The organism is Limnospira sp. PMC 289.06, from assembly GCF_032350395.1.
Classification (GTDB): Bacteria; Cyanobacteriota; Cyanobacteriia; order Cyanobacteriales; family Microcoleaceae; genus Limnospira; species Limnospira platensis.
Map to the genome: position 1 here is coordinate 9,599 of NZ_JARPLC010000022.1, position 42,255 is coordinate 51,853.

The window sequence follows — 42,255 nt, forward strand, 5'->3', positions numbered from 1 at the left end:
CGGTCGTGGACTTTTTGGCGGTCGTGGACTTTTTGGCGGTCGTGGACTTTTTGGCGGTCGTGGACTTTTTGGCAGTCGTGGACTTTTTGGCAGTCGTGGACTTTTTGGCAGTGGTACTGCTAGTAGACTTCGACTTCGACTTGGACTTGGAGCCAGAAGCCGCCTTAGCCTTTAATAGTTCCAAAGCCTGTTCCAGGGTAAAAGTTTCGATCGCCTGGTCTTTAGGCAAAGAAGCATTAATTTTGCCATGCTTAATATAGGGACCATAGCGACCATCATAGATATTGAGAGGTTCTCCATCTTCCGGGTGTTCTCCCAACTCTCGCAGGGGAGTAAGAGTTTTTTTAGTTCCCCTGCGTCCCACCTTAGGTTGAGCCAGAAGTTCCAAAGCCCGCTCAAAAGTAATAGTCAACACATCATCAGGAGCCTTAATAGAGCGATAATCCTTAGCCTCCTTACTTTCATGAACCACATAAGGACCAAAGCGACCAATAGCAGCCTTAACCTTAGCCCCCGTTTCGGGATGCAGTCCCAAAAGGCGAGGTAAAGACAAAAGCGACACCGCCACATCCAAAGTCACAGCATCCTTTTCCAGCCCCTTGGGAAGAGAAACCCGTTTCGGCTTCTTATTAGTTTCCGACTCTTCCCCCAACTGCACATAGGGACCATAGGGACCAATTAACATAAAAATCGGTTCTCCTGCTTCGGGATGGACTCCCAGCTTTTCCGGTCCCTCCGTCTTTTGTCCAATCAACTCCTGAATTAACTCAGGAGTCAGGTCAGCAGGAGTCAGGTCTTGAGGAATAGAAGCAGTAATAATCTCCTCATCCTTCTGTGCCTCGATATAAGGCCCAAAGCGACCCAAACACAAACGGTAAGTCATGCCATCAGTAGCATCACCCAAATTTTCCAATTCAATAGTGCGGGCTACCTTAGCATCAATTTGGCTTTCCTGTTCCTTAACCTGATTTTCCAGCCCCCCGTCACCGGAATAGAACTTTTGCAGATAAGGTAACTGGTCTGCCTGTCCAGTGGCTATCTCATCAAGAGTATTCTCCATGCGAGCGGTGAAACCGATATCCACCAAATCGGGAAAATGTTTTTCCAGCAGGCTATTAACCGCAAAAGCCGTAAAAGTAGGAATCAGAGCATTACCCTTAATTTGAGCATAACCGCGATCGATAATCGTACCAATCACACTCGCGTAGGTACTCGGACGACCTACCCCCTCACTTTCCAGAGTTTTAACCAAAGATGCTTCTGTAAAGCGCGCCGGAGGTTGGGTTTCATGTCCGATCGCCTCCAAATCCTTACAATCAGGATGCTGACCCACTTTTAAAGGTGGTAGAGGTAGCTCTTGATTTTCCAAAGCCGCATCAGGATCATCAGACCCCTCTACATAAGCCCGCAAAAACCCAGGGAAATCAATACGTTTCCCGGTCGCCCGAAAACCCGCATCTTCCACCTGTAAGTCAACAGAGATATTAGTTTGGCGAGAGTCAGCCATCTGAGAAGCAACCGTCCGCTTCCAAATTAAGTCATACAGTTTCAAGTCATTACCACTTAACTCAGTTTCCTGGGGAGTACGGAAATAATTTCCAGCCGGGCGGATAGCTTCGTGGGCTTCTTGAGCCCCCTTACTTTTGGTCGTGTACTGGCGCGGTTTCGGACTCAGGTACTCTTTGCCATATTTCTGCTCAACGCAGTTTCTAGCAGCTACTATGGCTTGCTCTGATAAATGCACAGAGTCAGTCCGCATATAGGTAATATAACCCCGCTCATAGAGTCCCTGAGCCACCTGCATAGTCTGGCGGGCGCTAAGTCTGAGTTTCCGGTTAGCCTCCTGTTGGAGAGTCGATGTGGTAAATGGCGGCGCGGGTTTGCGAGTAACTGAGCGTTCGTCAATATTCCTCACAGACCAGAGTTTCTCCCTCAGTCTCTCCTTGAGGGCTTGGGCTTGGTCTGAGTCTAGTAGGACTACATTACGCCCCTGGGCGATTTGACCAGTGCTTTCGTCGAAGTCGCTACCTGTGGCTACCTTTACCCCATTCAGGGTAATTAGTTTCGCCTCAAACTCGGTTTTACCTTGTTCGAGCAAGGCTTTGAGATCCCAATATCCCCCCTGTCGGAAGGCGCGACGCTCCCTCTCTCGGTTTACTATCAATCTTACGGCTACAGACTGCACCCGACCTGCTGACAAGCCTCTGGCGATTTTTTTCCACAGCAGTGGTGACAGGGTATAACCATAGAGGCGATCGAGTATCCGCCGGGTTTCTTGGGCGTGAACCAGTTGTTCATCTAAGTCTCGGCAATGTTGTAGGGCTTGGAGTATGGCTTCGGAGGTAATTTCATGGAACACCATACGCCGGGTGGGAATTTTCGGTTTTAGCACCTGCAACAAGTGCCAGCTAATACTTTCCCCTTCTCGGTCTTCGTCGGTCGCTAGAACTAATTCTGTCGCTTGTTTGAGCGCTTTCTTGAGTTCTTTGACCACTTTCTGCTTATCTTTGGGGATTACATAAATAGGCTCAAAATTCCCTTCCACGTTTACCCCTAGCCCTGCCCATGTTTTCCCCTTGTACTCTTCGGGAATTTCATCAGCAGAGGGTGGTAAATCTCGGATATGGCCCATTGAGGCTTCTACCTGATAGTCTTTCGGTAAGAAGTTACGAATAGTCCGGGCTTTGGTCGGTGATTCAACGATAACTAAAGTTGACATAGCAGCTTTTTCGTATAGCAGCAAACTGGACTTGGGGGTCTAGCCCTGGTTCGGGGGAGACCATAATTTCTCTTTTTCTCTTGTCGGACTGTTTAGGCAACACCAGCACTCTCTAGCCTAACCCAACATTTCCAACTATCTCACTTTATTTAGCCCCCGATCGCTTATAATAAGGGTTTGCGTTTAATTTTCAACTGGAGGGTACTATGTCTCGTGTCTGTCAGCTTACAGGAAAACGGGCTAATAACGGAATGGCTGTCTCTCACTCCCACCGTCGTAGCCATAAACTACAACAAGCCAATTTGCAGTGGAAACGGATATGGTGGCCCCAAGGTAAGCGCTGGGTACGTCTGAGACTTTCCACTAAGGCTATTAAAACTATTGAGAAGAAAGGGTTACAAGCTATGGCTAAAGAGGCTGGCATCGATCTCAATAAATTTTAACTTTTCCAGCCATATACCACCCATATCTATTGATCATGGAACTCCCTCTCCTTCTGGGAGAGGGCGAGAGGTCTGGGATAATTAATTAATTGTCCCAGACATACTTCCTATCCTACCTAAGTCAATTTAGCCAGAATTAGACCAAACCAATTGTTACTATCAGTCCAAGTCTTGACGGGTTGTAAACCTTGCTGGTTAAGATAATTCTGCATATTTTCTAGTTCAAATTTGCGGGAGATTTCGGTGCGGACTGTTTCCTGGGCGCTAAAATTGACGGTCAAGTTTAAACTTTTTAGGCGTACAGTTTGCTGACAGAGACTGCGTAGGTGCATCTCAATTTGATGTTCTTCTAGGTTATAAAAAGCCCAATGTTCAAAGTTTTTGATATCAAAATCACCATCAAAACGATGGTTTAAATGTGACAGCATATTTAAATTAAAAGCAGCCGTTACCCCCTGACTGTCATTATAAGCGGCTTCTACAATATCGGTGGGTTTATGTAAATCAACTCCTAATAGGAAATATTCCCCCGGTAATAAAGCGGCTGTAATTTGTGCAAAAAAGCGATCGCACTCAGTGGGGGTTAAATTTCCCAAGGTGCTACCCAGAAAGCAAATCATCCGACTGGGAAGGGGTGCGGGTTCTAATTTTGCTAAAGCCTGTTCATAGGTGGCTACAATTCCATGAACTTGTAAAGATGGATAATCTTCTAATAATTGATAGGCGCTATTTTCCAAAATACCGCCACTAATATCAATGGGAAGATAACGCAGAGGATAGCCTAAACTTTGGTAAGCATCTAATAAAATCCGAGTTTTAGTAGAACTACCACTCCCTAACTCTACCAATTCCGTCGGACCAGTTAAAGTGGCAATTTCCGACGCAAAATCCCTTAAAATAGCCGTTTCTGTGCGGGTCGGATAATATTCGGGTAATTCGCATATTTTTTCAAACAATAGAGAACCCTGATCATCATAAAAATACTTAGGGGACAGAGTTTTCGGCTGGTAGGGGGTTGCTAGACTCTCGATTATATCATAACCCGTGGCGGGTTCATTGGCTGGGGTCTGATTTGCATTAACTAGAGATTCAATCCTGATTCGTTGCTGGAGTAGGGAGCGATCGCTCGTTTCTGTAGTAGTCTGGGGGTGGGAGATATACATTATGGCTAAAGTATACACAGCAATGGCATCAAAAAAACTGCTGCCATTATGTATTGTCCCATACCATTGTCAACAAAAGGTTATGTTAACCGAACTCAAAAACCATCAACTGTTATGGCTTACCCCAATAAACGTAACCGTGAGCATCCCTCGGTAAATTCCCATTGGTCTACCGAAAGCGAATTGGTAGGTTTAGAATTTGAACTCACACCCACCGACAATCATATCCTTTACCCTCAATATACCATTGGTCTACACGCCTGGTTTCTCGACCAAGTGCGTAACACTAACCCAGAACTTTCCCAATATCTCCATGATGGACAATCGGAAAAACCCTTTACCATTTCAGGGTTGTCCGGTTCCCTAATCACCTCTGGAAAAAATCTGCAACTACAAGGCGATCGCCTCTACCGTTGGTATGTCACCGGGTTATCTCGTCCAGTAGTTCAGTGGCTAGGGAAATGGACCCAAAACCTACCCCCCCGCATTGAACTCAGAAACGCCCCCCTAACCATCAATTCCTGTAAAGTCTTCCTGGAAGCCAAGACCTATCAGCAACTGTGGGAACAGCAGTCTCCCAAAACCTCTAACCTGAAATTAAGTTTTCTCTCTCCCACCAGTTTTCGTCACAAAGGACATCATCTCCCCCTACCAATTCCAGTTAACCTATTTCATAGCTACCTGCGGCGATGGCATGATTTTTCGGAGATTAAATGCGATCGCGACCTATTTTTAGAATGGGTCGATGAGTTTGTCATCCTCCAACGTCATTATCTACAGTCCGTCAAAGTCGCCGCCGGAAAACGGGGAATGGTAACCGGGTTCACCGGAGCCATTGAATTAGCCAGATCCCAGAAAAGCAAAACCCAGTTTTCTGGAAATATCCAACAGCAGCAACAGCTATTTTACGCCCTAGGACAACTCGCCCCCTACTGTGGAACGGGACATAAAACCCCCTTTGGCTTAGGACAAACCCGCTTAGGCTGGTTAGTAGACGATATCCAGAATGTGTCTACTATTCAACAAATACTAGCCGATCGCATTCTGGAATTAACCGACATTTTCCGTTCCCAAAGACAGCGCACCGGGGGAAACCGCGCCACCGACATAGCCGAAACCTGGGCGACTATTCTGGCGCGTCGGGAGTTGGGAGAATCTCTAGTGGCGATCGCTACTGATTTAGAAATGCCATATCAGACAGTAAAAACCTATGCTAAACTAGCACGGCGCGCCTTAAATTAAAACATTCATCAGATGCACACAAAATACCAGATGCTGTTATCTAACTTGGTTAGGGGTAGTCGGCGGCGGTTCCGAGTCCTATGGCAATTTTTAGGACTGTTTGGCTTGGTTAGCTTCCTCATTATCAGTTGCGCTCAACCCAATAATCAAACCACTACTACCCCAGGGTCTAGCAACGGCGACGAACGGATTATTATTGGTACTACCCAAACCCTCCGCACTATCGATCCAGCCGATGCTTATGAGGTTATTTCTGGCAATCTTCTGTATAATTTAGGCGATCGCCTCTACGCCTATGAAGTGGGAACTACCCAACTCAAGCCTCAACTAGCTACCGATTTTCCTACCATTAGCGACGATAGGCTAACCTATACTATACCCCTACGCCAGGGGGTGCTTTTCCATGATGACACGCCTTTTAATGCTGAGGCGATGGCTTTTTCCCTGCGCCGGTTTATTGAAAACGGCGGACCCCCTTCCTCTTTACTCTCCGATATTGTTGAGGATATTACCACCACCGGTGAATATGAATTAACTATTAAACTCAAGCGTCCCTTTGCCGCTTTCCCCTCCCTATTAGCATTTTCGGGAGCTTGTGCGGTTTCCCCTAGTGCTTATGAAATTGGGGCGGGTAAATTTAAGCCTAATTCTTTTGTCGGAACCGGACCTTATGTTTTAACAGAATATGCTGTTGATCTGATTCGCCTCCATCCTTTTGACCAATATTGGGGGGATAAACCAGCTAATCAAGGTGTGGATTTACAACGTTTTTCTAGTCCTGCTAATTTGTTTAATGCTTTCCGCACTAATGCTGTCGATGTCGCTTATATATCCCTTGAGCCTGACCAAATTGCCAATTTATTAGAAGGTGCAGAACAGGGAAGATGGCAAGCAATTAGTGCTGATGGAAATACTATTAATTACATAGTATTAAATGTGAACAGCGAACCCTTAGACCGGGTGGAAGTTCGACAGGCGATCGCCTCTTTAGTCGATAGAAATTTAATTAATGAAAGGGTTCTCCGAGGACAAGCCGAACCTCTTTATAGTCTCATTCCTACTACTTTTGAAAGTCACCTTCCCGTATTTAAGGAAGCCTACGGAGATGCTAATTTTGAGAAGGCTAAACAACTGTTAACAGAGGCGGGATTTACTCCCGAAAACCCCGCTGTGGTTGAACTTTGGTATGGCGCGAACTCCCAGAAACGTCAAGAGTTGGCGGCTACTCTCAAGGCTTTATCTGATAATAATTTGGGGGGTATTTTACAGTTACAACCTCAAAGTGTCGATACAACTACCGCTTTTCAAAATTTGGATAAGGGAATTTATCCGACTTTTATTCTGGATTGGTATGCCGATTTCTTGGACCCTGATAACTATATACACCCCTTTCTTGATTGTGCTAATGGTTCCCCCCAAACTGGATGCGTCGAAGGTGCTAGTCAATATCATGGGTCTTTCTACTATAGCGATCGCATGAATCAGTTAATTCGTCAACAGCGCACTGAGGCTAACCCTGAGACTCGCCAAGCTATCTTTCAGGAAATTCAACAAATTCTGGCTGAGGATGTGCCTTTTATTCCCCTGTGGCAAGACAAAATCCATGTTTTCGCCCAAAACAACATTCAAGGCGTTAACCTCCAGGCTAATCAACAGTTCCCTTTCTGGCCTTTGGCTAAATTCACTCCCCAATAACTCATAGATGGGACAGGGGGCTATGCCCTACTGTCCTGTTTTTTTGCCCCCGGTTTACCAACAAACCCCTATTACCCAAACCCTCCCCTACCTAGTAGGCGGCGAGTGTTTCTGTGGTCAATATATGGCTCTCAAAACTTGTGGTCGCTGAAGATCCTTCATGGTTCTACTTCCCGTGCAAAATAGCACCGTGGATATTTCGGCTATCAGAATCTCTACCAAGCTATCAACAGCAGCCTCTGACTCAGCCGCCGCCTGTAAAAAAGGCCACGCTAAACCGGCTAAATCAGCACCTAAAGCGATCGCATAAGCCACATCTAAACCATTGCGGAGTCCCCCAGAAGCAATCAAAGGAATATCAGGAGAATCTGCCCTAACCTCAGTGATACACTCAGCCGTCGGTAAACCCCAATCAGCGAAAGTTTCCCCCAAGCGTCGCTGACGAGGATCTGTAGCCCTCTGTCCTTCTATTCTCGCCCAAGACGTACCGCCCGCACCAGCCACATCAATGGCAGCTACTCCCGCATCTATCAGCTTTTTAGCCATAGCAGCCGATATGCCGTTACCGACTTCTTTGGCAATCACCGGAACTGGCAGCTTGTAGCATAAATCGGCAATTTTGTCAAGTAGTCCTCGGAAATTAGTATCGCCTTCCGTTTGAATGCACTCCTGGAGAGGATTGAGATGCAAAATTAGGGCATCGGCTTCCAGAATATCAATTACCCGCTGACATTGCTCTAAGCCATAGCTATAGTTTAGTTGAACTGCGCCCAAATTAGCAAATAGTACAATATCAGGAGCGAGCGATCGCACTGCGAAAGTAGGGGCTAATTCTGGCTTTTCCACCGCCACCCTTTGGGAACCCACCCCCATAGCAATTTGATGTCTGGCAGCCGCCCTAGCTAGGCGGGTGTTAATTAGTTTAGCCTGTTCTGTGCCACCAGTCATCGAGGAAATTAACAACGGCGCAGCCAGGGACTTACCCAGAAACTCTGTAGAGACCTCTACCTCCCCAAGATTAATTTCCGGTAGACAGCAATGGGTAAACCGATAGCGATCGAAACCATTGGTTTTTTGGCGAAATTGTACATCAGACTCTAAACAAATTCGCAGATGATCAGCCTTGCGGCTTTCCGTGGAAAATTCCATTTTTATACAGTTCCCAATTGATAATTAATTCCAGACAGCGGTGATGGATACCTTTAACTTATTCTGATTATTCGGACTTTAATTCTATGCGATCGTATCCATCTACCTCCTCCAGATATACTCGCACCTCTTCATCTCTAGCCGTCGGGAGTTCTTTGCCAATAAAATCCGCTTGAATGGGTAGTTGTCTATGACCGCGATCGACTAAAACCGCCAATTGGATAGTCTCCGGTCTTCCATATTCAATTACCGCATTCAAAGCCGCCCTAATAGTACGTCCACTATAAATCACATCATCCACCAAAACCACTTTTTTACCTGTCAAGTCAAAAGGAATTTTAGTTTGTGCCGGAGTTCGCATCCCCACCTTATCTAAATCATCCCGATAGAAAGTAATATCCAAAGCGCCACGAGGAACCGTCAACTGTTCCAGCAAGTTAATTTGGTTCCCTAACCTTTCCGACAGCGGAACCCCCCGCGTATATATTCCCAATAATACCAGGTTAGATAAATCTCCCCCACTTTCCACAATTTGGGATGCTAAACGGTTCAAAGTTCGCCGCATTTCTTCAGCCGATAGGATTTCGACAATTTTACTCATGATTCAAGTTGATTGCTTCACAAAATTACTGGTTTAGATATCTGCCAAATATCTATATTTACTGCCGACATTATTGGCTAAATAACGCCTTATTTTTATTGCCAAAATATTGACCTAATTATAAATATAATAAAAGTCGCGCCTAACCATATAAAAATTGAGTTGCGGGTGATAGCCAGCGCCCCCTCAATAGTTTCTGACGTAATCGGGTCAATAGGATCTCCTAAAGTAGGTTTATGTTTAACTTTTCCTCGGTATTGATTCACTCCCCCCAATTGTACCCCCAAAGCCACCGCATAGGCGCATTCACTCCAACCCGCATTAGGGCTAGGATCATTAATAGCATCTCGGCGACATATCTGCCAAACCCGTCTAGGTTGACCCGACAATAGAGCAACCGTAATTACACTGAGACGGCAAGGAAGCCAAGTCAGAACATCCTCTAATTTAGCACTAAACCATCCTATATGAGTATAAGGTGCTTCACGATAACCAATCATTGAATCCAGGGTGCTGGCAGCTTTATAAGCCCAAGCCAGAGGAACACTTCCCACTGCTGGTATCAGCAAACCAATAATCCCATAGAATAGGGGAGCCATCATACCATCGATCGCATTTTCGGTAATAGTTTCCACAATAGCCCGCTCAATTTCAGGTTTCGATAAATGTTCCGTATCTCGACCCACATACTGACTTAATCGCTGGCGGCTTGTTGGCAAATCCCCCCGTTGCAGAGGCTCTTGTACATCCTCAGCGGCCGCTCGCAAACTCCGAGCAGCAAAGCAACTAGCTAAAAGAATACTTTGTAAGCCTACAAAGATAATACCATGAAAGGGTAATTGCTCTGACCAGACTTTAACTGCTGCCACCATCAGCCAACTGACCAATCCACTACCAATCACCAAAATCAACCCCACCAAAATTCCCGCCAGCTTTTGAGATAAAGGACTCTTGAAATATCTCAGAACTGGTTGAGTCAATTTGGTAATCACCCAACCCATAACTTGAACTGGATGCAGCCAATTCCACGGATCACCGATAGCATAATCCAAGCCCGCCGCTATTGCCAAAATTACTATTGTCTGGAAATCGCTCATTTCTTAACTGCCATGTAATCCTTAACCGCCAGCATATAATTAAACCACAAAACTAGCGGACTCTCCCTGAGCCGCCTGCCAACTGAGGGCATCATAATAAAGGTCTTCTAGGGAGATGCTATACAGAGCCTCCTTTAATTTTTCATGGAGACGATTCCAGAGAGTAAATGTTACCCAATCCTCTATTTGTTCAGCATCAGGTTGATGGTTAGATAAAGGTTCTATGGTCTCACCAACGGCTTCCAGAATTTGCCCCAGAGAAATTTGAGCAGGTGGATATGCCAACTTATATCCCCCCTGAGAGCCTCTTACGGAAATTACTAACCCCCTGCGCCGCATCTCAATTAGTAACTTTTCTAAATAGGGAGCTGGAATATTTTGCCGAGAGGCGATCGCTCGTACCGACACGGGACCACTGCTGCCCAGCATGGCTAAATCTAACAATGCTTTAACACTATAATGTCCGCGAGTAGTTAACTTCATTAATCCCTTTCAAATTAACAGTAATTTTTGTAGTTATTTGATCTCTAGTCTCAGCCGTTGCTACCCACCTTAACCCAGATTACTCATCCTTATCTATCTAGTGGAATTTACGGATACATCATTGATTAACATCATTTGATCCATCCTTCCTAGATTCTAACTGAGTTTGACCTCAACTACCGACAGTAATAGATTAGGGAAACCACAAACAGGTAAGCCTTTACAGAATAATCAGCTATAGGATGATTACATCCGTTAAAAATGTTAATGATGGAGATGAATAATTCTGCGCTCTTAGTGTAAGATAGTATCCAGGTACCAGGTCATCGTGAACAGTTATGGTTGTCCGAGAGATAACCATAACTGGGGTGATGACATCATCTCGAATATGCAAGGGAAGACATCATGGCTAAGAAGAACAATTCCGACACTCAAGCACAACCGCTAACTGGTCAAGCACTTTTAGAAAAAGTCCGAAATCTCGGCCACATGAACAAAGAAGAGAAAGCCAGAGAATGCGGATACTATACCTTAACAAAAGGCGGTATAGAGCGAGTTAATATGATGAAATTCCTTAACGCCTTAATAGACGCTGAAGGAATCGAACTAGATGGTAAATCAGAAGGTAATGGACGTGGGGGACGTTCTGCAAGTTATAGAATTACGGTTCAATCTAATAACAACCTGTTGATTGGGTCAGCCTATACGAAGCAAATGGATCTGCAACCGGGAGATGAATTTGAGATTATTCTGGGACGTAAGCACATTTATCTGAAACAGGTAGGCTCGGAAGATTAGCTAAGTTGATGCAATGGTGAAAGTAGCATATTGTCTCGCCTTCATACTTGTATGATGATGAGAAACTAGGTTTTCTCAGTGATTAAAATGCGATCGCATACCTATCGTTAGCATCAGAGAAGCACAGCAAAACCCCTCAAAGCCATAGAAGGCAGAGGGGTATATTTTGCTCCGTCCTAATATATGTTGAGCCGGGGATTAATTAATAGTAGTACCAGCCTAGGATGGAATAGGTACAGATTGCAGTAAGGCTTCAATAACCGTCTTAGAACGGCGACCACCAGCAGTAATCAAGCGATGTGAAAGGACATGGGGAGCCAATAATTTAATATCATCAGGAACTGCGTAATCTCGTCCCGACAAAAAAGCGATCGCCTGGGTAGTACGATGAAGAGCGATCGCCCCCCTAGGACTCACGCCCAACATAATATCCTCATGCTCCCGTGTAGCGCGAACCAAATTAAGAATATACTGCTGTAAAGACCCATCCAACTGGACTCGCTGACATTCTTTTTGCAGAGTCAGAATATCCTGTAAACTGAGACAGGGTTTAAGTTCATCAACCTGTACTCCCTCACTCAAGCGTCGCAACATTTGCAACTCTTCGAGTTCACTAGGATATCCCAAAGTTAAAGACAACATAAACCGATCCATTTGCGCTTCTGGGAGAGGAAAAGTTCCCTGATACTCAATGGGGTTCTGAGTCGCAATCACAAAAAAAGGCATGGGAACCATGCGCGATACCCGATCAATGGTCACCTGTCTTTCCTCCATGACCTCCAACAAAGCCGACTGAGTGCGGGGTGTAGCTCGGTTAATTTCATCGGTAAGCAAAATATTAGCAAATACTGGCCCCGGCAAAAATTCAAACTCACCACTGCTAGGATTCCAAATATTAGTACCAGTAATATCGGTTGGTAATAAATCCGGTGTACATTGAATCCTCTGGAAAACCCCATCAATAGAACGAGCCAAGGATTTAGCCAGTAAAGTTTTACCTACTCCCGGTACATCTTCCAAAAGCACATGACCCCCCGCCAGCAGCGCCACCAAGGTTAGGCGAATTGACTCTTCTTTACCAACTATAGTCCGACCTAAATTTTGCTTTAATCGTTCAATACGTTCTCTCATTCAATTCTCCGGTGATTCAACCCTCTGAGTGAGAGGATACAGCATTTTGACCGTTGCACAGCTACCCGCAGACTATCTGTACAGATATTTTCTAACACCATCTACTCAGAGCCGCTTTCCGCCACGATTTCTGATGGCTGCTCGCGCCAGGGAAGCGATCGCTTTTATATCCCCATTAACCTGAGTTGTGTTCGAGTTCGGAGAGCTATTTTTTCCCATCTGTCAACTACAATTAGGGGGGATTTATCAGGTGTAATTATTCTCAACGTCTGCCACCGAAACACCCCGCCGCCCCCCTGCCCATCTAAATATTGATTGTGTTGGGTGTAGAACTAATCACTGGCCATAGAGCGCGAAAGCGGAAGATGCCAATGTTTGACTGAAGGGCGATCGCTCTTGAGCCCGCCAATTCTTGCCCACCAAGAATTCCCAGACCTCACCAGACAGCAGTTTCGACCAACCAGAGATCATCTGCTATAATTTCTCTTATACTATCGTAATAGTTTTTGCCGATGATGTTCATAGGTACTTCTCAAGCCGCAAAAATGATGGGTGTAAGCACCACCAGAGTTAGGCAGCTTTTGTATAGTGGTAGAATTCCCGGAGCTTACCGAATTGGCAGGATGTGGGTGATTCCCCTAACTGGCGAAATGCCTGAAATCACACCTGGGGGGCGGGGTCCGAAGCCTACCTGGGAATGTAGCCGTCCTAAGAATAAGCCCACGTATATTCACATCAACAAGAAAGTCATTGGTAACAACAACCGCATACTCAGGGAAACCCAAGGAAAGATAGGCGACATCCAAAAATTGCTAAACCCACCAATTATTTTGAACAAAGGCAATAAAACCTTGTATTCTTCGGAAATAATAATTGATGGACCCTGCCGCCTACTATATCAACCTTTCCAAAAGCTATGTTCTGGGGCGCAGGTGTGGATTGAAACTTTATTCCCGACGAGAACTATAGCCCGATAAAATAGAATAGTTAAAAATCAACATTAGTCAGGCAACTAGATTAATCCAGTAGGGGTAGATTTTTCCTAGCCTGGAGATAGGTTCGCGCGTGGGTACAATCCCTTTGAATTTGGGCCTTGAGTTGTTCAAGGGATGCAAATTTTTGTTCTGGTCGCAAAAACCCCTCTAAACTGACAGTCAAACTCTGACCATATAAATCCCCATGCCAATCTAATAGATGAACCTCAACGGTAGGATTGTCTCCAGCTACAGTAGGACGACAACCAATATTCATCACTCCTAACTGAGGGGCAATAGTTGTTTGTTCCCCGAAAGCAAATCCCGTAACCAGGACTGCATAAACACCGTATTGGGGTAAAAACTTGTCTGGTGGCAGTTGTAAATTAGCTGTAGGAAATCCCAGAGTCCGGCCTAATTGTTGACCCTGTACCACTTGACCGACGAGGGTATAAGCACGTCCTAATAGTTGATTAGCACGGTTAAGATGACCTTCTGTGAGGGATTCTCGGATGATGGAACTACTGATGCGATCGCCATAAGCACTCTTAAAGCGAGAAACTATTTCGACATCAATACCATACTGAGAGGCGATCGCCTTTAAATCCTCGGTACTACCCATGCGATGGCGACCGAAGCGAAAATCAAAACCGACACTCACGCGAGTAGCTTGTAAATACTCCACCAAAATCTGCTCAACGAACTGAGCTGGGGTGAGACTAGCCAAATCTTTGTCAAAAGGCAAAAGCACCAACTGCTGAACCCCAAACCTCCGTAGAATGTCAATTTTTTCGGGTAAGGGAGTTAACAGTTTTTTAGTTTGACCCGTAAAAAATTCCTGGGGGTGAGGATTAAAAGTCACCACTGTTCCATAGCCAGAAATAGCTACTGGGGGCGTTTTCTCATCCGTCTTTATAAACCCTACCTTCTGGGAATCTACCGCGACCTCATTGGGGTTGAGAATGGGTCGGACTACCTGTTGATGTCCTCGATGAAATCCATCGAAGTTCCCCAAGGCAACAGCAGTCGGAGTTAGAACCGTATCTTTTGATGATGTTATCCACACAGGTTAAATTGCCACGTTCATGGCGAACAGCAAGACAAACAGTTTACCCCGTATAGGGGAACCAAGACAATTTTTCAGTTCTTCTGATTTTGATTTCTGAGAAACTCTGCGGCAAATGCTAACAACCCGGAACCTATAATCAAAATTACGCTGAGGGCGTTAATATCGGGTTTAACTCCGGTTCTAATGCGGCTAAAAATTTCCATTGGCAGAGTAGTTGCGCCACTTCCGGCGGTGAAACTGGCAATCAAAAAATCATCCATACTCAGGACAAAAGCCAGTAAACAGCCAGAAATGATACCGGGCATGAGTTGGGGTAGCAAGACTTTGATAAAGGCTTGATCTGGTGTTGCCCCTAGGTCTAGTGCAGCTTCTTCTAAGTGGGGGTCTAGGTCAGCTAGGCGAGTGGATACCACCAGGGCGACATAGGCGAGACAGAAGACTACATGAGCGCCTATGATAGTTGATAAACTCAGGGGAATGGCTAAGGCTGCCAAAAATACTAGGGTGGAAACGGCGATCGCAATGTCGGGGACAATTAAAGGCAAGTAAGATATGCCCAGATAAATACCTTTTCCGGGAAAGCGAAACCTGGATAATCCCACAGCCATCAGGGTTCCAATGACGGATGATATGGCTACGGCACTCAAGCCAACGGTAAGGCTATTTTTGAGAGCGCTAAGGATGCGGGTATCCTGAAAAAGTTTGACATACCACTGTAGGGTAAATCCCTGCCATCCTGCACTATAGCGGGATTCATTAAAGCTATAAAAGGTGAGAACCAAGATAGGCAGATACATATACAGGAACATCAGGCCAACAAATATGATCTGCCAAGATACCCGAAATCTAATTTTAGGCTTTTGCATTTCTTGAGGAATGTCTGACTGATGATTGTGATTGTTAATATCCTGCATGGAATTTTAAGTTTGGTAAGGACGGGTGCTAGAGTGAGCCCCAACTAAGGGTCGAACTTTATACAACCGCCTGAGTCCGCCGCCTGTTTATTTTGAGGGTCTGCCATCACCGTAGCGGATTAAAAGAGCGATCGCTATACTCACCCCAAAAATTAGCACCATACTTAGGGCTGAACCAAAACCCCAGTTTTGAGTTGCGCCTAAAAACTGATTGTAAATCAGCCGAGATACGGTCATACTAGAAGCGCCGCCTAACAGTTCTGGATCGACAAAATCTCCTAGGGAACTAATAAATACTAATAGTGAGCCGGCGATAATTCCGGTTTTAGCTTGGGGAACTGTAATTTTCCAGAAGGTTTCGGGGGGCACAGCTCCTAAATCAGCGGAAGCCTCCAACAGACGGCGATCTAGTTTTTCAAGGGAGGCATACAGCACGGTTACCATATAGGGTAAATAGCTATAGGTCATGCCAATTAAAACGGCTGGACTACTATTAAGTAGTGCTAAGGTAGGTAATCCCAATAACCCTAGAAATGAGTTTAGCACTCCTGTGGGTCGTAAAATGGTAATCCAGGCATAGGAGCGCAGCAAGGAAGATGTCCATAGAGGCAGAACAAACCCTAATAGTAGAAGGTTCCGCGACTTGGGGGGAGCCATAATGGCTATCCAATAAGCGACGGGAAACCCTAACAGCAAACAAAAAACTGTGGTTCCGATCGCAAAGTTAACGGATCTGGCGATTACTCGCAAATTTATCGTTTCAAATACCCGCAGGTAGTTACCCAGACCATCAGGAATTACCACGTCCCCAGGGCGAATATTCTCCACTAAGCTGAGTTGAAAAATCACCAGAGTGGGAAACACCAGCAATAGTAGCAACCACACCCCAGCCGGTCCGAGCATAATTAGGGGTCCAGCTAACTTAGACCAAATCTCAGAGAGGCCAGTTTTAGCGGGTGTGGTGGGAGGTTCATAAGGGGTCTTGGGGGGGGTAGATACAGCCATAATAGAGTTTGAGCATTTTTTTAAGGTTTAATCTGTAAAAGCACCCGATGTTCACATTAACCACTGGTGAGTCTAGTCCAATACCGATCAAAAAGGGCGGTTATCTCTGGTGGTAGGGGCGAAACAGTTTCGCTGTTAGCAATGACGCTTTCTGGGGGAAATAGGGCTGGGTCTTCCCGGAGTTCTTGGGGAAGTTGGCGATAGGCGACGAGGGAGGGGGTAGCAAAGCTGAGGCGTTCGACAATTTGGGTGGCGATGTCTGGTCGCAGCATAAAATTAATCCACTGATAAGCACCTTCTGGGTTGGGTGCGCTTTTGGGAATTACCAGGGTATCAATCCACAGGGAAGAACCACTAACGGGGGTGATGTATTCTAAATCTTCGTTTTCGGGCATAACTTCGGCCGCATCGGAAGAATAGCACATCGCCAGGAGTAAGTCTCCTACAATCATCTGAGGTCGCCAAGCATCGGTGGTAAAAGATGCGATCGCCCCTCGCAGCTTGACCAATTCCTGATAGGCTTGATTAATCTCCCTAGGATTGGTGCTGTTGTAGGAGTAGCCTAAACGCCGCAAACTGGCTCCCATCACTTCCCGTACATCATTAAGTAGGGTTAGCCTCCGGTTGAGTTGGTCTTGATAGGTCCATAAATCTTCCCAGTCTTCGGGAGAGCTTGATAATAGTCTGCTGTTGTAAATTAAACCTGTAGTTCCCCAACTCAGAGGGACGCTATAAGTGGAGTTGGGGTCATAATCGGGATTTTGGAATTTGGGAAATAGATCTTCTAACCCCACGATTAAGGTATGGTCTAATTCAGCTAATAGCCCTAGTGCTACCATCTTCTGTACCATGTATTCCGAGGGGTAGATGATACTATATGCTCCAGCTCCTCCCGCCTGTATACGGGCTAACATAGCCTCATTAGAATCGAATACATCTGCCACTACTCTCAGCCCGGTTTCCTGGGTAAAGCGTTCTAGCAGATCGCGATCGGTGTATCCAGCCCAAGTATATATATACAGGGTATCTGATGAGAAGCGAGTGCTGGGGGTGGTTTTGATTTCGCCTAAAGTCCACCCACAGCCTGACGCAGAAGAGGCGATCGCCGCCGCCATAGTCGATTGCAGAAACCCGCGCCGGGTCTGCATCCGTTTATGAAACCCAAACGGGTGTAATTTCCTTGGGGGCACTTTTTTTTACCGTTGCCATCAAAACCATAATTTTACAACAAATATTTTAGCGGTGTTGAGGTTCCGGTAGGGCTAAACAATCTGTGGGTTTCCAACACACATAAATATCCCTATCATAATCTAGGTTTTCTCCTAAACTCTGAGACTGTCGCACCATTAGGGTTTCCCCTGTAGTCAGTTTCACAATGTACTGTAGATGAGTACCTAAATACATCTGATCGACTAATTTTCCGGCGAAACTATTTCCGGGAGTCTCTGGGGGTTCAGAGTGTAGGGTGATGTTTTCCGGTCTGATACTAACTACAGCCTTCGCCCCCCCTCGTAGTTGATGAGGCGATCGCTTGTTCATGGCTACGATAATCTGTAACCCTGTGTCTGTTAATACTTGTATAGCTTCCTGATTGGCTTGTTCAACTTGTCCCTTAAATAGGTTAGTGTCTCCAATAAAGTCAGCCACAAAGGGGGTCTGGGGATATTGGTAAATTTGGTTGGGGCTGCCAATTTGTTCAATGCGACCCTCGTGCATTACCGCTATGCGATCGGATAAACTCATCGCTTCTTCCTGGTCGTGAGTTACCATCACAAAGGTTAACCCCAAATTGCGATGCAAATTTGATAACTCCATCTGCATTTGTTTACGCAATTTCAGATCTAACGCTCCCAGGGGTTCGTCTAATAGTAGCACCGCTGGACGATTTACTAAAGCCCGCGCTAAGGCTACCCGCTGTTGTTGTCCCCCTGACATTTGGTTAGGATAACGGTTAGCAAACGATTCCATCTTTACCAATTGTAGGGCTTCTAGGACTTTGGCTTCAATTTCCGATTTCCCCAGGCGTTTTAATCTCAACCCAAAGGCGATGTTATCCCAGACATTCATGTGATTGAATAGGGCATAACTCTGGAAAACTGTATTCACCGGGCGCTGATAGGCTGGGGTTTGGTTCATTGACTGACCCCTAATTAGGATCTCCCCGGCTGAGGGGGTTTCAAATCCAGCAATTAACCGCAGTGTGGTAGTTTTACCACAGCCAGACGGTCCGAGAATGCTAAAAAATTCTCCCCGCTTTATCTCTAGGTCTACCGCCCTAACTGCGGTTTCGCCGTTGAATACTTTGAATACTTTACGGAGTTCTACATCGAATTTTGACTCGCTGTGAACTGCACCTGGGTTCTGGGCTGCGGTTTGTAGCATAATTTACTTTTCGCGCTTCAAGGGGATAATTAGGGGTCGAGAATGGAGTCACCCCCATCCCCTCCCATTCAGAACCGTACATGAAAGTTTCCCTTCATACGGCTCCTAGTTTGATAGTCTCTCTGTTACGAGTACAGCAACCTCTCTTCATCCAGAGCGGTTTTATCATCGTGACAGTGGCGGTGTAGCAATTGGAGGTTCTTGTGTTCATTCTTGCCACCTTGGCTTCGGGGCACGATATGGTCTACCTCCAATAAGTCTGATGGGGTAAAATATTGTCCACACCAGGCGCACCTGCCTTTCTGTTTCTTGAGTAGTTTGGCTACTCTCTTTGGCGTATCAATTGCTTGTCCTTTTCTGGTTGCCCAGTAAGTCCAATTTCCGTCGTATGGTGTTGCGTCCGGGCGCACTAGGGTATGTCTGACAATTGGTGTCCATTTGTGTTTGTATAGATGTATCCCATCTTTGGTTTGGAACATCCAAGCTTCTTGCCTTTCTCTCCCATTACTGAGTTTGACCTTTCCTGGTCTGAAGTAATTACTCAGCTTTTTGTAACTTGCCTTTCCGCATCTTGAAACTGTCCATGCCCGCAACATTTGCCAGATTACATCATCTAGCTTATTGAAGGTTTCCATCGAGACTACCCCTGAATAGTAGTTTGACCATCCCCGTATTATCGGGTTTAGCTTACTAATCAAGGCTGATTGAGGTGCTGTTTTGAGTTGTTTTATTGCACCTTTAATCACTTCTGTGTGAGCTTTAACTGCTTTATTACTGGGTTTGATGTGGGTTTTGTGACCGATTAACCGGCTTGCTACCCCACCTGTTTTCCCAGATTTATATTTTCCTACGGGATATTGCCTGATATTGAATCCTAGAAAATCGAACCCAGGTTCCTCAATCTTGCCATTATACTCAATAGGATTGAGTGTGTGACATATTCGGGTCTTTTCAGGTTTTATCTCTAATCCTACAGGTTTTAGCCATTCAGAAATTGCAGTCTTGCACTGTTCAATGATTCCTAAGTCTCTTGATATGACCACAAAATCATCGGCATATCTTATAAGGTTTACCTGAGTGGTTGTTCCTTTATTTGGATACATTTCTTTAACTAGCCTTTCCATACCCAACAGTGCGATGTTGGCTAGTAATGGGCTTATTACCCCTCCTTGTGGTGTCCCTGTTTCTGTATCCTCATATACACCGTTATCCAGAACGCCTGCTTTTAACCACTGTTTCAGGTCTCTTTTCAGACTACTTGGACAATGAATTTTGGACAGTAGGTAATCATGGTTTATTCGGTCAAAGCATTTTGCTATATCAGCATCAAGAACATAATATTGTCCCTTATTTATGGCAATATAAATTCTGCTGATTGCGTCATGGGCTGACCGTCCTGGACGGAACCCGTAGCTTGTGCCTTCAAATCTCGATTCCCATTCAGGTTCGAGAGCCGACTTAACCAAGGCTTGCCTTGCTCTATCTTGGATTGTGGGTATGCCTAGTGGGCGTTTTTCATCCCTACCAGGTTTTGGAATCCACACCCTTCGCAGTGGTTTTGCTTTGAGGTTTCCCTTAATGTTCTTGACCAGTTCAAACCTTTGTCTTGGAGAGATTACTCTTACTCCATCAACACCGGCTGTCTTCTTGCCTTGACCCGCTTGGGGGGCGGGTTTATTAAGCTGACTGTTGGGAAGCATGGCTGACCGTGGAACCCGCCCCTACAGTCGCACTGCTAAGAGTCGGGCATAATATGATTTCACCAATAGACGTTGCCACCTTCTTACCTTTGCATCCTGTCCCGATTTAGCTGCTTGAAATATACTCTTTTGGAGCTTGAAGACTTTCCGCTGAACCTTAGTCCATGGGATTGCCTTCCATGCGTTGTTCGTAGTCTTGATTGGTTTTGGTTTCCCAAATCCTTTCTTTGAACTCGCTATCGCCATTTGTACTCCTACTGGGCTCTATTTCTTACATTCAAACCGTGACCCGTTAGCATATCCCTTCCATTACAGTTGGGCGTTGGCTTCTGGTCACATCTCACCCCCTCGAAGGCATCCGCTTACACTTTTCACTACTGATTATCTCGACCAGATAATCAGAGCCTATGAGGGGTTAAAACGTTCCGTTTATATGGGCATTCCATCTTTAGATTTGTCCTTTCCACCGGGGTACTTTTTAAAGGTCTGTGTAGGTGGTAAGGGAAGCCCCCTACTTTTTCCCCTTACTCTTTTGAGCGCAGCGTTTCAACCCATTTCGCTGCTAAGTAATTACGATGGTTCAAGTCAGACATTCGGCTCACGCCTAATCTTAGATGGTTGGCAGTGGTCAGATTTGGGAATAGGTTTTCCCTCACGCCTTCCGTTCCCCGCTTCAATCTGACGGGGTGTGATTCCTGAAACTGGGGGTGGCTATCGCCGTTACCCTCATCTCTGTTTCGTAGCTTCCATTGTGTTAGGAATTATTACGACTTGTTACAGAGAATGTTGACCTTGGGTTCCCTGCCTTGATTAGGTATCGTATGATACTAATCGTTGGGACATATAAACAGTTGTGGGGATTGTCAGAAACGAGCTTCTTATATCCAACCGAGGGGATGGAGTCCCCACCAGGCGGTTATTTCAGGTATTTCACCCCTATTTCGTGCCTGAACGTCTCGCACTCCCCTTCCTACTTTATCAGAATTTTCCAGCCTGGGCATTGCTGCTATCTCAACCCCTCCCACCCGAAAGCCGCCGAGAGTGGGATTTTTCCGAGGCGATCGCTTTGCTTATACAACATATAAGTAATCTTTTGTCAATATTGTTTGACAAAACTTTAGATTTTGTTTAGATTTACTGACAAGCAACTCACACACACAGGTCAAGTAGTATGTATACCATCAACAAGGATAAGCAACAACCCAAGATTTATTTTACTCAACCTGCTGCTACACTCAAACCCCAGCGCGACTATCTCCTACATAGCGCTGTGGCTATCTTTCTGATTGTTTCTGTGTTAGTTTGTTATTAAACTAGCCATCATCTGTTGTTAATAAGAAGTTATCAAAAGTTCCGTAATTTTTCCTCGATTTTGAGGATTTGAATTAATCGCCCTACCCGCTTGGATAGGGTGAATATTGAAGTCTTTATATAAGTCTCTGATTAACTCAGTATCAGAATTAGATAGCATCACCTTGACTCCTCTCTTGTGTAAAATCCCAAAGATTTCGGCTAATTTTTCCTGTTTATCAACCCCAAATTTATGACGGCTGTAGCTGGTAAAGTTACTGGTGGGACTCAGGGGGTGATAGGGAGGGTCAAAATAGACAAAATCAGCCGCAGAATTAGCCTCATTTACAATTGCTTCAAATGATTGAACTTTAAGAGTTGCTGACTGGAGAGTTTTTGATGCGGTTATCAATAATTCTCGCGGGCAAATTTTGGGGTTTTTATATTTCCCCATAGGTACGTTAAATTGACCTTGGCGATTTTCTCTATATAAGCCATTAAAACAAGTTTTGTTGAGATAAATTAGGCGGGCGGCTTGGTCAAGCGAATTGCTAAATTTTTGCGATCGCATCTGGTAATAATAACCTTGATTATGTTGCTGCTGATGCTTTTCCAATCGGCTAATCAGCGCCTCTGTATGATTACGGACACATTGATAAGCATTAATTAGTTCGCTATTAATATCACTTAAAAATGCTGGGTTTGGTTGTAGATAAAAAAATACAGCACCGCCCCCCAAAAAAGGCTCATAATAGGTTTGGTAGTTGGCGGGAAAGTAAGTAGTATACTGAGGAATTAAACGACTCTTACCTCCGGCCCACTTGAGAAACGGTTTTGGGGCGGTTTGAGGTGGACTGGTGACTGTTGGCTGGGAAGTTTGGGACAAAATTGGCTCAAGTCCAGAAGTACATCAATACCACTGAACGGAAAAATTATATGTTCAGTGTGACCAATTATTATAACAGAGTGCTACAATGGGAAAGGCTGGAGTAGGAAAATCTAGCGTCGCCGGAAGATGGCCCTATTAGTCCCATGAGGAGAGTTATAAAACTCGGTTATTTTCCCCGGACTTAAACTGAAGTAGCGACTGCTGATTTTAGCCCAGCATAAACATTTACAACCCACGAAAAGGGGGGTGAAATCACCAAAAATGAAACAACTCGGAACCCATATTGTTGTCGATGCGTGGCAATGCCCCGCTGATATCTTAAACGACCCAGACCGTATCCGTCAAGCCATTCTTGATGCGATCGCTGCTGGAAGTGCCACCCTTATAGATATCTGTGTTCACCAGTTTAGTCCTCACGGTGTAACTGCCACAGCTACCCTAGCCGAGTCGCACATTGCCATTCACACTTGGCCCGAATATGGCTATTTTGCGGCTGATTTATTTTTCTGTGGTTGTGGCGAACCTGACAAAGCAGCAGAAATGCTAAAAACTCGTCTGGAAGCTAAACAAACAAGGGTTCAAGAATTTTGGCGAGGTATGGGTTATCCGGTTCCAGTCCCTGATACAATCTCTGATCATACTTGGAATAAAGTACCCGAAATTGCATCTTCTTCCAAGTTGATGTCTACAGTGTCGTAAATTCCCGATAGGTTGGGTGATACGAAAGCATCATCCAACCTATTCATAATGTCAACTATTTGGCTGCTAACTATCTAGGGTGAGTTGGGTGAGGTTTTGGAATAGCCAATAGTCCTGGTAGTCTAACAGTAGAATATCCAAGGCTTCTGGTAAATCTATCTCTAAATCGCGATTTTGGATATCAACGATCGCCTGATAAATTAACTCAAAGGTGATGCGTTGGTCTCGGTCAAACAGAAGATAGTGGCTATTGTTCCCCTGACAGAACTTTTCCAACTCTATCTTACTAGACTTTCCTGATATCAAATCTTCCCGCGCATCTCGACACAGATTAAAATGAATATCAGGACGATGGCTGACCAATTCGTTTAAGTTTCTCATCCTGTGATAAAAGCGAGTCCCGCTTTGGTGCAGAAAAGCGATCGCAAATTGATGGGTTGCTGTCTTAATCACCAAATGTTCAGGAAGTACCCGTTTCCCCAGTCGCAAAATATCCACATTCAGGGGAGACAAAACCAGCTTTAATGATTCAATAATCATCTTTAACTTCCCGAAATCATCACTTTCGGAAATAATTGCTGGTTGACCATAATTCTCTTCTAGGATACCCCTTTGCTGTCGTAGATAATCTTCTAATTGACTACGCCGAGAAGAGTTAATCGGCGACCTAGCCGCCATACCATTAGGAAAAACCCTGACAATATTTTCCCCGTCGGCTAAATTAAAAGTATCAACTAATTTACTGACAATTATTTTCAGTTCCGCCACCTCTTCTGTCAATTGATGAATTTGCTTTTCCATCATTCCTATCACCCCAGAATTACCCGATTTATCAGGTCGCTGAGGTAAACAAATACCATCAATTTTATAGCGGTAGTAGTCAGCCGCAGCATTGACAACTGAACGAATAGAAGGCGCAGTTAAAATATCAGCAATTTCCTGGGGTTCAAATAATTCATCAATAGTGACATCAGCCACCTGTCCTTTCAAATTGAGTAATTGCTTTAGTTGTTCATTAGATGGCTTATTGAGGATAATTTGACATTGAGAAATTCGGTCAATAATTGAACCATCAAAAACCTGCTGAAATTGTGACCAGCGGTCGGGAAACAGATTTAAGATAATTAAACTATTGGGAACATGGGTAAAGATTTCTTTAACAGCTTCTCCAAAACTTTGTAACAGTCGTTCATTGTGTTTTTGACCCAGACCTTCTAACTGGTCAAAAATAATAATTAGGGGTTCATCCAAGAGAGACAGCTTGCTAAAAACCGCCAACGCCGCCAGAGAAATTTCCTCCCGACTGGTATCTTCTCCCCAGCTTTCCAAACCGACCTTCTCTAACTCCTCTGGTGCGACATCATTCATAGCTAACCACTGAGTAATAGTTTGGCGGCGTTTAAAATCGGTATAGCCACAAAACCGAATTATCCCTTTGAGAATTTTCGGCGCATATCCAGCGGAAGAAAACTGATTAATCCACCAATCATAAGCACGTTTTTCTATATGTTGCCAAGATTCTCTTTTTTGGCGAGTGTCGTCTTTTCCCAGGTCGGTAAACAGCTTGAGGTTATCGGTTTTTATCAACTCAATTAACCGTTCATCTTTTTGGGTGGCAGGGGTAGCATAAGCGTCAGTATTTTTAATAATTTGGGCAAAACTATTAGCCAGCAAATATTCAAGCTGTGTATGTGAACTGTGAGGAACTGTTTGAATTAAAGACTCCAGAATGCGGCTATAGGTATGAAATAGAACTGTGTCAGCATTATTAGGTTGCCGAATAAATAAGAGTCTATTCTTAGTTAATAAATCTTGGGCTAATCTCATCATTAGGTGAGTTTTGCCAGAACCAGGTTCTCCAATAACTACGGCTCCTTTACTTTGATGGTTGACATCATTTTTAATATCAGATAGAATGTATTTAAGGCGCTCAAATTCATTGTCAAAAATCGCTCTAAAATCAATATGGCTTTGGAAAGGGGTATCAACCCGGCTAGTGCCAAAGGGGTTGGGTTGATGTTGTAGTCGAGTTTTTAATAATTCGTTAATCATACGTCGATAAAGTTGATAAGTAAATAAGGCATCATGTTTGGCGCGATGGAGGGAATCGCGGTTATTGGTATGGTCATCTGGGCTTAAATTGAGTTGTTGGCTAATAGTGTCTAAGCTATTACTTCCTAATTGTGGAAGATAGCGTTGAGCCAATTCAAAACTGCATTGAAAACTGAGGCGAGGTGGTTGGACACCGACGGCGCGAAATGTATTCCTAAGCACTTCGATATCATGGCGTGCATAGTGACAGATAATGGTTTGAGAACCGGCTATAGCTAAAAATTCATTAACTATGGTTTTCAGGGGTTTACTTTGGTCGATAAGTTGGGGATTTTGACAATATTTTTGGTCAAAGGCTTCATAAATTAAGTTTCCTTGATGATCAACGATCGCCATGGCTTTCAGAATCGGTTGTCCTTCTGTATCAATGACAATAAAGTTAGTCTGGGGTTTCATGGTTGGGGAGACCAATAAGTTAAGTATGTATACTGATGGGTGAGTTAATAACCTGATTTTCCCACAAATCTTGCTCACCAGTAAATTCTGGCGCTATGGGTCAGTAACCGATAATCGGGTGAACTCTCGCAAATGGCGAAAGCATTTTGTGGAAATTCCCAATCAAGATTTACCAGGAAAAACCTGTGTAGCGTGAATCCAGACAGCCGCATCAGGTGGTAACTGTGTTAAGATTTGGTGAGTTGCTGCCAGCTGATCGCACTGAAAAAGTGTAAACTTGGGGAGTGGCGTTAGGACTGTAACCACATAGCGCGATCGCATCTCTGGCTTTCCGGTTAACGATTCTGTCCGTCCTCACATTTAACCTGTGTCATAATGTCAGAACCACTGAAATCCATCGCCCAATACTACCATGAGCGAACCAAATACGATCCCGACACCTTAGCCTCTAAGGGTCAGCAGTTAGACTGGAGTCAACAACCAGAACCCTTCAAAGAATACAAGATTGGCACGGTATTTGACCTGAAACCCTATCTCAAAGAAATATCCGATTCTCCAATCCCCACAGCCAATACAGACCCATGGCAGCGATTATCTAGTCTACTACTGCATACCTATGGCTTAACTGCTAAACTAGCCACAAATAGCGGATTTCACTATTTGCGATCGTCACCCTCAGCCGGGGGACTGTATCCAGCAGAAGTCTATCTAGTTTCTAGGGGAACCCCAGAATTACCACCGGGACTTTATAACTATCAAGCCTTAAATCACTCCCTAGTGCAATTTTGGGATAGCCAAATTTGGCCAGAGTTGAAACAAGCCTGTTTTTGGCATCCATCCCTAGAAAATACCAAACTGGCGATGGTGGTTACTGCTGTATTTTACCGTTCAGCTTGGCGATACCAAGACCGCGCCTATCGGCGTATATTTCTCGATACGGGCCACCTATTGGGTAATTTGGAACTAGCAGGAGCCCTAAATTCCTATCGTCCCCACATGATTGGCGGATTTGCTGATGAAATCCTTAATGACTTACTATACCTAGATTCGGAAACAGAAGCGGCGATCGCTGTGCTGGCTTTGGCTGACTTACTGGAAATTGACCAGAACCTTCCCGAATTCCGAACGGCTTTACCCTCGGCTACCCAAACTGACTACCCGGAAATTCCCGACGGGGAACTACTCCATTATCTCCACCGCGCCAGCCAAATTAAATCGGATACCTCCGGTTCCCAAGGTTGGAAAAAATTAGCACCAGAAGAAGAAGAACCGGAAGATAAATATAATTTCCCCTTCTGTACTAAAGTCTCGGCTGTCACCCCTTCTATTGATTGGGGAAAAGACCTCAAGGGGTTAAATACGGCAATTTTGCGCCGACGCTCAACCCGTCGCTATAGTGGAGGGAATCTCAACCTGGAAGAATTACTGGCTCTACTGGATTTTACCTATCAACACCAGCACTACAGCTATCAGGGTTTAGATGCTGCACCGGACTTTTTTGATTTGAGTCTGATTGAATCTTTTATCGCTGTCTCTGGGGTGAATGGACTAGAGGAGGGGTGTTATTATTATGCCCCGAAAGCACAGGAACTTAGGCAAATCCGCTTTAAAAATTTTCGCCGAGAGTTGCATTATCTATGTTTGGGACAAGATTTGGGACGAGATGCGGCGGCGCTGCTTTTTCATACGGCTGACTTAAACAAGGCGATCGCCAAATATGGCGATCGGGCTTATCGTTATTTACATAGTGATGCTGGTCATCTCGGCCAAAGATTGAACCTCGCCGCCACCCACCTACGTTTAGGTGCTAGTGGTATCGGCGGATTTTTTGATAACCTAGTTAATGAGGTGTTGGGTATCCCCACGGATGAAGCGGTTATTTATATTACTACCCTAGGAAGATTGCGCGGCAACTAAATCCGATAAAGTAGCCAAATTGATGCTACACTGCCAACATAATGGGTTGCTAGTACATTTAAATTGGCAATCATTACAAATACATCTAGGGCTCTAACCGCCTCACTGGCTTCGGTTAGGGTTGTTCCTGGTGGCTGGGAAATGGTTTTGGCAATTAACACTGAGGCGGTTATACCTGACCCCATTAATGCAATCAGGATACCAACCATTCCTAATAATAAGCCGACTCGCAAGAGTCTCACTGTGTCGGATTTTTTGGGTTTGACGGTATTGGGGGATAATAACTGTTTGCCTATGTTAGCATAGCGAAATGATACAACAATGCTAAATGCTCCGATAATTAGTCCGGTAACAGCAAAGGTTACACTGACACCTAGGGCGGGGTTAGTATCATCAGAAATATTTCTACCTGTGGTGGTGAAAACTAATGATAAAATGGCGACAAAGGCAAAAACTACTTGCATGGTCAAACCACACAACCCCGTATTCTGGAGGGTTTTTCCCTTTCGTTGTGACTCGTTGCCAACCGATACACTCATACTATGGTTTGATAAATTGACAGTTGATGATTTTTATTGTAATCAAGCCAGCATTTGTTCGAGTTGATGCTGTTGCCAAAGTCTCCGATATAGTCCCTCTTCCTGTAGTAACTGGTCATGGTTTCCGGTCTGTACTATTGTGCCTTTGTCCATCACCAAAATGCGATCGGCTTTGGCTGTAGCTGACATTTGGTGAGAAATAAATAACACGGTTTGACGCACCGTCCCGCTAGTCAGATTATAGAGAATGTCGGTGGCTGTCTGATTGTCTACACTAGAGAGGGCATCATCTAAAATCAATATAGGAGCATCGCAAAGCAAGGCACGAGCTAGGGCAGTTCGTTGTCGCTGCCCACCGGATAAGGTGATACCCCTTTCCCCGACTATTGTATCATAACCTTTGGGAAAATTGGCAATTTCATCGTGAATTTGAGCAATTTTAGCAACGGCTTCAATTTGCGATCGCAATGCTGAGGGATTACCATAGCAAATATTATTAGCAATAGTGGTACTAAATAGAAAACTCTCCTGGGGAACATAAGCAATTACCTTTCTCAGTTGCGCCAGAGACAGTTGAGTGATATCCTGACCATCAATAAAAAAGCTATCTATATCAATATCCAACAGCCGAGGAATTACATTAGCTAGGGTAGTTTTTCCAGACCCAATAGGACCGACTACCGCGACAGTTTCCCCTGGTAGGATGGTAAAATTGACATGATTGAGAGCGGGAGTTTTGGCGGCGGGGTAAGTATAGGTTAAATCTCTCGCACTCAACCACCCTTTAACTGGAGTCATGAGGGGTATAGGGTGAGGTGAATCTTGAATTTTAGGTTTAATACTGAGGATAGACTCAACCCGGTCAACACTGACTTCTCCCCGCTGATAAGCGGTAATAGTAAAGCCTAATAAAGCGGTGGGAAATACCAGCCTTTCGACATATAATACTAAGGCAACAAAATCCCCGATACTTAAATCACCTTGAGCGATCGCCTCATTCCCGAAAGCCAGCAAAATCAAGAGACTTAAACTGGCTAAACCTCCCAATATTGGAAACAAAAAATTTCGAGTTCTAGCTAACTTTAAATTAGCCGATAATAACCCCTGATTATGTTCTCGAAAAGCCTGCCTTTCGGCTTCTTCCTGAGCATAAATTTTAATCAAAGATATGCCACTCATATCCTCCTGAATTAAATCACTCAAATCCGAGAGTTTTTCCTGCACCTCCATTTGTTGATCTCGAAGTTTACCACTAAAAATCTGCACCAATACTAACATCAACGGATAAACCGAAATCGATAATAGAGTCAACTTAATATTAATAGCCAGCATGACTGGCAAAGTCAAACCATAAGCAAATATGGTATTAATTAAACTAAGGACAGCAAACCCCACCAACCTCCGAATATTATCAACATCAGAGGTTGCTCTATTAATTAAATCCCCGATTCTACTATTAGAAAAATAGGAAGATTCCAGGATAATTAGATGATTAAAAATCTTCTGTTTTAGGTCAAATTCGACCTGTCGCCCCACCCCAAAAATTAAAATTCGGGATGTCATGCGAATCACCCACATAATGGATGCTAGAGCAACAATCAATAAAACCTGCGATCCTACTTCCTGAAACTCTACCGCCTCTTGTAGGTCATCTACACCATTACGAATGAGTAAAGGTATATAAACCCCCACCACATTCACCACCAACAGAGACACCATACCCAAGGCGGATATTTTCCAGTGGGGACGCAGATATCTTCCCAGGGTTTGCAGTCTTGAATAACTCATAATTCAGAAAGTAAAAATTTGCCAATTGAGATAAACTATGAACGCATTGGAAAGGGTTTATAATCTGTCGGAGTAGGCTGATTAACCTCAGACAAACGGGAAGTTATAAACCGATTTAACCAATTTTCCAGATAAGTGCGGTTAGCTTTTTTCTGTTCCGGGTCATCAGTGTTGAGGGGATAGGGTGCTAGTCCTTGAATGGCGGCTGTAGTTACACAAAACATAGACTTTTGAAAACTTTGGCATATTTGCACGCGCAAATCATCCTCTCCTCGGCAACTATTATTATAAATATTGTGGAGATAATCAGGTAAAAAATGGCGCATATCCTGCATTAATTGAGTGGGTGGAATACCGGACCCACCAATGGGTAAGGGGTCAGCGTATAAAGCGCCGTATGTAAATTCTTTTTGTTGGTTGGGGATTTGATGAACTTGAGCGTTATAGGATACAGTACCGGGGAAGGGTGTACCACGGAAAAAAATGGCTTCTACATAGGGAACTGCTGTATCCATTAAAAATGTGAGTCCGGCAGATTTAGGGATGATATCTAATGTTTTATCTCCCAATTTTACCCCATAAGTAATCGGTTGATTGGCGGCGGCAACTAATCCATTTAAGATATGCTGGACTACTGCGGGAATGGATTTAATTTTCCCTTGGTCATAGAGGTCAGAAAGGGAGATAAAAATATCACTCATGACTCGCCAAAATTGCCCTAAGGCGCTATAATAGGCTGACTGTCGCACTTGTTCGGGCAGAAATTCGGGAAACATTCGATGTAGTCCCAGGATTAAACTATTGCCTTTAAATTTCGCTTGAATAGCGGCTTCTGCTAAGTTTTGGAATTGGGATGAATCTAGGTAAGAATCTAACCCGCCTCCCCCATGCCATAACATCCCTCTCATGCAATATTCGGCATATTCATAATTAATGCGATCGTGCCACCAATACTTGAGCAATTTGCGGATATTTAGCTGACCATTGAAGTATTTAAAAAATGGAAAAAATACTAAAAATTGATGGTCAGCAACATAAATAAGGTTGTCAGAGTAGGCATCTAAAACAATGCCATAACTTTTGAGGATGCCAACTACTTCAAGGAGGTTTTGGGGAGAGTCTGGCAATAAGGCATCACCAGCTTCTAAGCGTTCAATATATTTTAACAATGGATGGATTTGATTATTGGTCATAGTAGCTAAATTCACAAGTTTTTATGGTGGTAAATTATGATTAATTTTTAGGCGGTTAATTAAGGTCGATCGCCTTGACATTTGATTCAATTTGAGCTATAATAGGCGGGCGAGACATCAGGGCTGATGTGGTGCTTTCAGTCCAGTTAACTAGGATTTTCGGTTGTATTCCTAGGAAGGTGATAATCACAGCCAAGGCTATAGCTGGAATGCGATCGCGCCATTGTACCCTTGGTAAATTAATGACGGACTCGGATAAGCGACCAAAAAAGGCACGGTTGATCATAATCAGAAAGTAAACAGAAGTTAAACCAGTCCCGACCATGCACAGAAGAGTCTGCACCGGGAACACTTCTATACTGCCTCTAAAGACAATAAATTCTGACACAAATCCGACTAAACCAGGAATGCCAGCACTAGCCATTACTGCCAAAATCATTATACTACCAATTAAAGGTAAACCGCGTTCAGGGTTTAATAAGCCGCGAATCACGTCAATATCTCGACTGCCTGATTTTTTATAAACTACTCCCACTGTTAAAAATAGGAGGGCAGAAATTAAGCCATGACTGACCATTTGCATGACTGAACCGAGTAAACTGAGGGGGGAAGCGGCGGCAAAAGCGAGGATAATATAACCCATGTGGGCGATGGAACTATAGGCGACCATCTTCTTGATGTCTTTTTGTGAAATGGCACAGGAAGCGCCATATAAAACACTAACTACTGCCCAACTGGCGACATAAGGGGCGATCGCATTCCAAGCCTCTGGAAATAAACCGACCCCAAACCTTAGTAAACCATAGGTTCCCAACTTTAATAATACCCCCGCTAATAAAACCGATACAGGGGTTGAGGCTTCCACATGAGCATCGGGTAGCCAAGTATGAAAGGGAACGACGGGGATTTTAATACCAAATCCGATTACGAGTCCCCCCAGTAGAATTAGTTGCGTAGTTAGGGGTAATGCGGACACTCCCAAGGCGGAAGTTCTGAGGGTATCTAAATCAAAATCTGGTGCTTTGGTTAACCAGACTATGCCTAAAAAGGCGGCTAAAATTAACAGACCGGAAACTGCTGTATAAAGGAGAAACTTGGTGGCTGCATAGCCTCGGTTTTTGCCTCCCCAAATGGCGATGAGTAGATACAGGGGAATTAGCTCGACTTCGTAAAAGAGTATAAACAGCAGGAGGTTGGAGGATAAAAAGGTGCCAGCGACTCCGGCAAAGATAATCAACAGCAGGGGATAATATAGGCGGGGTCGAGAAATGTCTAAGTCAGAAGACCAAATAGCGATCGCCACTAATAAGGCATTGATAATGACCAAGGGTAAGGATAAACCATCTACCCCCAGATAGTAATTTAAGCCGAGGGGTTGAATCCAGGTAATATGTTCTACCATCTGTAGATCGGCTACAGTCGGATCAAATAACCTTGCCAAAGTTAGAGACCACACCAATAACCCCCCGGCGGTTAATAGGGAGATTTGACGGGATAATTGGGGGCTTAGGTTTGGCCAGATTACAATCAGGAGGGCAGCTAACAGCGGAATCCAAATTAAAACACTTAGCATCGATTTTTACGGTTAATGTGGTCGGGAAGGGGTCTAAAATTGCCACAGCATTAAAATCAACAACACGGCTATACCAGTGGCTATGGTGAAGACATAAAACTGTGATTGTCCAGAAATACTATATTTAAGTCCTTCACCGCTAAAGAGGGTGGCTAAACCTAAGCCGTTGACAAACCCATCGATAATATAGCGATCGATCCAATAACTGATGGCGGAGATACGATTAACCAAAAATACAACGGTCAGACCATAAAGGCGATCGATATAGAAATCGTAAGCGAGTAAATCCTGTATGGGTTGGTAGGGGAATTTATAGGGTTCTCTCCCCGGCCCGTATACATAAATACTGCTACCTATACCCACCCCTAATACACTTGAGACCAACAACAGGGGTAAAGCTACATGGTTAATTACTTCTTGGACTCCAGAGACGGGCGCTTCTACGAAGGTTCCTGACCAACTCAGTAATAGTTGCCAGCTTTGTAGCATCATCGGCACTAACAGAGTCACAATAGTCATGGAAACCATTGGTAAAGCCATCGGCCACAGGACTTCTGGGGCGCGTCGGGTTTTCGGTTGCGACTGACCAGTAAAGACTAAGCCGAAAACTCTGGTTAATCCTAGGGTGGTGAGGAAGTTCACCAGCAGCAACAAAATCAATAACCAAGGTGGTACAGTCCAGAAACCACTTACCCACCTTCGGAAAGTCCAGAACATCCCTAAAGGTAATCCGGCTACCATTCCTGATGCACCAACAATAAATGCAGTGGTGGTGGCAGGCATTTTAGACCATAATCCCCCCATTTCGGTCATGTCTTGGGTGTTGGTGGTCAAAATTACTGAACCTGCACTCATGAATAACAGACATTTGGCGATCGCATGGGTGAATAGTAACAGCAGGGCTATATCCACATGGCTTTGACCTACGGCTACAAACACTAAACCCAAATAGGCGCTAGTAGAGTGGGAAAGCGCTCGTTTGATATCAATTTGAGCGATCGCCACCAAAGAAGCCCCAATAGCCGTTACTGTTCCCAACACAATTAAAGTGTCCGACACCACCGGAGACAGCGCGACAATTGGTTGTAGTTTAATCAGAACATAGGCCCCCGCCGCCACTACTACCGAATTTCGGAGTAGAGAAGCCGGGTTTGGACCTTCCATAGCTTCATCAAGCCATAGGTGTAGGGGAAATTGGGCGCATTTGCCAATAGGTCCAGAAATTAGGGCTAATCCTAATAAAGTCGCCGTAAGGGGTGGTAAATTGTGGGTTTCCGACCATAGTTCTAAATCCGAGAAGTTTAAACTACCGGCGATCGTGCCGATATAAACCACCCCCATTAACAACAATACATCTCCCACTCGTTTAGTTAAAAACGCATCTCGCGCCGCCGTGACTACCAGGGGTTGAGCATACCAAAAACCCACCAGTAGATAGGTTGAGAGAGTCAGCAATTCCAACAAAATATAACTAAGTAGCAGCGAGTCACTCAAAGCCAAACCACTCACTGCCGCCTCAAAAAAGCCCATCAAACCAAAAAACCGAGCCGTCGCCCAGTCTTTTTCCATGTACCCCAAGGCATAAACCTGAGCCACTAGACTGATACCTGTGACCAGTTCCACGGCTCCTAGGCTTACGGGAGAAACATCTAGGACAAAAGATAAGTCTAATCCCGCAGCTTGTAACCATGCAATGTGAATTTGTTGACCCGGCATTGACCAGATAGATCGGTAAATTACCGCACCGTGGATAAAACCCACTAAAGTCATCAATATATTAAAGTAGGCTGCTGGTCTTGGCCCTGTGCGTCGGACTAACCCCGTTGACCAAGGAAGGGTCAACACTGCCCCCATGAGACCATATATGGGTATCCACCAACTAGCTTGTAGGAGGAACTGAATCATTTAACTTACATAAAGAAATATTAACCCTCAGATTAATATATCAGAATTTCCGTCCTAAACAGAGCTAATCGTCAAATTCATCCCCAATAACCAGCCATTTCTAGTCAAATTACCTAGGGTCTGCCTTTGGGATATAGCACAACTTGTTACAAAAGTCAATATAAATCGGCATTTTTGTCTCCAAATATTAACTTTGTTTAAAAAACCTTAATTTCTATTAACAATCAATAAAAATAATCTCGAACATGAGAAATTATAATCCAGATTAATATTGTCAAAGAAGCCACAATTCTCGTATTCTTATAATTTGAGGGAGGTTGAAAAATTTTTCCGCATACACAAAAAGAATCATTAGTCTTTGTGGTCATGGGACTCAGTTAGCAAGAGATTTGCCCAGTTGAGTTCAGTCTGTCCGTAATTAGGAGTAGTTGTAAGATGTCCATCGCTGTTGGAATGATTGAAACCATAGGCTTTCCGGCTGTTGTAGAAGCAGCCGACTCCATGGTAAAAGCCGCGCGCGTTACTTTAGTCGGATATGAGAAAATTGGCAGCGGTCGTGTGACCGTGATTGTCCGAGGAGATGTCTCCGAGGTACAAGCATCAGTTTCCGCTGGCATTGAGTCAGTCAAACGGGTGAATGGTGGAGAAGTATCATCAACCCACATCATTGCTCGTCCCCATGAAAATCTAGAGTACGTTCTACCAATTCGTTACACCGATGCGGTCGAACAGTTCCGGTCCTACTAGACGTAATGGGGCAAGCGTTAACCCCCTCACCCGATCGCCGAAAAAGTCGTACAGACAAGGCCAATCTTGTCTCTAAGTTCTGAAAACTCCCTCCCTGAAAATTAGGATCAGGGAGTTGATAGCTTGTCTGAGAAGCCATCAGAGCCGAACCGAGTAGAAACCAGTGTTCTGTGCGACATCTAGGCGTGGTAATCAAATCGAGGTTCAGGAGTCAAAACATACTATGGCCATTGCAGTTGGCATGATAGAAACCCTGGGTTTTCCAGCGGTAGTAGAGGCAGCCGATTCCATGGTAAAAGCTGCCCGCGTAACCTTAGTAGGCTACGAAAAAATCGGTAGCGGTCGTGTCACCGTCATTGTTCGCGGAGATGTGTCAGAAGTTCAGGCTTCTGTCTCCGCCGGAACCGAGTCGGTGCGACGGGTAAATGGTGGGTTAGTTCTTTCCACCCATATTATTGCCCGTCCCCATGAAAACCTAGAATATGTCCTACCAATTCGTTACACCGAAGCGGTAGAACAATTCCGTGAAAGCGTCGCCGGGATACGTCCTCTTAACCGTCCGTAGGTTAACTCCAATGACCCCTAGGGGTATGTAGTTCAACCACAGCCAAGCCCGAACCGACTGCATAGTTCGCCCGTAGTAGGTCAATCTACCAATTGACCCCATCTATTTTCCTGCTCAGTCGGGGGGAAAAATGTTCCTGCCGTACAGTTCCTTAACATCAAATTAAGATGCAAATTGCCAGAGTTATTGGCACAGTTGTTAGTACCCAGAAGGAACCCAGTCTCCGAGGTTCCAAGTTTTTGCTATTGCAACTCTTAGATGAACAGGGAGAGCCAACATCAAAATATGAAGTGGCGTGCGACTATGTGGGTGCGGGTTTTAGTGAGTGGGTTCTGGTTAGTCTCGGAAGTGCGGCTCGCCAAATTCCTGGAAGCGAAAATCGACCCAGTGATGCAGCCGTAGTTGCCATTATTGACACCGTTAGCACTGCTAATGGCCAGATTTACAGTCAAAAACAGCAGAACCGTTTAGGTTGAGCAACAGAGCTGGGTTAACCCCAAAGCCTGGTACGGGGAGGTTTGCAAGTATACTCCCGAAGGCGCGAAAATACCGAATAACCAGCCCCTACAGGGATAATTCATCGATTATCCGTACCACCAAAAGTCAACCCTATAAAAAGTTAGTTAGGAGAAATTCAGTTATGGCAGTTAAAGGCCATGCGGCTCCTCCCACACCCTGGTCTAAAAACCTGGCGGAGCCCAAAATTGACCCCACAGCTTACGTTCATTCCTTCTCGAATATCATCGGTGATGTTCGCATCGGCGCTCATGTCCTGGTCGCCCCGGGAACCTCTATCCGCGCTGACGAAGGATTCCCCTTTTATATTGGCGATGAGTCCAATATTCAAGATGGCGTTGTTATTCACGGCTTAGATGAAGGCAAAGTCAAAGGAGATGATGGTCAATCCTACTCCGTTTGGATTGGTAAAAATTCCTCAATCACCCATTTGTCTCTGATTCATGGTCCGGCTTATGTCGGGGACAATTGCTTTATTGGTTTCCGCTCTACTGTATTCAATGCCAGAGTCGGAAATGGTTGTATTGTCATGATGCACGCCCTCATCCAAGATGTGGAAATTCCCCCCGGAAAATATGTTCCCTCGGGAGCAATTATCACTAACCAACAACAAGCCGATCGCTTACCGAGCGTAACAGATACTGATATCAAATTCTCAACCCATGTGGTGGGAGTTAACCAAGCATTAGCAGCAGGTTATCAGTGTTCAGAAAACCTCGCCTGCATCAGTCCCCTACGAAATGAAACTAAGGGAAGCAGCAGTAATGGTGGCCGCGCTAGATCTGGCTCCCATAGCAACCTAGGCGCAAGACCTATTCCCCCAGAAACGGTACAAACCATCAGCCAACTTCTAGCCCAAGGCTATAAAATTGGTACCGAACACGCCGACGCACGTCGCTTCCGCACAGGTTCTTGGCGCAGTTGCGCTCCCATTGACTCCCGCAACACCAGCGAAGTTGTATCAGCCTTAGCCGCCTGTCTGCAAGACCATCAAGGCGAATATGTCCGCCTGTTGGGAATTGATAGCAAAGCCAAGCGCCGGGTACTTGAAGAAATTATCCAACGTCCTGATGGTCCTGTCGCTAGTAAGTCCTCTAACGCTCAGGTCTCCAATGCCACAGCTTCTACAGCCAGCCCCTCCAGAACTACTGCTACTGGTAGTTCCGACTTGGCACAAAAGGTTTCCCAAATCCTGAACCAAGGCTATAAAATTGGCACGGAATACGCCGACGCGCGTCGCTTCCGCACGGGTTCCTGGCGTAGTGGTCCCCAAATTGACAGCTCCAGTGCTTCGGCTGTTCTCAGTCAATTAGATGCCTTCATGAACGAGCATACAGGGGAATATGTCCGCTTAATTGGCATTGACCAAAAAGCTAAACGGCGGGCGGTTGAAGAGATTATCCAACGACCTGACGGTAGGGTTTCTGCTACCCCTAGTCCTAGCGCGGCTTCCCCTGCGCCCTCTAGTCGTTCAGCTCAATCATCCTACTCATCTGCTAATAGTAGTTTGACTTCTGAAACTATTGAGCAAGTTAAAAACCTCCTGGCTCAGGGTTATAAAATTGGCACGGAACACGCTGATAAGCGTCGCTTCCGCACGGGGTCCTGGCGTAGCTGTACCCCCATCGACTCTAATAATCAACGGGAGGTTATGGCAGCCCTAGAAGGCTGTATGCAGGAACATAGCGGTGAGTATGTTCGCTTGATTGGTATTGATGCTCAAGCCAAGCGTCGGGTTCTTGAGGAAATTATCCAACGACCTTAATTAACTCTCTCGAAAATCCCTGTTTACTTTTCAGAGGTTCAAGCCGAATGTGTATGTCGCCACCCCATCACCCGGATTATGCTTACTATGTGAGTGGCGATGTCACCATTGACCCCAGTGTAGCCATCGCCCCAGGAGTGGTGATTACCGCCGCTCCTGATAGCCAAATTGCGATCGCTCCTGGGGTCTGTATTGGTATGGGGACTATTATTCATGCTGATCAGGGTATCCTAGAAATAGATAAGGGTGTCTGTATTGGTACTACTGTACTCATAGTCGGTGCTGGAAAAATTGGGGCTCTGGCTTGTATTGGTTCAGAGTCAACTTTGATTAATTCTGATATCCCATCTCAGCACGTTGTAGCTTCCGGTTCATTAATTGGTGATCAATCTCGTCAGGTCAATTTTTCTGCTACTGAGGTTGATTTCATCCCTCAACCGGAACCGGAACCCCAACCGGAACCGGAACCCCAACCGGAACCGGAACCCCAACCAGAAGCAGAACCCCAACCAGAACCCCAACCGGAACCAGAACCCTCAATTCGTCGTAGTCCGCAGGTCTACGGACAAACTCAAATCAATGAGTTGTTAAAGACTTTGCTCCCCCATAGAAAACCCCCTAATTTTTGAGAGAAACCGGGGTTGATGAACAGGAAAGTCCGCAGATTAATCGGTCGGGATTCTCCATTCTTCTCTCTAGCAGGTAAAATACAGTCATGGATGAACACTTGCAAACCTCATTTCCCCAAAGGCGCAATACTGAGCCAGAATTTAAAGATACTGCTTTGGGGTTAATCTCCACCCGCAGTTTTCCAGCAATAGTCGGCACTGCTGATATGATGCTGAAATCTGCAGGTGTTCACCTGGTTGGGTATGAAAAAATCGGTAGTGGCTACTGTAGCGCTATTGTGCGCGGTCGTATTGCGGATGTCCGTCTAGCTATTGAAACTGGGGTTGATACTGCTAAACAGTTCAATCAGTTTGTTTCTTCCCTAGTCATTGCTAGACCTCTCCCCAACTTAGAGTATGTGCTACCTATTGGGTCTCGTCTCTCCCAATTAGCAGCCAGTGGCGGTCACTCTCGCCTCAGTAATAAAGCCATAGGTTTATTGGAAACGAGGGGATTTCCTGCTATGGTCGGCGCGGCTGATGCTATGCTGAAGGCGGGAGATGTTTATTTCGCTTCCTACGAAATTATTGGGGCGGGATTATGTACTGCTATTATTAGGGGTTCGGTTGCTGATGTAGCAGTGGCTTTAGAAGCGGGAATGTATGAGGCTGAACGCATTGGCGAATTAAATGCAGTGATGGTCATCCCTCGTCCCCTTGATGAACTTGAACAAACTTTACCTCTGGCTAGTTGTTGGATTGAGAAGGTCAAACCTTTACAGTTACCTATTAATGTTAAACAAACTGAAAAAGAAGTGGTAAAACTTCCCGAACTCAAACAATTATCTGTTGATGCTTTACCTTTGGATAATCAAACTTCGGATTCTTCCATGGAGTCCTGGGATTAAAATATTCTTGATTCTTAACCCGCATTCTCAACCCGCCTTGACATGATAATTGACATCAAATTATGATGCTCCTCAAGGTAGAGACTAAAAACTAATTACCCCCCACGGGTGATGATTATATCACTATACAAAAAAAAGAGCAACCCGTTAGGATTGCCCTCAAGAAGAGAGTCTAAAAGCTATTGGTGACTGAAGAGAATTTAGTTAGAAAAATTCTGGCTGCGGTAAGCATCCATGCTGTAAGCAGGAACCCGCTGGCTATAGTCTACTGGTACACCTGTCAACGCCAGAGAAAGACGGTCAAAGGAATCAGAGTTCCAGTTTCTCATGTGAATGGGTTTAGACTGTTCACCACGAAAATAAGCCATAGTTCCAATTACCGAAACAGCCAGCCAACCACTGATAAATAAAGCTGCTAAAATAACCATTTTTTATGCTCCAATAATTGCGTCAGGATTACTACCAAGAAAGTTTCACGAAAGTTAGTGGGAACGTCTTGGGGCAATTCCGTTTGTTAATCTATGTTAACCAATGTAACGTTTTTGTTACAAAGTGTCAAGTTACTTGACAAAATAATTTTTTGTGATATAATCCAATGCCAAAAATATTAGGAACCAGATCAACTCCCCTAAGCTGACCTAAAATCAGCGTCTTCTGATAGAATCAAAAATGCTCAATCAAGGTGCAGGGTAAGGATATAATGCCCAACGCTCATATTATTGGTCTGGGAAAATCAGGAAATGCTACGGCGCGCCTGTTAAAGGTTCAGGGATGGCAGGTAACTGTTAGCGATCGCAACACCTCAGAATCGCTACAGCAACAGTGTCAGACCCTGATTGAGGAAGGAATTACAGTTAATTTGGGGCAGAATTTCGACCCGGACACGGCACCAGATTTGGTAGTGGTTAGTCCGGGGGTTCCCTGGGATTTGCCAGCATTAGAAACGGCCCGCAGTCTAGGTATAGAAACTATCGGGGAAATGGAACTGGCTTGGCGAAATCTCCAGGATATCCCTTGGGTGGGAATTACGGGGACTAACGGTAAAACTACTACAACGGCGCTGATTGCTAAAATATTTGAAGTGGCGGGAAGTGCAGCCCCTGCCTGTGGAAATATTGGTAATGCTGCCTGTGAGTTGGCGCTGCAACAACAACAAAATTCCTCGACACCCTTAGATTGGGTCATTGCTGAAATTAGCAGTTTTCAGATTGAGTCATCATCAACCCTGGCTCCTAAAATCGGTATCTGGACTACTTTTACCCCGGATCATCTTAACCGCCATTACACGCTAGATAATTATTTTCGGATTAAAGGGCGTTTAATGGAACGTTCCCAGGTGCAGGTCTTTAATGGTGATGATGCTTATCTCCGGCGAGCAGCACCGGAACTCTGGCCACAAGCTGTCTGGACTAGCGTTAATGGTGCTGAGGAATTATTGGGCGATCGCGTTATGGGTGTATATATTCAAGAAAACTGGGTCTACCAAAACGGAGAGGCGATCGCACCGGTTGACTCCCTTAAAATGGTGGGAGACCATAATCGCCAAAACCTACTTATGGCTGTAGCGGCAGCCCGAATAGCGGGAATTGACAAGGAAGCAATTGCTCACGCTATTTCTATTTTTCCTGGAGTTCCTCACCGCCTGGAAGAGGTTAGCGCCTGGATGGGAATTCGCTGGATTAATGATAGCAAGGCTACTAATTATGATGCGGCTCAGGTCGGATTGGCGGCAGTTGAGCCACCTGTGATTTTAATTGCTGGTGGAGAAGCTAAAGCTGGTGATGATACCGACTGGATTAATACTATTCATCAAAAAGCTGCTGCGGTTTTATTAATCGGAAGCGCCGCCTCGGCTTTTGCTGAAAGGTTACAGGAAACTCACTATCAAAATGTCGAGATTGTCGAAACTCTCGAAAATGCTATCCCGCGCGCTGCCCAATTGGCTAGTGTGTTGCAAGCTAAGGCTGTTTTGCTCTCCCCGGCCTGTGCTAGTTTTGACCAGTATCGCAGTTTTGAACATCGTGGCGATCGCTTTCGGGAGTTATGTTGGGAATTGATGGGGTAGGGGCGGGTTTATATAGTTACCCGGTGTGTCTTATGGCCTCAGAAGGTGCGTCACATCAGCAAGTTTTTCGTTTTCCTTTCCCAGTGGCTGATCGGATGTGACGCACCCTACGCGCAGCCTGGGGCGGGTGTAGGTAGTTGGCTGGTGAGGTGTGTGGCCGATCGCGCACCCGCCGGCCCCTACAGCACTCTGGGGCGGGTGTAGGTAGTTGGCTT

General features: G+C 45.0%; 38 protein-coding genes and 1 pseudogene (1 of these 39 running past the window's edge). 17 read left to right on the forward strand and 22 right to left on the reverse strand.

The features are described from left to right. A pseudogene (gene topA, locus P5674_RS07215) lies at positions 1 to 2,719 on the reverse strand (type I DNA topoisomerase) (it extends 44 nt beyond the left edge of the window). A gap of 206 nt (positions 2,720 to 2,925) precedes the next feature. Between topA and rpmB the strand changes: the two are divergent. Then, complete coding sequence (gene rpmB, locus P5674_RS07220; RefSeq protein WP_006619330.1) at positions 2,926 to 3,162, forward strand: 50S ribosomal protein L28; 237 nt, start codon at positions 2,926 to 2,928, stop codon at positions 3,160 to 3,162. Positions 3,163 to 3,278: 116 nt separating this feature from the next. On the opposite strand, the gene egtD is transcribed toward rpmB, so the two are convergent. Next, complete coding sequence (gene egtD / locus P5674_RS07225) at positions 3,279 to 4,325, reverse strand: L-histidine N(alpha)-methyltransferase (protein ID WP_014276351.1); 1,047 nt, start codon at positions 4,323 to 4,325, stop codon at positions 3,279 to 3,281. A 114-nt stretch (positions 4,326 to 4,439) separates the two neighbouring features. Here egtD and cas6 point away from each other — a divergent pair, with 114 nt between their 5' ends. Both cas6 and P5674_RS07235 read left to right on the forward strand, forming a co-directional pair. Then, positions 4,440 to 5,567 carry a CRISPR-associated endoribonuclease Cas6 gene (cas6, locus tag P5674_RS07230; RefSeq protein ID WP_014276350.1) on the forward strand — a complete coding sequence of 376 codons (1,128 nt, stop codon included), beginning with the start codon at positions 4,440 to 4,442 and terminating at the stop codon, positions 5,565 to 5,567. A gap of 12 nt (positions 5,568 to 5,579) precedes the next feature. After that, positions 5,580 to 7,262: an ABC transporter substrate-binding protein gene (locus P5674_RS07235; RefSeq protein WP_050856788.1), complete on the forward strand. Its 1,683-nt coding sequence runs from the start codon at positions 5,580 to 5,582 to the stop codon at positions 7,260 to 7,262. Positions 7,263 to 7,379: 117 nt separating this feature from the next. Here P5674_RS07235 and fni read toward each other — a convergent pair whose 3' ends face one another. The 4 genes from fni to P5674_RS07255 form a co-directional block, all read right to left on the reverse strand. Continuing rightward, positions 7,380 to 8,411, reverse strand: a complete 1,032-nt coding sequence (fni, locus tag P5674_RS07240; protein WP_006619334.1) for a type 2 isopentenyl-diphosphate Delta-isomerase — start codon at positions 8,409 to 8,411, stop codon at positions 7,380 to 7,382. Positions 8,412 to 8,478: 67 nt separating this feature from the next. Next, positions 8,479 to 9,012, reverse strand: a complete 534-nt coding sequence (gene pyrR / locus P5674_RS07245) for a bifunctional pyr operon transcriptional regulator/uracil phosphoribosyltransferase PyrR (protein ID WP_006619335.1) — start codon at positions 9,010 to 9,012, stop codon at positions 8,479 to 8,481. 95 nt (positions 9,013 to 9,107) lie between these two features. Beyond that, positions 9,108 to 10,109, reverse strand: a complete 1,002-nt coding sequence (gene cbiB, locus P5674_RS07250) for an adenosylcobinamide-phosphate synthase CbiB (protein ID WP_006619336.1) — start codon at positions 10,107 to 10,109, stop codon at positions 9,108 to 9,110. Between the two features lie 39 nt (positions 10,110 to 10,148). Next, positions 10,149 to 10,592 carry an Rrf2 family transcriptional regulator gene (locus P5674_RS07255; protein ID WP_006619337.1) on the reverse strand — a complete coding sequence of 148 codons (444 nt, stop codon included), beginning with the start codon at positions 10,590 to 10,592 and terminating at the stop codon, positions 10,149 to 10,151. 405 nt (positions 10,593 to 10,997) lie between these two features. On the opposite strand from P5674_RS07255, the gene P5674_RS07260 reads away from it, so the two are divergent. Beyond that, positions 10,998 to 11,390 carry an AbrB family transcriptional regulator gene (locus tag P5674_RS07260; protein ID WP_006619338.1) on the forward strand — a complete coding sequence of 131 codons (393 nt, stop codon included), beginning with the start codon at positions 10,998 to 11,000 and terminating at the stop codon, positions 11,388 to 11,390. A 219-nt stretch (positions 11,391 to 11,609) separates the two neighbouring features. On the opposite strand, the gene P5674_RS07265 is transcribed toward P5674_RS07260, so the two are convergent. Next, a complete protein-coding gene (locus P5674_RS07265) occupies positions 11,610 to 12,521 on the reverse strand; it encodes an AAA family ATPase (RefSeq protein WP_006619339.1) in 912 nt (303 codons plus the stop codon). 46 nt (positions 12,522 to 12,567) lie between these two features. Between P5674_RS07265 and P5674_RS07270 the strand changes: the two genes are divergently transcribed. After that, the gene (locus P5674_RS07270) at positions 12,568 to 12,705 is read left to right on the forward strand and encodes a hypothetical protein (RefSeq protein WP_162097044.1); all 138 of its coding nucleotides are present in this window, start codon (positions 12,568 to 12,570) and stop codon (positions 12,703 to 12,705) included. A 328-nt stretch (positions 12,706 to 13,033) separates the two neighbouring features. Beyond that, positions 13,034 to 13,498: a helix-turn-helix domain-containing protein gene (locus tag P5674_RS07275; RefSeq protein WP_006619340.1), complete on the forward strand. Its 465-nt coding sequence runs from the start codon at positions 13,034 to 13,036 to the stop codon at positions 13,496 to 13,498. A gap of 40 nt (positions 13,499 to 13,538) precedes the next feature. Here P5674_RS07275 and P5674_RS07280 read toward each other — a convergent pair whose 3' ends face one another. The 7 genes from P5674_RS07280 to P5674_RS07310 all read right to left on the reverse strand — a co-directional run bounded on the left by P5674_RS07280 (position 13,539) and on the right by P5674_RS07310 (position 20,811). Beyond that, positions 13,539 to 14,561, reverse strand: coding sequence for a bifunctional riboflavin kinase/FAD synthetase (locus P5674_RS07280; protein ID WP_006619341.1), 1,023 nt, complete (start codon positions 14,559 to 14,561; stop codon positions 13,539 to 13,541). Between the two features lie 74 nt (positions 14,562 to 14,635). Further along, positions 14,636 to 15,478 (reverse strand): ABC transporter permease, encoded by an 843-nt coding sequence (locus P5674_RS07285; protein ID WP_006619342.1) that lies wholly within the window; start codon positions 15,476 to 15,478, stop codon positions 14,636 to 14,638. Positions 15,479 to 15,565: 87 nt separating this feature from the next. Next, positions 15,566 to 16,483 carry an ABC transporter permease gene (locus P5674_RS07290; RefSeq protein WP_006619343.1) on the reverse strand — a complete coding sequence of 306 codons (918 nt, stop codon included), beginning with the start codon at positions 16,481 to 16,483 and terminating at the stop codon, positions 15,566 to 15,568. A 56-nt stretch (positions 16,484 to 16,539) separates the two neighbouring features. Continuing rightward, a complete protein-coding gene (locus tag P5674_RS07295) occupies positions 16,540 to 17,631 on the reverse strand; it encodes an ABC transporter substrate-binding protein (protein ID WP_006619344.1) in 1,092 nt (363 codons plus the stop codon). A gap of 88 nt (positions 17,632 to 17,719) precedes the next feature. Then, positions 17,720 to 18,865, reverse strand: coding sequence for an ABC transporter ATP-binding protein (locus P5674_RS07300; RefSeq protein WP_006619345.1), 1,146 nt, complete (start codon positions 18,863 to 18,865; stop codon positions 17,720 to 17,722). Between the two features lie 125 nt (positions 18,866 to 18,990). Next, positions 18,991 to 20,565 carry a group II intron reverse transcriptase/maturase gene (gene ltrA / locus P5674_RS07305; protein WP_315669899.1) on the reverse strand — a complete coding sequence of 525 codons (1,575 nt, stop codon included), beginning with the start codon at positions 20,563 to 20,565 and terminating at the stop codon, positions 18,991 to 18,993. Between the two features lie 21 nt (positions 20,566 to 20,586). Continuing rightward, complete coding sequence (locus tag P5674_RS07310) at positions 20,587 to 20,811, reverse strand: reverse transcriptase N-terminal domain-containing protein (RefSeq protein ID WP_315669900.1); 225 nt, start codon at positions 20,809 to 20,811, stop codon at positions 20,587 to 20,589. 697 nt (positions 20,812 to 21,508) lie between these two features. On the opposite strand from P5674_RS07310, the gene P5674_RS07315 reads away from it, so the two are divergent. Further along, positions 21,509 to 21,697, forward strand: coding sequence for a hypothetical protein (locus P5674_RS07315; RefSeq protein WP_162097043.1), 189 nt, complete (start codon positions 21,509 to 21,511; stop codon positions 21,695 to 21,697). Between the two features lie 39 nt (positions 21,698 to 21,736). Continuing rightward, complete coding sequence (locus P5674_RS07320) at positions 21,737 to 21,877, forward strand: hypothetical protein (RefSeq protein WP_167538959.1); 141 nt, start codon at positions 21,737 to 21,739, stop codon at positions 21,875 to 21,877. Between the two features lie 18 nt (positions 21,878 to 21,895). Here P5674_RS07320 and P5674_RS07325 read toward each other — a convergent pair whose 3' ends face one another. Then, positions 21,896 to 22,741 (reverse strand): DNA adenine methylase, encoded by an 846-nt coding sequence (locus P5674_RS07325; protein WP_006618775.1) that lies wholly within the window; start codon positions 22,739 to 22,741, stop codon positions 21,896 to 21,898. Positions 22,742 to 23,005: 264 nt separating this feature from the next. On the opposite strand from P5674_RS07325, the gene speD reads away from it, so the two are divergent. After that, entirely contained in the window at positions 23,006 to 23,443 is a 438-nt protein-coding gene (gene speD / locus P5674_RS07330) for an adenosylmethionine decarboxylase (RefSeq protein ID WP_006618776.1), read from the forward strand. Between the two features lie 66 nt (positions 23,444 to 23,509). Here speD and P5674_RS07335 read toward each other — a convergent pair whose 3' ends face one another. After that, entirely contained in the window at positions 23,510 to 25,951 is a 2,442-nt protein-coding gene (locus P5674_RS07335) for an exonuclease domain-containing protein (RefSeq protein WP_006618777.1), read from the reverse strand. A 375-nt stretch (positions 25,952 to 26,326) separates the two neighbouring features. On the opposite strand from P5674_RS07335, the gene P5674_RS07340 reads away from it, so the two are divergent. Beyond that, the gene (locus P5674_RS07340; RefSeq protein WP_006618778.1) at positions 26,327 to 27,868 is read left to right on the forward strand and encodes a SagB/ThcOx family dehydrogenase; all 1,542 of its coding nucleotides are present in this window, start codon (positions 26,327 to 26,329) and stop codon (positions 27,866 to 27,868) included. Here the strand turns inward: P5674_RS07340 and P5674_RS07345 are convergent. From P5674_RS07345 to P5674_RS07365, 5 genes are read right to left on the reverse strand one after another with little or no spacing between them, the layout of a single operon-like run. Continuing rightward, positions 27,865 to 28,407: a DUF3611 family protein gene (locus P5674_RS07345; protein ID WP_014276346.1), complete on the reverse strand. Its 543-nt coding sequence runs from the start codon at positions 28,405 to 28,407 to the stop codon at positions 27,865 to 27,867. The genes P5674_RS07340 and P5674_RS07345 overlap by 4 nt on opposite strands. 42 nt (positions 28,408 to 28,449) lie before the next feature. After that, the gene (locus P5674_RS07350; protein WP_006618780.1) at positions 28,450 to 30,195 is read right to left on the reverse strand and encodes an ABC transporter ATP-binding protein; all 1,746 of its coding nucleotides are present in this window, start codon (positions 30,193 to 30,195) and stop codon (positions 28,450 to 28,452) included. Positions 30,196 to 30,230: 35 nt separating this feature from the next. Further along, positions 30,231 to 31,388 carry a CO2 hydration protein gene (locus P5674_RS07355; protein ID WP_006618781.1) on the reverse strand — a complete coding sequence of 386 codons (1,158 nt, stop codon included), beginning with the start codon at positions 31,386 to 31,388 and terminating at the stop codon, positions 30,231 to 30,233. Between the two features lie 55 nt (positions 31,389 to 31,443). Next, positions 31,444 to 32,961: an NADH-quinone oxidoreductase subunit M gene (locus tag P5674_RS07360; protein WP_006618782.1), complete on the reverse strand. Its 1,518-nt coding sequence runs from the start codon at positions 32,959 to 32,961 to the stop codon at positions 31,444 to 31,446. A 33-nt stretch (positions 32,962 to 32,994) separates the two neighbouring features. Further along, positions 32,995 to 34,866, reverse strand: a complete 1,872-nt coding sequence (locus P5674_RS07365) for an NAD(P)H-quinone oxidoreductase subunit F (protein ID WP_315669901.1) — start codon at positions 34,864 to 34,866, stop codon at positions 32,995 to 32,997. Positions 34,867 to 35,301: 435 nt separating this feature from the next. Here P5674_RS07365 and P5674_RS07370 point away from each other — a divergent pair, with 435 nt between their 5' ends. The 6 genes from P5674_RS07370 (at position 35,302) to P5674_RS07395 (ending at position 39,975) form a co-directional block, all read left to right on the forward strand. Next, complete coding sequence (locus tag P5674_RS07370; protein ID WP_006618784.1) at positions 35,302 to 35,613, forward strand: carbon dioxide-concentrating mechanism protein CcmK; 312 nt, start codon at positions 35,302 to 35,304, stop codon at positions 35,611 to 35,613. A gap of 223 nt (positions 35,614 to 35,836) precedes the next feature. Further along, positions 35,837 to 36,178: a carbon dioxide-concentrating mechanism protein CcmK gene (locus P5674_RS07375; protein ID WP_006618785.1), complete on the forward strand. Its 342-nt coding sequence runs from the start codon at positions 35,837 to 35,839 to the stop codon at positions 36,176 to 36,178. Between the two features lie 167 nt (positions 36,179 to 36,345). Continuing rightward, the gene (locus tag P5674_RS07380) at positions 36,346 to 36,654 is read left to right on the forward strand and encodes a EutN/CcmL family microcompartment protein (protein ID WP_006623510.1); all 309 of its coding nucleotides are present in this window, start codon (positions 36,346 to 36,348) and stop codon (positions 36,652 to 36,654) included. Positions 36,655 to 36,818: 164 nt separating this feature from the next. Continuing rightward, on the forward strand, positions 36,819 to 38,459 hold the full coding sequence (locus P5674_RS07385) for a ribulose bisphosphate carboxylase small subunit (RefSeq protein WP_006618787.1): 1,641 nt from the start codon (positions 36,819 to 36,821) through the stop codon (positions 38,457 to 38,459). A 47-nt stretch (positions 38,460 to 38,506) separates the two neighbouring features. After that, complete coding sequence (locus P5674_RS07390; RefSeq protein ID WP_014276344.1) at positions 38,507 to 39,088, forward strand: carbon dioxide concentrating mechanism protein CcmN; 582 nt, start codon at positions 38,507 to 38,509, stop codon at positions 39,086 to 39,088. An 86-nt stretch (positions 39,089 to 39,174) separates the two neighbouring features. Then, entirely contained in the window at positions 39,175 to 39,975 is an 801-nt protein-coding gene (locus P5674_RS07395; protein ID WP_006618789.1) for a carbon dioxide-concentrating mechanism protein CcmK, read from the forward strand. Positions 39,976 to 40,175: 200 nt separating this feature from the next. On the opposite strand, the gene P5674_RS07400 is transcribed toward P5674_RS07395, so the two are convergent. Next, the gene (locus tag P5674_RS07400) at positions 40,176 to 40,403 is read right to left on the reverse strand and encodes a photosystem II protein, Psb35-related (protein WP_006618790.1); all 228 of its coding nucleotides are present in this window, start codon (positions 40,401 to 40,403) and stop codon (positions 40,176 to 40,178) included. Between the two features lie 272 nt (positions 40,404 to 40,675). Between P5674_RS07400 and murD the strand changes: the two genes are divergently transcribed. Next, positions 40,676 to 42,040 carry a UDP-N-acetylmuramoyl-L-alanine--D-glutamate ligase gene (gene murD / locus P5674_RS07405; protein ID WP_014276343.1) on the forward strand — a complete coding sequence of 455 codons (1,365 nt, stop codon included), beginning with the start codon at positions 40,676 to 40,678 and terminating at the stop codon, positions 42,038 to 42,040. Positions 42,041 to 42,255: the final 215 nt, after the last annotated feature.

Excerpts from the sequence above, each read along its gene's own strand:
- P5674_RS07320 (WP_167538959.1), top strand. The coding sequence starts at position 21,737 with ATGTATACCATCAACAAGGATAAGCAACAACCCAAGATTTATTTTACT.
- P5674_RS07340 (WP_006618778.1), top strand. The coding sequence starts at position 26,327 with ATGTCAGAACCACTGAAATCCATCGCCCAATACTACCATGAGCGAACC.
- fni (WP_006619334.1), bottom strand. The coding sequence starts at position 8,411 with ATGGAATTTTCCACGGAAAGCCGCAAGGCTGATCATCTGCGAATTTGT.
- P5674_RS07390 (WP_014276344.1), top strand. The coding sequence starts at position 38,507 with ATGTGTATGTCGCCACCCCATCACCCGGATTATGCTTACTATGTGAGT.
- P5674_RS07345 (WP_014276346.1), bottom strand. The coding sequence starts at position 28,407 with ATGAGTGTATCGGTTGGCAACGAGTCACAACGAAAGGGAAAAACCCTC.
- rpmB (WP_006619330.1), top strand. The coding sequence starts at position 2,926 with ATGTCTCGTGTCTGTCAGCTTACAGGAAAACGGGCTAATAACGGAATG.
- P5674_RS07260 (WP_006619338.1), top strand. The coding sequence starts at position 10,998 with ATGGCTAAGAAGAACAATTCCGACACTCAAGCACAACCGCTAACTGGT.
- P5674_RS07370 (WP_006618784.1), top strand. The coding sequence starts at position 35,302 with ATGTCCATCGCTGTTGGAATGATTGAAACCATAGGCTTTCCGGCTGTT.
- P5674_RS07360 (WP_006618782.1), bottom strand. The coding sequence starts at position 32,961 with ATGCTAAGTGTTTTAATTTGGATTCCGCTGTTAGCTGCCCTCCTGATT.
- cas6 (WP_014276350.1), top strand. The coding sequence starts at position 4,440 with ATGGCTTACCCCAATAAACGTAACCGTGAGCATCCCTCGGTAAATTCC.
- P5674_RS07275 (WP_006619340.1), top strand. The coding sequence starts at position 13,034 with ATGATGTTCATAGGTACTTCTCAAGCCGCAAAAATGATGGGTGTAAGC.
- murD (WP_014276343.1), top strand. The coding sequence starts at position 40,676 with ATGCCCAACGCTCATATTATTGGTCTGGGAAAATCAGGAAATGCTACG.
- egtD (WP_014276351.1), bottom strand. The coding sequence starts at position 4,325 with ATGTATATCTCCCACCCCCAGACTACTACAGAAACGAGCGATCGCTCC.
- P5674_RS07265 (WP_006619339.1), bottom strand. The coding sequence starts at position 12,521 with ATGAGAGAACGTATTGAACGATTAAAGCAAAATTTAGGTCGGACTATA.
- P5674_RS07255 (WP_006619337.1), bottom strand. The coding sequence starts at position 10,592 with ATGAAGTTAACTACTCGCGGACATTATAGTGTTAAAGCATTGTTAGAT.
- P5674_RS07235 (WP_050856788.1), top strand. The coding sequence starts at position 5,580 with ATGCACACAAAATACCAGATGCTGTTATCTAACTTGGTTAGGGGTAGT.
- P5674_RS07365 (WP_315669901.1), bottom strand. The coding sequence starts at position 34,866 with ATGATTCAGTTCCTCCTACAAGCTAGTTGGTGGATACCCATATATGGT.
- P5674_RS07310 (WP_315669900.1), bottom strand. The coding sequence starts at position 20,811 with ATGGCGATAGCGAGTTCAAAGAAAGGATTTGGGAAACCAAAACCAATC.
- ltrA (WP_315669899.1), bottom strand. The coding sequence starts at position 20,565 with ATGCTTCCCAACAGTCAGCTTAATAAACCCGCCCCCCAAGCGGGTCAA.
- pyrR (WP_006619335.1), bottom strand. The coding sequence starts at position 9,012 with ATGAGTAAAATTGTCGAAATCCTATCGGCTGAAGAAATGCGGCGAACT.
- P5674_RS07285 (WP_006619342.1), bottom strand. The coding sequence starts at position 15,478 with ATGCAGGATATTAACAATCACAATCATCAGTCAGACATTCCTCAAGAA.
- P5674_RS07400 (WP_006618790.1), bottom strand. The coding sequence starts at position 40,403 with ATGGTTATTTTAGCAGCTTTATTTATCAGTGGTTGGCTGGCTGTTTCG.
- P5674_RS07395 (WP_006618789.1), top strand. The coding sequence starts at position 39,175 with ATGGATGAACACTTGCAAACCTCATTTCCCCAAAGGCGCAATACTGAG.
- P5674_RS07300 (WP_006619345.1), bottom strand. The coding sequence starts at position 18,865 with ATGCTACAAACCGCAGCCCAGAACCCAGGTGCAGTTCACAGCGAGTCA.
- P5674_RS07290 (WP_006619343.1), bottom strand. The coding sequence starts at position 16,483 with ATGGCTGTATCTACCCCCCCCAAGACCCCTTATGAACCTCCCACCACA.
- P5674_RS07295 (WP_006619344.1), bottom strand. The coding sequence starts at position 17,631 with ATGCAGACCCGGCGCGGGTTTCTGCAATCGACTATGGCGGCGGCGATC.
- P5674_RS07380 (WP_006623510.1), top strand. The coding sequence starts at position 36,346 with ATGCAAATTGCCAGAGTTATTGGCACAGTTGTTAGTACCCAGAAGGAA.
- P5674_RS07375 (WP_006618785.1), top strand. The coding sequence starts at position 35,837 with ATGGCCATTGCAGTTGGCATGATAGAAACCCTGGGTTTTCCAGCGGTA.
- P5674_RS07355 (WP_006618781.1), bottom strand. The coding sequence starts at position 31,388 with ATGACCAATAATCAAATCCATCCATTGTTAAAATATATTGAACGCTTA.
- cbiB (WP_006619336.1), bottom strand. The coding sequence starts at position 10,109 with ATGAGCGATTTCCAGACAATAGTAATTTTGGCAATAGCGGCGGGCTTG.
- P5674_RS07385 (WP_006618787.1), top strand. The coding sequence starts at position 36,819 with ATGGCAGTTAAAGGCCATGCGGCTCCTCCCACACCCTGGTCTAAAAAC.
- P5674_RS07335 (WP_006618777.1), bottom strand. The coding sequence starts at position 25,951 with ATGAAACCCCAGACTAACTTTATTGTCATTGATACAGAAGGACAACCG.
- P5674_RS07350 (WP_006618780.1), bottom strand. The coding sequence starts at position 30,195 with ATGAGTTATTCAAGACTGCAAACCCTGGGAAGATATCTGCGTCCCCAC.
- speD (WP_006618776.1), top strand. The coding sequence starts at position 23,006 with ATGAAACAACTCGGAACCCATATTGTTGTCGATGCGTGGCAATGCCCC.